The organism is Streptococcus sp. DD13 (assembly GCF_001578875.1).
In the GTDB taxonomy this organism is placed as follows: Bacteria; Bacillota; Bacilli; order Lactobacillales; family Streptococcaceae; genus Streptococcus.
Genome location: NZ_KQ969506.1, coordinates 197,103 through 241,694, shown reverse-complemented (window position 1 = coordinate 241,694; position 44,592 = coordinate 197,103). Strand labels below are relative to the sequence as shown.

General features: G+C 44.5%; 37 protein-coding genes and 2 pseudogenes. 4 read left to right on the top strand and 35 right to left on the bottom strand.

Annotated features, from left to right (window positions below; translation table 11 throughout):
* The 4 genes from addA to STRDD13_RS01105 form a co-directional block, all read right to left on the bottom strand.
* The coding region (addA, locus tag STRDD13_RS01120; protein ID WP_082781153.1) for a helicase-exonuclease AddAB subunit AddA at positions 1-3,614 on the bottom strand (3,614 nt) is incomplete at its 3' end.
* On the bottom strand, positions 3,604-6,855 hold the full coding sequence (gene rexB / locus STRDD13_RS01115) for an ATP-dependent nuclease subunit B (RefSeq protein ID WP_067100750.1): 3,252 nt from the start codon (positions 6,853-6,855) through the stop codon (positions 3,604-3,606). The genes rexB and addA, both read right to left, overlap by 11 nt.
* A 381-nt stretch (positions 6,856-7,236) precedes the next feature.
* Positions 7,237-7,953, bottom strand: a complete 717-nt coding sequence (gene budA, locus STRDD13_RS01110; protein ID WP_067100747.1) for an acetolactate decarboxylase — start codon at positions 7,951-7,953, stop codon at positions 7,237-7,239.
* A gap of 69 nt (positions 7,954-8,022) precedes the next feature.
* Positions 8,023-9,264, bottom strand: a complete 1,242-nt coding sequence (locus STRDD13_RS01105; protein WP_067100745.1) for a tetratricopeptide repeat protein — start codon at positions 9,262-9,264, stop codon at positions 8,023-8,025.
* Positions 9,265-9,409: 145 nt separating this feature from the next.
* On the opposite strand from STRDD13_RS01105, the gene STRDD13_RS01100 reads away from it, so the two are divergent.
* Positions 9,410-10,420: a lactonase family protein gene (locus STRDD13_RS01100; protein WP_067100742.1), complete on the top strand. Its 1,011-nt coding sequence runs from the start codon at positions 9,410-9,412 to the stop codon at positions 10,418-10,420.
* A 143-nt stretch (positions 10,421-10,563) separates the two neighbouring features.
* Positions 10,564-10,749 (top strand): hypothetical protein, encoded by a 186-nt coding sequence (locus tag STRDD13_RS01095; RefSeq protein ID WP_067100739.1) that lies wholly within the window; start codon positions 10,564-10,566, stop codon positions 10,747-10,749.
* Positions 10,750-10,777: 28 nt separating this feature from the next.
* On the opposite strand, the gene STRDD13_RS01090 is transcribed toward STRDD13_RS01095, so the two are convergent.
* The 4 genes and pseudogenes from STRDD13_RS01090 to STRDD13_RS08930 all read right to left on the bottom strand — a co-directional run bounded on the left by STRDD13_RS01090 (position 10,778) and on the right by STRDD13_RS08930 (position 12,915).
* On the bottom strand, positions 10,778-11,245 hold the full coding sequence (locus STRDD13_RS01090; protein WP_197457132.1) for a hypothetical protein: 468 nt from the start codon (positions 11,243-11,245) through the stop codon (positions 10,778-10,780).
* Positions 11,246-11,598: 353 nt separating this feature from the next.
* Entirely contained in the window at positions 11,599-11,790 is a 192-nt protein-coding gene (locus tag STRDD13_RS01085; protein WP_067100736.1) for a hypothetical protein, read from the bottom strand.
* A pseudogene (locus STRDD13_RS01080) lies at positions 11,787-12,776 on the bottom strand (phage minor capsid protein); the annotation flags it as partial. The pseudogene STRDD13_RS01080 and the gene STRDD13_RS01085, both read right to left, overlap by 4 nt.
* A 46-nt stretch (positions 12,777-12,822) precedes the next feature.
* Entirely contained in the window at positions 12,823-12,915 is a 93-nt protein-coding gene (locus STRDD13_RS08930; RefSeq protein ID WP_197457172.1) for a terminase small subunit, read from the bottom strand.
* A 663-nt stretch (positions 12,916-13,578) separates the two neighbouring features.
* Between STRDD13_RS08930 and STRDD13_RS01075 the strand changes: the two genes are divergently transcribed.
* Complete coding sequence (locus tag STRDD13_RS01075; protein WP_067100734.1) at positions 13,579-13,773, top strand: hypothetical protein; 195 nt, start codon at positions 13,579-13,581, stop codon at positions 13,771-13,773.
* Positions 13,774-13,789: 16 nt separating this feature from the next.
* Here STRDD13_RS01075 and STRDD13_RS01070 read toward each other — a convergent pair whose 3' ends face one another.
* Positions 13,790-14,116, bottom strand: coding sequence for a hypothetical protein (locus STRDD13_RS01070; protein ID WP_067100731.1), 327 nt, complete (start codon positions 14,114-14,116; stop codon positions 13,790-13,792).
* A gap of 622 nt (positions 14,117-14,738) precedes the next feature.
* Positions 14,739-16,037, bottom strand: a complete 1,299-nt coding sequence (gene eno / locus STRDD13_RS01065; RefSeq protein WP_067100728.1) for a surface-displayed alpha-enolase — start codon at positions 16,035-16,037, stop codon at positions 14,739-14,741.
* Positions 16,038-16,199: 162 nt separating this feature from the next.
* Between eno and STRDD13_RS01060 the strand changes: the two genes are divergently transcribed.
* A complete protein-coding gene (locus STRDD13_RS01060) occupies positions 16,200-16,652 on the top strand; it encodes a DUF1694 domain-containing protein (RefSeq protein ID WP_067100726.1) in 453 nt (150 codons plus the stop codon).
* A gap of 232 nt (positions 16,653-16,884) precedes the next feature.
* Here STRDD13_RS01060 and STRDD13_RS01055 read toward each other — a convergent pair whose 3' ends face one another.
* From STRDD13_RS01055 to STRDD13_RS00935, 25 genes and pseudogenes are all read right to left on the bottom strand, one after another.
* Positions 16,885-18,021, bottom strand: a complete 1,137-nt coding sequence (locus STRDD13_RS01055; protein ID WP_067100723.1) for a glycerate kinase — start codon at positions 18,019-18,021, stop codon at positions 16,885-16,887.
* An 18-nt stretch (positions 18,022-18,039) separates the two neighbouring features.
* A complete protein-coding gene (serB, locus tag STRDD13_RS01050; RefSeq protein WP_231852532.1) occupies positions 18,040-18,684 on the bottom strand; it encodes a phosphoserine phosphatase SerB in 645 nt (214 codons plus the stop codon).
* A 79-nt stretch (positions 18,685-18,763) separates the two neighbouring features.
* Positions 18,764-20,488, bottom strand: coding sequence for a septation ring formation regulator EzrA (ezrA, locus tag STRDD13_RS01045; RefSeq protein ID WP_067100718.1), 1,725 nt, complete (start codon positions 20,486-20,488; stop codon positions 18,764-18,766).
* Between the two features lie 90 nt (positions 20,489-20,578).
* Positions 20,579-22,531 (bottom strand): DNA topoisomerase (ATP-hydrolyzing) subunit B, encoded by a 1,953-nt coding sequence (gyrB, locus tag STRDD13_RS01040; RefSeq protein ID WP_067100714.1) that lies wholly within the window; start codon positions 22,529-22,531, stop codon positions 20,579-20,581.
* 264 nt (positions 22,532-22,795) lie between these two features.
* Positions 22,796-23,359 (bottom strand): DJ-1 family glyoxalase III, encoded by a 564-nt coding sequence (locus tag STRDD13_RS01035; protein WP_067100711.1) that lies wholly within the window; start codon positions 23,357-23,359, stop codon positions 22,796-22,798.
* A gap of 18 nt (positions 23,360-23,377) precedes the next feature.
* Positions 23,378-24,580, bottom strand: coding sequence for an FtsW/RodA/SpoVE family cell cycle protein (locus tag STRDD13_RS01030; protein ID WP_067100708.1), 1,203 nt, complete (start codon positions 24,578-24,580; stop codon positions 23,378-23,380).
* 258 nt (positions 24,581-24,838) lie between these two features.
* Positions 24,839-25,531, bottom strand: coding sequence for a gamma-glutamyl-gamma-aminobutyrate hydrolase family protein (locus STRDD13_RS01025; RefSeq protein WP_067100707.1), 693 nt, complete (start codon positions 25,529-25,531; stop codon positions 24,839-24,841).
* A gap of 9 nt (positions 25,532-25,540) precedes the next feature.
* Complete coding sequence (locus STRDD13_RS01020; RefSeq protein ID WP_067100704.1) at positions 25,541-26,137, bottom strand: hypothetical protein; 597 nt, start codon at positions 26,135-26,137, stop codon at positions 25,541-25,543.
* A 313-nt stretch (positions 26,138-26,450) separates the two neighbouring features.
* Complete coding sequence (locus tag STRDD13_RS01015; protein ID WP_067100702.1) at positions 26,451-27,035, bottom strand: uracil-DNA glycosylase family protein; 585 nt, start codon at positions 27,033-27,035, stop codon at positions 26,451-26,453.
* A 19-nt stretch (positions 27,036-27,054) separates the two neighbouring features.
* Positions 27,055-28,464: a dipeptidase PepV gene (gene pepV / locus STRDD13_RS01010; protein WP_067100699.1), complete on the bottom strand. Its 1,410-nt coding sequence runs from the start codon at positions 28,462-28,464 to the stop codon at positions 27,055-27,057.
* 269 nt (positions 28,465-28,733) lie between these two features.
* Entirely contained in the window at positions 28,734-30,059 is a 1,326-nt protein-coding gene (locus STRDD13_RS01005; RefSeq protein ID WP_067100696.1) for a HAMP domain-containing sensor histidine kinase, read from the bottom strand.
* Complete coding sequence (locus STRDD13_RS01000; RefSeq protein WP_067100694.1) at positions 30,056-30,712, bottom strand: response regulator transcription factor; 657 nt, start codon at positions 30,710-30,712, stop codon at positions 30,056-30,058. Before STRDD13_RS01000 ends, STRDD13_RS01005 begins: the two co-directional genes overlap by 4 nt.
* 69 nt (positions 30,713-30,781) lie before the next feature.
* The gene (locus STRDD13_RS00995; RefSeq protein WP_067100691.1) at positions 30,782-32,161 is read right to left on the bottom strand and encodes an ABC transporter permease; all 1,380 of its coding nucleotides are present in this window, start codon (positions 32,159-32,161) and stop codon (positions 30,782-30,784) included.
* An 11-nt stretch (positions 32,162-32,172) separates the two neighbouring features.
* On the bottom strand, positions 32,173-32,835 hold the full coding sequence (locus tag STRDD13_RS00990; RefSeq protein WP_067100688.1) for an ABC transporter ATP-binding protein: 663 nt from the start codon (positions 32,833-32,835) through the stop codon (positions 32,173-32,175).
* A 9-nt stretch (positions 32,836-32,844) separates the two neighbouring features.
* Positions 32,845-34,122 (bottom strand): ABC transporter permease, encoded by a 1,278-nt coding sequence (locus STRDD13_RS00985; protein WP_067100685.1) that lies wholly within the window; start codon positions 34,120-34,122, stop codon positions 32,845-32,847.
* 459 nt (positions 34,123-34,581) lie between these two features.
* The gene (locus STRDD13_RS00980; RefSeq protein ID WP_067100682.1) at positions 34,582-34,983 is read right to left on the bottom strand and encodes an HIRAN domain-containing protein; all 402 of its coding nucleotides are present in this window, start codon (positions 34,981-34,983) and stop codon (positions 34,582-34,584) included.
* Between the two features lie 29 nt (positions 34,984-35,012).
* Positions 35,013-35,795, bottom strand: coding sequence for a J domain-containing protein (locus STRDD13_RS00975; RefSeq protein WP_067100679.1), 783 nt, complete (start codon positions 35,793-35,795; stop codon positions 35,013-35,015).
* A 250-nt stretch (positions 35,796-36,045) separates the two neighbouring features.
* Positions 36,046-37,416, bottom strand: a complete 1,371-nt coding sequence (rlmD, locus tag STRDD13_RS00970; RefSeq protein ID WP_067100676.1) for a 23S rRNA (uracil(1939)-C(5))-methyltransferase RlmD — start codon at positions 37,414-37,416, stop codon at positions 36,046-36,048.
* A 113-nt stretch (positions 37,417-37,529) separates the two neighbouring features.
* The gene (locus STRDD13_RS00965) at positions 37,530-38,966 is read right to left on the bottom strand and encodes an LCP family protein (RefSeq protein ID WP_067100674.1); all 1,437 of its coding nucleotides are present in this window, start codon (positions 38,964-38,966) and stop codon (positions 37,530-37,532) included.
* Between the two features lie 123 nt (positions 38,967-39,089).
* Entirely contained in the window at positions 39,090-39,923 is an 834-nt protein-coding gene (pheA, locus tag STRDD13_RS00960) for a prephenate dehydratase (protein ID WP_067100671.1), read from the bottom strand.
* Positions 39,914-40,414, bottom strand: a complete 501-nt coding sequence (locus STRDD13_RS00955; protein ID WP_067100668.1) for a shikimate kinase — start codon at positions 40,412-40,414, stop codon at positions 39,914-39,916. The genes pheA and STRDD13_RS00955 overlap by 10 nt, the downstream gene beginning before the upstream one ends.
* Position 40,415: 1 nt before the next feature.
* Positions 40,416-41,699 carry a 3-phosphoshikimate 1-carboxyvinyltransferase gene (gene aroA, locus STRDD13_RS00950; RefSeq protein ID WP_067100666.1) on the bottom strand — a complete coding sequence of 428 codons (1,284 nt, stop codon included), beginning with the start codon at positions 41,697-41,699 and terminating at the stop codon, positions 40,416-40,418.
* A gap of 164 nt (positions 41,700-41,863) precedes the next feature.
* Positions 41,864-43,096: an MFS transporter gene (locus tag STRDD13_RS00945; RefSeq protein ID WP_067100663.1), complete on the bottom strand. Its 1,233-nt coding sequence runs from the start codon at positions 43,094-43,096 to the stop codon at positions 41,864-41,866.
* A 64-nt stretch (positions 43,097-43,160) separates the two neighbouring features.
* Positions 43,161-43,964, bottom strand: a complete 804-nt coding sequence (locus STRDD13_RS00940) for an ABC transporter ATP-binding protein (RefSeq protein WP_067100660.1) — start codon at positions 43,962-43,964, stop codon at positions 43,161-43,163.
* A 15-nt stretch (positions 43,965-43,979) separates the two neighbouring features.
* Positions 43,980-44,592: pseudogene (locus STRDD13_RS00935) on the bottom strand (ABC transporter permease subunit); the annotation flags it as partial.

Here is a 44,592-nt window from a genome sequence, read left to right as displayed (position 1 = left end):
TATAGGGCCATCTGACCACGGTAACGTTCGGCTAATGCTTCCGGATGACGGTAATGGTCCGTTTTATAATCAAAAAGAACAATCCGATCTTCCAATACTATATAACCGTCTATAATCCCCCGGATGACATAGGCTTCCTTAGAGATCGGATCTGTCTCGAGCATGGCAAAGGGCGCTTCTCGATAGACCTTCTCATGCTCCTGCTGAATGAGTTGTCCGAGCTCTTCCCACTCGAAAAAGGCTGCAATCTTATCTAGCTTGACTTGATTTTTGACTTCTTCTGGAGCATCTACAGCCGCTAAGGCTGCTTCTAAATCAAATAGATTTACTTCTTCTGATAGGGGAACGCGTTGGAGGAGTTCGTGGGTGGCGGCTCCAACGGCAGCACCTGTGACCTGAGGTTTAGCTCCTAAAATTGGTAATGTGAAGGTTTTGTTCTCCTGGGCACGGTCAGGTCGTACCCCATCTAAAACAACGCCTTCTGTCTCAAGAACCGGTTCATAGTACTTTTTAACCTGGCTAGGTGTGCGAACAGAAGGTAGATCAATCGCCGTCTGATACTTCTGATTCAGCTGATCAACCGCCTCCAATCGCTTGAGAGCATCAGCTATGTCTTGGCTTTGACGATTGTTGGCCTGGTCTTTCGCTCTCTCTTGGGGAATGAGATCCTGAGGGAGAGCTTCTTCTAGCGTGAGGTCTTGGTCGCTGACAAACCGAATCTGATACTGACAGTCATTTTCTGAAAAAGCTTGACCAACCGCTACAAACCAATCCTGGAAAGAACTATAATTCTCACGTTCCTTGAGGGATATGCGACCTTCAGAATGCTTAGGAGAAGGGGCGTTCATCAGTTTTTCTTTCCGACCTTTTCCGATGATATAGAGCCGCTTCTCTGCCCGGGTCATCGCCACATAAAGCAGTCTCATCTGTTCGGAAAGATAGGCACGACGCTCCAGATCACGCAAGATACGATAGGTGACCGTTTCCATTTCAACAGGTACTTGCTTTAGATGGCTTTCAGGCAATGCTTCTTTAAGATCTGCTATATAAGTCGCGCCAATCCCTTGGTCCCGATTAAGGATCACAGGAGAGGATAAGTCTTGACGATTGAATTTCTTATCCGCATGGAGGATAAAGACATAGGGGAATTCTAGTCCCTTACTACTGTGAATCGTCATTAACGAGACCGCATTTTCAGGAGGAGCCACCGTGACATTAGCCAGGTCATGCTGGCTGGCTAAAATCTTGTCAATCATGGCGATAAAGCGTGTCAAGCCTTTGAAGCCTGTTCGTTCAAACTGTTCTGCCCGTTGTGCTAAGGCAGACAGATTTGCTTGCCTTTGGGCTGCATTTGGTAGAAGCCCCACTGCATCATAGTAAAATCGATCCTGGTAAATGGTCCAAATCAATTCAAAGAGACTGACTTTCTTTGCTAGATCACGCCAACGTTGAAAAGTTGTTTCAAATTGTGACAATTTTTCTCGAAAATTCGCAGAGATGAGAGCTGGTTGACTCCCTTGGCCCGAAAGGGCCAGTTGGATTTTTTGATAAAACCGTAACTTAATCGTCTTATGGGCTTTTTGATCTTCCCTAGTCTCTTGCAAGGCAATCCGAGCTAACTCATCTTCATCAAAGGCAAACATACTGGACTTAAGAAGAGCTACGAGAGCGTAATCTTGCAAAGGGTTGTCTAAACTACGTAAGGTATCCAGCATCACCATCACTTCCACCGACTGGAGATAAGAGGCCGCTCCTCCATCAACCACCAAGGGGATTCCTAGACGGTCAAAGGCTCGGATAATCCAGTCATTGCGCGTACGACTAGGAACTAAAAGGGTAATGTCTGAAAAAGAAACTCCGTCCTCCCGGACCAACCTCAGAATTTCCTGAGCTACCAATCTAACCTGACCTGGGTCAAGAAGGCTTGTTTCATCATCATTTGTTGCAACATCAGATGGATCGGACTGACTATCATCATAGATCAATACCTGTGTCTGATGTTCCGGGTGGACTTCCTTTTGTTTTGGACTCCCAGCTACCAACTCATGAATTCCGTCATAGACGATATCCCCGATTTCCTCATCCATCAGATGACGAAAGAGTCCGTTGGTACTGTCTAAAACTTCTGACTGGCTTCTAAAATTTTCTTTCAGCAAAATCAAGTGCCCAGCCTGGGGATTGGTTTGAAATGTCTTGAATGTTTGGTTAAAAATCTGAGGGTCTGCCTGACGAAATCGATAGATGGACTGCTTCATATCGCCAACCATAAAACGGTTATGGCCATTGGAGAGGAGTTCCAACATTTTTTCCTGAGTATGGTTGTTGTCCTGGTACTCATCGACCATCACTTCGACATAACGCTCTCTAAATAGTTGGCGAATTTCTGCCTGATTTTCTAAAATTTCAATCGCAAAATGACTGATATCTGAAAATTCAAAAGCTCCTTCTTGACGTTTTTCTGTCAGATAACATTTGGAAAAGGCTAGGACAAAGTCTTGCAACAACCTCAAATAGGGTAGCAGTTGATCTTGATAGCGGATGACCACTCCTAGCTCAAACATAGTTTGCTGGATAGATTTCAATCCAGCTACTAAGTTTTTCCGCTCTTCATTAAACTCTTCTTTAAAGGACTTAAGGGACTCATCTTCTTTGGGAGACTTCCGAGCAACTAGGGCCTGACCACGTGAGCTTGTCGCCACTTGTACAGTTCTTGCAAGCAGATCTTCTACCGCTTTTTGATCGGACACTGCTGTGAGGGACGACAGGATCTCTAGGATGGTTTCGACATTGCTGATATAAGCTGGATTCTTCCCCCCTTGGTAAGCAAGTTGAGCATCTTCAGCATGATGCAACAGAAAGCTCCGAAAGTCAATTAGACTGTCACGCGCATCTATTGTCAACTGGGACAAATACTTTTCTTGATCCTTTTGATCCAAGACACCCTTTAAAAAAGTTTCCTGCATCCATTGAGCTGGAGCAGCGGTAGACTGACTAAAGTTATAAATCGTAAATACAAGCTCGCGGAAAGCCGATGGTTCCTTACGTCCTTGGTTAAAATTCGCTACCATGCGTTGAAAGGTCTCTCCATCTGCTCCAGCGATATACGATTCAAAGCAGGCATCAAAGGCTCGTCGCCGTACCAGTTCCTGCTCACTCGCATCTGCCATAATGCGAAAATGAGGTGGTATCCCTATCGTGTAACCGTACCGGTTGACAAACTTTTGCGTAAAAGCATCCATCGTCCCAATATCTGCCGTCTGAAGAAGATTGATCTGCTGATGAAGAAATTGGCGGAGAGACTGGTCTTCGGTCAATTGGACCGCCTGGTGGAGTTTTTTCTCCAGACGCTCCTTTAGTTCACGCGCCGCCTTCACGGTAAAGGTCGAGATAAAGAGCTGATCTATCGAAACTCCTCGCATCACCATATCTACGATCCGCTCCACCATGACAAAGGTTTTTCCAGATCCTGCAGACGCAGACACTAGGATGTTATTCCCATGACGATAGATGGCTTCAATTTGCTCAGGTGTTCGCTTTTGAACCTTGTCCGATTGGGCTTCTTGCTCTTTTAGCGCTGCAATCTCTTCCTTATTCAAAAATGGTTTAAGACTCATGCTTCAACTCCTCTCCAATACGGGCGATATAATCATTATTTTTTTGCCCCCTCTTACTGTTTAGCTTTACAAAAGGTCTAGCCTGAGCGAGATGCAAGTCAGCCTCAAAATGGGTAATGGCTTTCAACTGGTCGCCTTGGACAGATCGACCATCCTCAGTATAAGGGTTGATCATAAAATGACCAGACCGAATCACTCGATTGGCTTCTTCTAGCAGGTGACGATTATAGGACACCAGTTGTTGCATGTCCTCAAGAGCAAAACTCGTGCTAGGCGAGATACTATACGGGCCCTCGCTCAACTGACTCGCTGTTTCTTTAAGAAAAACGCCCTGATAAGTCAAGCTCTTTTTCAAAAGTTCATGGGCATCATCCAATGTTTTCAATTCCTTGAGCTTGACCTGAGGAGCCTGCATCTGTAAATACATGGCACCAAAAATCTTCTTCAAGTCTAGACCTTGCGCTAGTAAGGCCTGGATATAGGTGATCAACTGAGGGCTCATTCCATTGTAAAAACGCTCTATATCAAATATTTGTCGACTGGATTTATAATCAACGATCCCTGTCAAACCGGAATTTTCCATCCGGTCAATCCGGTCAATCATCCCCTGTAGCTCCAATTCTTTACTCAGCTTAATATGAAACGGTGCCTCTTCAATCTGCGGGGTCACCAAAGAATCATCCGCCAAGACCTGACCCGTCGCACGTGCGATCATTTCCAAGCGTGCTAAACTATACCGAGCCTGACCATCTAAACGAAAGGCACTCGCGAATTCGGCTTCTCCATTGGTCTCCCGAATAGCCGTCTCTAGTTTGTCATCAAACGATCGATCCGTCCGATCCCCTAAGGTTCTCTCAAAGACTCGGTGTAAATAAGTTCCATACTGGCGATGATCTGGATGAATACTCGCTGGTTCCTGTAAGCCCAATACATACTGTAAATAATACTTGTATTGATTATTATAAAAGCTGGTTACGGCAGATGCGGACAAGAGTAAGGGTTTGTCTTTGGGAAAACGCAAGGCGGTCACTTCGGGTGTCAACGGCCTGGTTGTCAACCGTCTCTCAAATCCCGGCAAGCGCAATCCTTTCTCTTCCAAATAACGACTAAGGTACCTTCTAGCAACTGTCCAGAAGGTCCGACGATCCTCACTCACTTCTTGGTCCACCTCTAACTGATGATAGGTGATCAGCCGCGATAAAAGGGACTTGGCATTTCCAATATCACTTGCTTCCAGACGATTGGGTGAGATCGTTTTAGCTTGCATCGGGATGCCCCATCCTACCAGATGTTGGACATAAGGTGACAGCATCAACTCGGACTCCCCATCAAATCGCGGTTGGCTGATAATCAGTCGCTCACGTGCAGCGTTCAATAAAGACAAGGCCGTATATAGATTTTTCTGGGTATTCTCCTGACTAACCAGATCCAATCGTTTGCCATCATCTGTCGTTTCGTTGATGATCTGGCGCTCCTCATCCGAAAGCAAACTGTCATTTTCTGCAATTTTGGGGAAATACTGGCGGGACATTCCCACAGCATAAACCAAACGATTCTGATGGGGCTGAACTAGGTCATATGAGCGTACAGACACGACATCAACCGTCGCCGGTACCGTCCGGTAATCAGCTGTTAACAAGGCCGTACTCAGGATATCCAGCAAGTCTTCTACTGATAAATCAACACTGGCAAACAGTCGATGAGCCTGTTCTAAGATACTAGAGAAAACTTTCCAAACTTCCTCATGTCGCTCGACTGATTGTGCCAGATCTTCCTCCACCATCTTTTGGAAACGCTCTGCTAAAGAAACTGCTTCAAAGAAAGCCATCAAAGTGGACATAGCCTGTCGTCCATTCCCTCCCTTTGCTCCTTTTCGGAGGGCAAGCATCGGCGCCATGACTTCTTTGCGTAAGGCATTTAACACTTCTAGATCATACGCTCCCGACCGACTGGCTGTAAAGGGGGTGAAAAAAGCATCCCCCTGGATGTCCGCATAGCGAAGATAGTCATCCAACTGATCGAGTTGGTCCTCGCGAATGTCTCCATAAAGGCCAGACTTCAACAGATTCACCACATCTTCTTGACGGAAATGATAGTGGAGGGTACGAGCTAGGCTCTCCACAAAATGAACCAAAGGATGACTAGCCATGGACTCAGCTCGCGCTAAATTAAACGGAATGTCATACTTGCGAAACACTTTCCCCAAAGGTAAACGGTAGGCCTCAACATCACCTAAGAGAACAGTGATATCCTTGTAACGGTAGCCCTCAAAAAGCTTCTCACGAATACTTGTCGCAATGACTTCTAACTCTTCTTCGAGGCTAGGCATGGTCCAAAGCTGAATCGCCTCACGGTCCGCATCATCCAAACGAACATCTGTTTGGCTAAAATCATAGGCCGCTTCAAATAAACGAGTTATTTTTTCAAAGGAGCTAGGACCATTCAGTTGATGATCAGCTTCTACGTAAGTCGGTGATACCTGAAAACGGAAGGAAAGATCCCGCATAAAAGCAATACTGGCTTGATACACATTCCCATCTGCATAGGGTGTCTTCCAAGCCCGCTGACTCATATAACCCCCTATGATGACTTCTGCTCCCTTTTCCACCATGAGAGAAAGCAGGGCATCTTCTTCAGCCGAGAAGCGTGTAAAACCATCAATCACTACTGTCACCTTCTGCAGAGTCTGGTCCATATCTCCGCGTCGAAGAGCCGCCTGCATCAGTCCCAATTGACTGATTTGGCCATAAGCTTCCTCCGCCAAAATAGTCTCTACACGATCAAAAATCAACTGAAAATCAGCCTGCTTCTCCTGAGGATTGAGCCCTGTTAAATCAGCGACCGTCATCTGTGATCTTTGTAACTCTTGATAGAGACTAACCAGCTGGGAAATGAATCCTGGTTCCAAGCGTAACCGTCCAAAAACCTGTAAATCACTGTCTTTTAGCTGACTGAGGGCCCTGTAAAAGACCATAGACAAGCCTCGCTCATCCAAGTTTTCCAGTGTTTGGACCTCATCTAAGACAAAATAACGTGCCATCTGAGAAAAGCGCGTCACAGTAATGGCAAAAGAAGCTCTTTGAGGCAGGAGCGATAGTACGGTTCGCTCTTTCTCAAAGGACAAAGAGTTGGGGGCAATATAAAAGACCCGTCGTCCTTGGTCCGCAGCTCCCTGGGCACGCTGAGCTAAAATTTCTGTTAAATTCTGTTTGACATCTGTATATAAGAGTTCCAATCCCATTCTTCTCTCCACCCATCACATGATTTCTTCCTAGCATTTTCAAGGACTGAGCAACAGACCGATCGTGCTTGAAAGCCAAGTAAAAACTACCCCTATTATACCATTTATAGTTAAAAGTCCGGATGGAAAATGAGCTAGACTAGAGATGATTTTAAAAAACAAGAGAAGAATGTGGGACAGAAATCGCTCATTCGTTAGAATGCGATTTCGTCACCCCACCTCCTCACAGTTGAGTCGGGTTGTAGAAGCGGATAAAATCAGCCTCGTAGAGCCCACTCAACCCCTGCGTCTTGCTCGACAATCCAAAAACAAACAAGAGGCTAGGACTGTTGTCCTAGCCTCTCTATCCTCACCCAATCTCCTTAGAGCATTCTCTATCGCCTACTCCGACTTTTCAATGTCCTTGCGAATTTCTTGTGCATTAAACTTGGCAAAGAGATATTGGCGATCCTGCACAGGGAAACGCTGATCCAGCTGATCAACTGCCCCTACTTCGATAATCCCATGATCGATGACATAGTCCATGACATGCCCTCCAAAGCTATGATCATCTGAAATAAAATGAAGATGGTAACCCGCTACTGATACACCGTGAAATATCTCCGGCGTCCAAATCCCCACAATCGTCCCCGAGATATTGTCGGTCGAATATTCTGGTTGATGAGTGGCAACATCCGCAAATTTCTCTCCACTTGTGGATTTGGGAATCATCCGAACACGCATCTTAGTGAAATCCCCAACAATTTTGATGGAGCGAAATAAATTTTCTCCATCATAATAAGACTCGATCCGCTTTTGAAGTTCTTCTGCTGTCATCGGAAAACGTTGCCGAAAGATCACCTCTGCTTGATGATGAATGACAGCTGCGTAGGGAACCTTCATCTCATCCGCCACTTCCACAACTTCCGGCTGATCTCCTGATCCCTTAGCTTGATAGGCCTTCCCATCTAGAACGATCAATTCCCCATCGATAGAATCCAAGGTCCCTAATCCCAAATCTCCATGTTCGAGCAATTCACCTACTGTCAATGAACCACCGTATAATCCCGCCATTAAGGCACCTAATGTATTGTATTGGAAAAGTGTGTTGATTTCCATGAACGATTCCTTTCCTCGTTTCCTCTGTTCTAATCACGATCAAGATTCCCAGATCTTGAAAAACTTCCTTTAGTACTCCTCTTGCAAGTCTTCTAAAGCCACTTGCATGTCCATATCATCTGGAACCCTTTGTAGATAGGCTTTTAATAACCGCTCTGACTCTTTGCGATCCCCCAGTTGCTTCAGATACAAGGCCATATCTTGTAAAAATTCAGGGTTTTCCTTTAAGTCATCCTCGAGTTCCTTGTACAAGGTAAGCGCTCGATCGTCTTCCTCTATGGCACGAAAAGCCTTCGCAAGATTCCAGCGCGTCAGGACATTCTCAAACTCTTCTTGAGCAAGCGCCACCACGTCCTCATACCGCTCTTGTTCAAGATATAAATTCGAAAGACGCAATAAGACCTCATTGAGATCTTCAGCGTTGTCTTTTGCCAGTAAGAGATAACGCTCTGCTTTTTCTGGGTCATGCGCCTCATAGGCATACTGGGAGATTAAGAGCATCATCAGGCTATCATATTGATTTTTCTGCAAGCCCTTTTCCGCAATTGTTATAGCCTGATCCACCTGATGTTCTGCATGAAGAGACTGAGCATAAGGATACTCATACCCTTCAAATTCGGGGTTCAGGGTATCCAGTTGCTTAAAGTAAAGGTTGGCCTTTTGATATTCTTCCTGATCATACAATAAAACAGCCAGCTCATATAAAGTCGTATCATCATATTCTAGCTCGACCGACTTCTCCAGATATTCAATGGCCACTTCAAAGCGTCCAAGTCGAGCATAAGCTATCCCGATGCGTTGGTAAATAGAAACACCTGTCAACTCTAGCAGTTCATCATGATTTAGTTGAACATACCATTCGATCGCTTCCTGATAAAAGCCAAGCTCCATATCCAGCTCTGCCAAACCAAAGCGGATTATCTCCTCCTCTGATAGACGGCTCGCCTCAAGAAGTTTTTCCCTTGCCACATCCGTCAATCCCTCTGACTGATACAAATCAGCCTTCACAAGCAAGGCTTCGAGATAGTAAGGACTTTCTGACCCAATCTGCTCGAGATAGGCAAACGCCTCCTCGACATTCCCATCGTCGTTTGCAATCTGCGCCAACTGGAGTGCGGATTCAGGGTAAATCGGCAAAAGTTGCTCGTAGAGCGTTTTCGCCTGAGAGAAAAAGCCAATCCCTTCCAGATAGACCGCTAACTCAAGTAAAACTTCTGGATCATCCTGGCTTCTCGCTCTTTTAAAATATTTTTTTGCCCGCTCCAAATCTTGAGATTGGATCGAGAGAATCATTTTTTCGCTATTGTTCATCCTTGCCTCTTTCATTCACAAACTCGTTCGTCCTATATTGTATCATTTTCTGACCTAATTTTCCTGTATTTCTTCCCTTTCCTTCCATCCTTTAAAAAATCTTTTGTGATATAATAAACCTATCAAAATCATGAGGGGTTACTGTATGTTAGTTTATTTTGGAACCTATACGAGACGCTTATCGCAAGGGATCTATCAGGCTGATTTTAATGAAAAAACGGGAGAATTGTCCCAGCCACGTCTTTTGGGCGCTGAACCAAGCCCTACTTACCTCGCCATAGCAGCGGATGGATTCGCTTATAGCGTAGGTGCTAAGGATGAAAAAGGAGGAATCGCTGCCTGGGATCCGAACTTTCACCTCATCCAGCATGTGGTCCAAGAAGGAGCCCCTCACTGTTATGTCAGCGTGGATGACGATCGTCAACTAGTCTATGCTGCCAACTATCACAAGGGACAAGTCCTTGTCTATAAAAAAGAAGAAAATGGTAGGCTGACCCTAGCTGACTGTGTCCAGCACTCAGGACAAGGGCCTCATGAAAATCAAGCCTCCAGCCATGTCCACTTTGCTGATCTCACGCCTGATCGCTATCTCGTTACCTGTGATCTTGGTACGGACCACTTGGTGACCTATGAGATTTCTGAAGAAGGAAAACTCACAGCTATCGACCAGTTTCAGATCACTCCAGGTGCAGGACCGCGTCACCTAGTCTTTCATCCCTCCCAAAAAATGGCCTACGTGGTTTGTGAGCTGAATTCCACTGTTGAAGTTCTCATTTACGACGGATACGGTGATTTTGAGTCCATTCAGATATTGTCTCTGATTCCCAAAGATTATGACGGTTTTAATGGAGGCGGAGCTATCCGTATCTCTAGTGATGGTCGTTTCCTCTATGTTTCCAACCGCGGACATGATTCCATTGCAAGTTTCTCCATTGGGGCAGATGGACTCTTAGTCCCTCTAGAGATTGTCAAGACTGGTGGACACACTCCTCGAGATTTCACCCTCTCTCCAGATGAGCACTTTCTCATCGTTCCTCATCAAGACAGCGACAATGTCAGCGTACTTCAACGTGATGCAGCCAATGGTAAACTGACATTGCTCTCAGACGACTGCTTGATCCCTGAGGCAACCTCTGTATTGTTTGGAGATGCATAAGCCTGAATGACCTCTTCATTTTCGCACGAAGGATGATCGGTCATTTTAACGAGTCATTTTGATTGTCAAACCTTCCGAAAAATGATTCAATAAATAAGAAGGCACTTGCCTCGTTTATCATTATTATGTTAGGAGACGATCAAATGAATCCACTCGACTTACTGAACCAAGTGAAAGAACTCATCGAAAAGAAAGATTTCGATAGCGCAAAGAAATTTATCGAAGACAACAAGGATCATTTCGGGGACTACCTTGAACAAGCAAAAGGACTTGTTTCAGGAAATGACTTGGTCAACGGGGCAGTAGACAAAATCAAAGGCCTCTTCTAAATGAGCACTGACTCCATAACCAATCTGGTTATGGAGTTTTTTTGACGGATAAAAGCCAGCTCTTAAGTTCCCCCGATAATTTGGTTGTTCCAAACGAATCCTGAATCGCGGTCCAACGTTTAAGAAAAATAAGATCGTCAACAGACTCAGCCGTCACCCCTAACGTAAGAGCTGATAGCTTAGCTTCCAGATTCTTATTGCTAGATAAGGCCTCTGCTAATTCTTGTTCCTTCATTGCAAGGGCTTCCGCATTTTTCTCTGATTCGCTCTTTTGAGAATCCTCCCACGCTTTCAGCTTCTCGAATCCTTCCTTAGCGCTTTTGATATCTTCGAATCCTAGGCTTTTGAAGATTTTTTCTTGCGCTTTCTTGGATTCTTTTGCTACCAGGCCGGTCACTTCTTCTTGAGTGAATGTCCTGGTTTGTTCTGTGCTTTCTTGCACTTGGTTTTCTCCAGGGTCAACTGCCTGGTCAGTATGTTGGATTTCTTCTGCCACGATAGGCCTCCTGCTTTTTGATATTCCGTTCTTTACCGACTGCGGATAAAGTCTAAGTGCCCTGCAGGACTCGAACCTGCTCAGAGTGGAGAACATACAAATCACCCCCCTGTTCCTTTCGAGCGCATAAGAAAAGCCGTGGAGTTACGGCTTTAGGTATAATTAAATTTTGCTTGTACTTGTTATTTTCCCACATTTTTTGCATTCCGCGCAGGAGTGAGCGCCAAGTTCCTTCACTACATAATCATGTACACATAGGAATTCTCTAACAAACCACTTCTTTATTTTAAACAATTGATACATCGTCTTTATCCCTTCTAGATATAAGAAAAGCACCTAGATCGAACTAAGTGCTAAGTTAAAGAAATGCCAAGGATTTCATTTTCGAAATATTCTCTTGGATTCCCTCCAACATCTACGAGCAAGGAATCAATTTCTTCAGCATTATCAGACGCTGAACAATAATCTTCGGCAAAGCCAGACACAATTTGTCCATCAATTAGTGTAATTTTGACGTTTTTTCTAACATATAGCCATAACTTCATCGGTTTTTACCTCTAAGCGTTGGGACAATATGTGCCCCTGTTTTACTGTAGTGTATTCTAAAACTGTCAGTTTCAAACATCTCTCCTGTAGATTGGTCGATATATATACCAATCTTGCCGTCGTGCTGGATAATCTCTTTTTTAGGAATATATCCGTCTTTATCAGAGTACCTAAACTGCCCTGTCCCAGAATAACGTTTAATTAGTTTAGCTGCCTCCTCCATTGATACCGTCAAATAACTTGGTTCAAACTGCTTACCATTGGCTAAGTCAGTCTCGAGTCGTCTATACCATTCGTTAGTACCTCTGATGTGATCAGCTTGTTTCTGTTCGTTGATTTCTGTCTTAATTATACCATCTTTCACAGCAGAAGTGAAACGCTGACGCATTTCTTTTTGTTCTGCTCTGTGCTTTTCCAGTTTGGCTAGTTCACGCCTTAATTCAACTTCTTTCTTCGCCTTGCTAAATGGGTCATCATAGTGCTTCTCCCTAGCGTAATCACGACGAAGAAACGGATGCTGCTTGAGATAGTCTCTCATGGCTCCTTGTTGGATCCTAATCTTGTTTTTATACTTATCGATTAGTTCCTGGTCGCCCAACTTCTCGGCAACGTGAAGCTTTTCCTTGTTCGACCGGATTGAACGTTCTAAGGCTCTTTGTTTGGCTTGTGCGTTGGCATTTTCTATCGCCTGTTCTTGGCTAATATTCTCTACATCCGGCCCAAGCCCAGGGAGCGTATGAACACCTGGTATGAACGGGGTCAAGATATGGCCACAATTGATTCCCAAACACCCTGCAGGCGTCCCATGTCCATGATCAGCTAGAGACAGGACCTCTACACCTTCTACCTCTCTAGCAGGCCCAAAGGTGACGATACGATGTTGAAGCGGTGCGCATGCTGCTCTCGCGCTTGCTTTCTTAGAATAATAAAAGGTATCTATCCCCAACTCTTCAGCTGGACGGGCACGCATTTCACGGTAAGCGCGCAGAGACTTTTATTTCAACTTCTGCTCGCCAATTGCTCCACTGTCCTCAGCTATAGCCAGCGTTGATAGCTGCTTGTGTAGCGTTTCCTAGCTTTATATACTCACTAGCAAATAACTTTTGTCGTTGATTTAGCCCAATATCCTCACCTCCTATTTCAAAAACAAAAAGCCAGCGTTTGCTGACCTTTGTTGCACATTAAACCTAGTCCGACATGCGATTGACTAGACCTTTCGCGTCGCAGGCGCCGTACGCTTCTGCACGCTATTATGACCCACAAGCCTTTTAAAACTTGCAGGCCCAAGTAATCGGGTAAAAAACACATTTTGCAAGGAGTAACGACAATCGACTGTTAACTCCCGATTGCTTCATACTACTATTATATCTCATTATATAGACAAAAAACTCCCAAAAAATATAAAAAAGTTTAAGAAAAGTGTTGACATAGTATTTAGACTATGATATACTATAAATGTGGTTGAGGAAAGGACAATCGCAGATAAGAAATCTAAAGAAAGGATATTGACTATGAAGCGTCAACGCAAAAAAGAAAAGCTCTCTACAGCAGATAAAATTAGTCTTGGCATCTTCCTGATCGAACTAATAAAACTGGTCAGAGAACTCTTCCACAAATAGCTTTTAAGAAGTCACGGGGCGAAAGCCCCAAGGCTTCGATTAGATTATATCATAGTCACAAAGGTATATGCAATGGATAAAGAAAAACGTTCAATCATTATCGCTTCTCTCGCTTTAGGATTGAGTATACTAAATCTTATTATATCATTCTTAAAGTAAGGAGATAATATGACAGATAAGAAACGCAAAGGGTACAGCACCTCAGAAGGTCAGCGAGAGGCTGACAAACGATGGGCTTCTAAAAATAAAGAGCATAAGAATTATTTAAGTAGGCGTTCGAATGCGCGTGGGTTCATTCGGTCACTTGCTACAACAGAAGACTTGCACGAATTGCAAGACTTAATTAACGAACGCTTAAAATAAAAGGCTAGGCACAGACCTAGCTTTTTTTATATACCAGCAAAACCCCGTTTTTATAAGCTTCCGCAAACTCAATTAACGCTTGATTTATCATGCGATGGTATTCGCTTTCCGAATAGCCATATGTCAAATCGGTTCCTGTTGCACGTGGAGCGCCCATAGTTTCTTCTTCCAAGTCATCATTACAGTAAGGCATCCCATTTGTTCCGCTTGTTGCGGTGATGATGAGATTATAATACGATCTGATAGCTTTATTTTTTAATGATTTTTCCACATCTTTCCCATCGACTTCCTCTCCAGTCATGGTATCACCAGCTAATACCAGTGCTTCAATAAAAAATTTCATCGTGCGTTCAACAGCTCAGTCCATTTTTTTCCATTCCACTCTTCTAAAGTAGCAAACGATTCGAATTCATTGCAAACCTCCTATGTTTTAAGTCATCAACGACTGTTATTATAATCCATGGCTTTTAACGTCATCAATGCTTGGACAATGCGCCGTGCAGAATTCGAACCTGCTCAGAGTGAAGAACACAAACTAGCCCTTCGACGCAAAAGAGACCAGTTTCACCAGTCTTGATTTTTATAGAATCAAAATGTATAATTTAATAAAAGAGGAATTCGAGCACCCATAGGAGCGCGGATGCCTCTTTTATTTTTTAGGTTTCAACATCCCTAAAATTTTGTCACCTTTCCTTATAAGTGCTATATTAAGACCACGCCTTTTTGATCTATAGATATCTTCAAAGTAACGTAAGGCGTCTTGTAAACTCATGTCACTTTTAGTCAAATCATAAATAATATTCCCTGCTTGAACTTTAGCCTTTCTTGGTAGGACATGCTAATTCTCAAGTGACCACATCAATATATACTCATGTTACACGAAACATGAAAGATTCAACTCTAGAACAGAAACAAAAGGCCCACCTTTAATAAGGTAGGCCTTTAAAACGTTAATGTATCAACGCTTATTTTTTAAGATTGTAGAATGATTTCAAACCACGGTACTCAGCTACTTCACCCAATTGGTCTTCAATGCGAAGCAATTGGTTGTATTTCGCGATACGGTCAGTACGTGACAATGAACCAGTCTTAATTTGTCCTGCGTTTGTTGCAACTGCGATATCAGCGATTGTTGAATCTTCAGTTTCACCTGAACGGTGTGATACAACGGCAGTGTAACCAGCTTCTTTAGCCATTTCGATAGCATCGAAAGTTTCTGTCAAAGTACCGATTTGGTTCACTTTGATAAGGATTGAGTTCGCAGCATGTTCTGCAATACCTTTTTCAAGGTAAGCAGTGTTTGTTACGAAGAAGTCGTCACCAACCAATTGAACCTTGTCACCAAGACGTTCTGTCAATTTCTTCCAGCCATCCCAGTCATTTTCATCCATACCATCTTCGATCGTGATGATTGGATATTTGTTAACCAATTCTTCAAGGTAATCAATTTGCTCATCCGCTGTACGTTTCGCACCTTTTTCACCTTCGAATTTAGTATAGTCGTAGATTCCATCTTCGTAAAACTCTGATGAAGCACAGTCAAATCCGATGAAGACATCTTTACCTGGTACATATCCAGCAGCTTCAATCGCAGCAAGGATAGTTTCTACACCGTCTTCAGTTCCCTCGAATCGAGGAGCGAATCCACCTTCATCACCTACGGCTGTTTCAAGTCCACGACCTTTAAGGATTTTCTTAAGAGCATGGAAGATTTCAGCTCCCCAACGAAGTGCTTCTTTAAAGGTAGGTGCACCTGCAGGTACAATCATGAATTCTTGGAAAGCAATTGGAGCGTCTGAGTGAGATCCACCATTGATGATGTTCATCATTGGAGTTGGAAGCACTTTTGTGTTGAATCCGCCAAGGTAAGTGTAAAGAGGAACTTCAAGGTAGTCTGCAGCTGCACGAGCAACGGCGATAGACACACCAAGGATAGCATTTGCACCTAATTTACCTTTGTTTGGAGTTCCATCAAGCGCGATCATAGCACGGTCAATAGCTTGTTGCTCACGTACATCGTAACCAATAATCGCATCTGCAATAATATTGTTTACGTTGTCAACAGCTTTTTGAGTCCCAAGACCAAGGTAACGTGATTTGTCTCCGTCACGGAGTTCAACAGCTTCGTGCTCACCAGTTGAAGCTCCTGAAGGGACCATACCACGACCCATAGCACCTGATTCAGTATACACTTCAACTTCAAGTGTAGGGTTACCGCGTGAGTCTAGGACTTCGCGAGCGTAAACATCAGTAATAATTGACATTCGATTACTCTCCTTTGAGTTTTTATTATTTACAAGTCTTATCATACCTTAAAAAGTGCTTTTTTTCAAGGAAAAATAGCTATCTCAAGCGGAAAAAGGCTCCCTTTTTCGATGTAATCGCTTCCTTTGGCTATTTAAAAAAACTTATGATATAATGCAAGAATGAAAGATCTAACAAATGAAATCCTCCAAAAGGCCAGCGGGGAAAACCGGCTCCATCCGGATGAACAAAAAAAATTTCTAGAAACATATGAAGAACGTGTAATCGGAGAATGCAGCATAGCTGACGCCAATAGTCCCCTGTTTCGTGACAACTTTTCAAGTATGCTGGAGCAAATCCTAGCAGCTTATCAACCAGTCACCATCAAGATTTCTCCAAATGTACAAAATAGTTATCAAATTTTTTACTTAAAAGTCGCACACGAGCATGCTTGTACGGCGACTATCGTGTCTGACCAATGCAGTCGTTCCCCTTTTGGATTGATTATCCATACCGATCACCCGGTATCAGAAGAACAGAAGGATTTGACCATCCGGTATGCGACATTGCTTCATCCAGACGGAGAAAAAAAGAACTCCAAAAAATCGTCATTTTGGGGAAAATTATTCCATTAAGGGTTGAGTAAGATTTCCATTCGCAAAACAGAATCTAAAAAAGAGAGTGGGACAGAAATCGGTCATTCGTTAGAATTCGATTTGGTCGTCCCACCTCTGCACAGTTGAGTCGGGCTGTAAAAGCGGATGAAATCAGCCTAGTAGAGCCCACTCAACCACTGCGTCTTGCTCGACAATCCAAAAACAAAAAAGGAGGCTAGGACTTTTGTCCCAGCCTCCTTTTTTGATCCCATTAAGTTTTGAACATCCGGCCATTCCAACCTGCCAGCTTTAACAGATTGGCAATTTGATGGGCACAGCGCTCTAGATTGTCCGATGTGGCAGCAAAAATCTCCTCCCGACTGCTCACCTCCGTGATGATGGAAAAGGCAGCTTGGATATTTTCAAATGGAAACTCTGGAAGATCTTTGCTAAGACTACCACAAATCGCAAGAACCGGGATACCATCCGGTGTCCTGCGAGCAACGCCAATTGGTGTTTTTCCAGATAGACTTTGTCGGTCCAGACGACCTTCTCCAACGATTACTAAGTCAGCCTTCTCGACACGCGCTTCAAACCTTGCTCGATCTAGTACAGCGTCAATCCCTTGATGGATCTGACCGTTTGCAAAAGCAACGAGACCTGCCGCCATCCCGCCACCAGCTCCTCCTCCTTTTAAAGTCAAAAGATTCGGATAAAAGGTTTGATAGAGATTTCGTAACGCTCCATCGACCGCTTGGAGATGCTCGGGACACATTCCCTTCTGTAGGGAAAAGACGTTTGTAGCGCCATTTGGACCACACAAGGGATTGGCGACGTCTGTTAAAACTTGGATTTTAACCTGCTCTAGTCCTGTCCACCGCTCGGAATCATCGATAGATTTAATCTGAGATAAGGAGGCGCCGATTGGGTCGAGCCTCTTTCCTTCCTGATCCAAGAAGCGATACCCCAATCCCGCAGCCATCCCAATCCCACCGTCATTCGTTGCAGAGCCCCCCACACCTATGATGATTTCCTGGTGTCCTTCAGATGCTAATAGAACGATCAACTCTCCGACTCCCCTTGTAGTAAGCTGGAGGGGATCACGCTTTTCTACCGGAATCTGCTCCAAACCACAGATGGATGCCATTTCAAACATAGCCGTCTCTCCATCACTTGCATAACAGACCGTTCTTTTGTGGCCAAAGGCATCTGAGACTACTGCCTCTTTTTTCGTCAATTGGTGAATTTGAGCAAGCGCTTCTACCGTCCCTTCTCCTCCATCTCCCAGAGGAAGAAGGTCAAACCTAGCTTCGGGAAAGGTTTTCTTAAAGCCTTTTTTGATAGCTATCGCTACATCTTTTGCTCTTAAGGATTCTTTAAACGAATCCGGTGCAATGACTATATGCATATGCTGACTCCTTTTCTGCTAAATTCGATGTAAAGACTGAAGTAGGTCCCACACCTTCATGAGATTTGCCTCTTCGATGTGATAGGTGACTTGGTTTCGAACCACTTCCTTGGCACAGAAAGCAATTCCGATCCCTGCTGTTTGCAGAAGGGGGATATCATTTGCCCCATCACCAATAGCGACAATCTGATCAGCTGATAGACGAAGCTCCTGAGCCCAAAGCAGAGCCGCCTCCTTTTTGGATTGTGCACTAACGATAGGACGATCCAAACGTCCAGTTAGCTTGTGATCCTTGATTTCAAACGAATTGGCTAAGATATAGTCTGGCTTGATCATTTGGAGGACTGGTTTCATCATTTGTAGAAAACCCCCTGAAGCGATTCCGATTTTAAAGTCTTGTAATCGTAACAAGTGGAGAAGCTCGATCGCTCCATTTGTAAACGTCAGTTGCTGGGAAAGGTCTAGAACAGTCTGAAGATCCACCCCTCTTAAGAGATTTACCCGCTTTTTCAGACTGTCCCCAAAGTCCATTCTGCCTTCCATCGCCGCTCTTGTCAAAGCTGAAACCTCCTCTGCCTTTCCAACCTTATGGGCCAGACAGTCAATCCCCTCTTCTTTTATCAAGGTACTATCCATATCACAAACGATTAACCCTTTGACCAATTCTGTCCCTCCTGAATCATCAACTTTCTTATATTGAGTATAGCACTTTTCCATTCAAAAAAAGAGCCTATTGGCTCTTTTAATATCGTATTTGTTCCCGTGTTTTTTCATAAGAGTGAACAAATCGTTCCGTTACTCCTGGTTCTACGCTCTCCAATGCGAATGAAATTTCTTCAAAGGAAGCTTGATAATTGTATTCCTTTTCAAAAATAGCAAGGGCACGTGCAAAGGATTTTTGAACATTCTGATCAAAGGAGCGGTAGCGGTTCGAATACTGTAACAGTTGTTCGGTCAAGGAAGCATTTTGAATGATCAGGTAGGCTTGCTCTTCCAAACTAGTCATATCATAGGTGACATTTTCAAGGAGACGGTTGACAATTTCAATATTGATACGCTTATACTCCAACTCCGCTAATAAGGACTCCAAATGGTCACTTGTTTTAAAGAAGTTATTCAGGAATTCTTCAGGAATTCCTGGAAGATTCCTCTTTTCCATATAGCGTTTCAAGGTATGCAATTTATTAATGTACTCGTTGGCTTTACGGCGAGCTTTTGCTTCAGAAGCTTCTTGAGTCTGAAGGTATTCTGCAAGAACAATCTGCTCTTCTTCTAATTCCTTCAAGGTTTCTTCTGCATGACTTAAGCGCTCATGTAGGATTGAATACGCCACCTGAGGATGATCGATTTCATCAATGCTTGCCTGAGTTGTCTCTTTTAATACAGAAATGCGTCCTGCCACTTGGTTGATACGTGCTCGTTTACTATCCGCTAGCATGTAAGCCTTATCTAAACGTTCGGACTCGTCTAGTAAGTTCTTGGCATTATCAGACACATGCTCCATGAATTGAGGAAGGATTTTAGCCAAGCGAACAGTCTCCTGATGCGCTTTGATTTCATCCGTAAACTCTTGGTACAAGGCATCGATTTCTGATTGAATTTCCGTATTTTCAGCTTCTGCTGCATCCAGATCAAAGGAAACAATCAGGGCGGTATTCTCACGGATGGCTACGCGAATCTCTTGGAAACGATCTGCAATGTTATCCTCTGTAAAGAGATAATGTTGGTCAACCAGTTTTTGATGCCCTGATTCCAAGTCATCCAATTGATCAGGGAAGGACTGGGTTACTTTTTCAATCAGATCAGGAATGCGATCCATGATATGATTGAGGGCAATCATATGCTCTTCTGTCCTATCCAAGATAGAGGCTGCTTCAATAGGATCCCCTGAAGAATTCAGCATGACGAACTCAGAAAACTCTACTTCGATATTTTTCAGTTGTTTTTCGAGTTCTGGAAGTGTTTCCCCAAAAGGTTCGCTGTCTTGACGGACTTTTTCTTGTAACTGATCAAAGAGATCCAAGGCATGTTTAACCCGTCCAGAATTGATTTCCTCTTTTTCTTTGAGTTCTTTTAACCCTTCTCGGATCGAAGCAATATCCTCTTCCATCAAGTCAATCTGGCTTTCAATATTGGCCGCTGCTGCACGGGCTTTCAGAAAACGGAAAGAATTGTTGAACGTTTCAGCTTCAAAAATATGATTTTCAATATCAGCGAAGGAATTGAGGGACAAATCAACCCATTTTTGATTCCACTCGCGGAAGGTCACTTGACTTTGACCAATCAGATGGAGATTTTTTACTTCTTCCACCTCTTCATTGACAGGTAGATTAAATAAATCTTCCTTTCTGTCCTCCAAGGCTTGTAAGCTTCGTTCTGTTCGCCTTCTTACCAGCATCATCGCCGCGTATACAAGCAGGAGGATCACGACAATCGCAATAATCAGTACAATTGTTCTATATGACATGTTTATCTCCTTAGATTTTTAAGTGTTATACTCGAAAATACGCTCTATTATACCATATTTTCGCTTTGTGTGCACCACTTATTGGTGTTTTTAAATATCCAAAGTGGAATAAACAGCATTTTCCTCGATAAACTCTCGTCGGGGCTCTACCTTATCCCCCATTAACATATCAAAAATTTTGTCTGCTTCTGCTGCATCATCTACGGAGACACGTGCCATCAACCGATGTTCTGGATTCATGGTTGTTTCCCATAATTGGTGGTCATCCATTTCTCCCAGCCCCTTATAACGCTGAATGGTTGGTTTGGAGCGTCCTTCACTATAGCGAGCCAAAGCTTCTTGCAATTGCTTCTCCTGATTGGCACCTGGCTGGATATACTCTTTTATCTCAGAGCCGACCTTAACCCCGTAGATAGGAGGTTGGGCAATGTAGACATACCCTGCTTCCAGTACCGGGCGCATAAAGCGATAAATCAAGGTCAAGAGCAAGGTTCGAATATGAGCTCCATCTACATCGGCATCGGTCATGATGACCAACTTTTGGTAACGTGACTTGCTGACATCGAATTCTGCACCAAAACCTGTCCCCATCGCCGTAAAGAGACTTCGAATTTCATCATTGGCCAAAATCTTTTCCATAGACGCTTTCTCGACGTTCAAAATCTTACCACGGATCGGGAGAATCGCTTGAAATTCTCGATTTCGCCCAGATTTAGCAGATCCTCCAGCTGAGTCCCCCTCCACGATAAAGAGTTCTGTTTCTGTCGGATCGTTTGAGGAGCAATCGGCCAATTTTCCTGGAAGGTTTGAGATTTCAAGCCCCGTCTTTTTCCGCGTAATTTCTCGCGCTCGCTTTGCAGCAATCCGGGCTTTGCTAGCCAAAATACCTTTTTCAACAATGCGTTTGGCCACTTGAGGATTTTCCAATAGAAAATCGGAGAAAGCATCTGAAAAGAGACGATTGGTGATTTTAACAACTTCGCTATTGCCCAGTTTAGTCTTGGTCTGTCCTTCAAATTGGGGGTTGGGATGTTTGACAGAAATCACTGCTGTCAAACCTTCACGGACATCTTCCCCAGTAAGGTTGTCTTCATTTTCTTTTAGGATTTTATTTTTCTTCGCATAGTCATTGATGACCCGCGTCAGAGCTGTCCGAAAACCTTGTTCATGGGTTCCACCTTCGTGGGTATGGATATTATTGGCAAAGCTGATCACATTTTCTTGATAAGCAGTTGTATACTGCATGGCCACTTCGACGGTGATGCCATCCATCTCTCCATCCGTATAGATAGGGGTCTCAAAGATAACTTCTTTTGTATCGTTTAAGTATTCTACATAAGAAGCAATCCCGCCTTCATAGTGATATTGCCGTGTTTGCTCTTGACCGTCTCGCTTATCCGTTATAGAGATGCGTAGTCCTCGGTTCAAAAAGGCGAGTTCCTGGATCCGCTTGTTTAGCTTTTCAAAATCAAAGGTCGTCGTCTCGGTAAAGATGGTGGGATCCGGAGTAAAATGGACCGTTGTCCCAGTCCGTTCTGTCTCCCCAATTTCCTTCAAGTCAGCAACGACTGCTCCACGTTGGTACTCTTGGTAATGGATTTTGCCATTCTTATAGACACGAACATCCAACTGGGTGGAAAGAGCGTTTACGACGGATGACCCTACACCGTGGAGTCCTCCAGACACCTTGTAGCCTCCACCTCCGAACTTTCCTCCTGCGTGTAAGACGGTAAAAACAGTCTCAACGGCCGGACGTCCCGTTTTTTCCTGAATATCTACTGGGATTCCGCGTCCATCGTCAACAACCGTAATGGAATCGTCTGGTTCAATAAAGACTTCAATATGACTGGCAAATCCGGCCAGCGCCTCATCAATCGAATTGTCCACAATTTCCCATACCAAATGATGAAGGCCCTCTTTGGAGGTCGAACCGATATACATCCCAGGACGCATCCGAACCGCTTCTAATCCCTCCAAGACCTGAATCTGGCTGGCATCATATTCTTGCGCACGTTCTTGCAAATCTTTTATTTCTTCTGTCATTTCTCTTCCTTTTTTATCGGGACTATCCCAACATAATCCCTATAATTATACCATATTTCCCGTCATTTCGCACTAAAAGAATCGAAGCTCTATCTCCCGATTGAATCCCACTCTTTTCAGAGTCTTCCCCTAAAATTGCCTCCAAACCAAACAATAGGGACAAGGGAAATCTACGGCAGATTTATCCCCTCTATACTCGAAGCAGTTGAGCCAGCCTGAATCGAGCGTGACAAAAAAGGTCGGAATCCCTTCCAACCTTTCGCTCTACAGAGAACTTACTTCTTCAAACAACTGCTGGTAAACCATTTGTTGGGCCAAGGCTTGTCCGTCTCCTCCCAAGAGATCGACCAACTGATAGGAAAAGGCTAAAGCCGTGCCAGCTCCTCGGCTTGTTACGACATGACCATCGACCACAACGGTCTCTGTCTGATGAATCCCGTCTTGTATTTGTGCCTCGACTCCAGGAAAACAGGTAAACTTTCGATTTTCTAAAACACCGGCTTTGGCCAATACGATAGGGGCCGCACAAATGGCTGCCAACCATTGGTGATTCCGGTCGCGTTGCTGAATCGCTTCTATCAGGCTGGTATGATCCCGTAAGTTAGCTGATCCTGGCATCCCACCAGGACACAAGACCAAGTCATAGGAGGCTAATTCTCCATCAAAAACCTTATCCGTTTGTACGGTGATGCCATGAGAACCGGTCACCTCAATAGAAGTAAGACCAATCATTTCACAAGTAAATCCTGCTCTTCGAAACACATCCACTGGTGTTAAAGCTTCAATCTCTTCAAAACCTTCTGCAAATAAAACAGCTACTGTTGTCATTTGGAACCTCCTTAGGGATTACTTTTTTAAAATTAATTTCCGTTGTCGCTTGACCCATTTTTGCTCTTCTGTCAGATTATTATGATAGGACATGGATAGGACTAGTCCGACACCGATGAGGTTGGCAATCATAGAAGAGCCTCCTTGAGAAATAAAGGGGAGCGGAATCCCCGTCAAGGGCAAGATTCCTGTCGCTGCACCGATATTTTCAAAAATATGGAACAATAGCATCATGATAAACCCTGTCGCAATGTAAGTATAAAAGCGATTATTGGACTGAAGGGTAATGCGAAGCATCCGGTAGATCAGCAAGAGATAAAGTAAAATAACAATCGTACTACCGACAAATCCTGTGCTTTCAGCAATGACGGTAAAAATCATATCGCTCTCTCGGACCGGTACCAAGACCTCGGATGAAGCAAATCCGTTACCCGTCAAGCCTCCACTCCCAATCGCAACAAGACCTTGCGCTTGCTGATAAGAGGTGGTCTGAGCATTCTTAAAAGGGTCCAGCCAGGAAGAAATCCGATTGATCTGATAAGTGCTCATTCCTGCGGAATGTAAAAACCCTGTTCCCCCTGGAATAAAAAACAGAAGGAGAAAACCACCTATCGTCATAATCAAGATCAAGGTCACCGGCAAGAGGATTTTCCAGGAAACACCAGACATCAGGATGACACCCGCATAGATCGCAAGGAAAACCAGGGCTGTTCCTAAATCACTTTGAAGGGCTAGTAAAATCAATACTGGAATCGTAAACAAGGTTAACAAACCGATCAGATGGAAATCTTGTTTTAATCCACCATCTGGATGCTTTCTCTGAAAAGAAACAACTATCCTAGCCAGCATGACGATGTAGGCCATTTTCATAAACTCAGACGGTTGAAATAAAGTGGTTGATCCGATGGTAATCCAGTTTTTTGCACCCGTAGAAGCAACCAAACTTGGATTATAAAAAACAAGGGGAAGCACCATGAGACCAAGGCCAAATGCGTAAAAGACAGGTGTTCCCTTCCACAAAAACCGGATATGAAAAAACATCACTAAAAAGGCTAAAACCGTTCCCAAACCAATCCACATGAGCTGAAGACCAACCATCGGAACGATCGTTTCAGGATAATCCTGATTCACTGCCACATAAACGGAAAACACTCCGATAATCAGTAAAAAAAAGACGGGCAAAATCAAGCTATAATCTACCCGATCTAAAATCCGACTCATCAAGGACCGCTGTGCCTTACTCCTTGCTACTACCACCTATCACCTCTCCATTTCTGTCATGATTTATCCCCTATTATAGCAAATTTCAAGCTCTATGGGCCAAATAAAGAAGATGCACAAGAAAACTTTTTTTATCCATTCTGCCAATCTTGCGTGACGACTCCATGTGAATCCCTGTTTTCTCCAAGCTATCCAACGGTTGAAAACTTTGTCGGTCAACAAAAAATAGCCTGTGATTGGCTATTTTCCTAGATAGTTTTAAAGTTTATGAACGACATAATCAAATAGAGCCAGATCCGCCTTACTGACTCCCTGACGTAACTCTGGATGCCACTGAACACCCAAAAAGCGCGTCTCATCCGTGGTTGTGACTGCTTCAATCACTTGATCCTCTGTTGCCCGCGCAATGACGGTCAAGTTTGGAGCTAGTTGATGAATGGATTGATGGTGAAAAGAATTAACGACCGCCTTTTCTTGGTAGATGGCATAGAGTACACTAGAAGGATCCACGGTGATGCCATGTGTTGCCTTTAGGCCTGACGCTTCCTGCCAATGTCCTTCAATCTCCTGATGAAGAGTCCCACCCATGGCGACATTAAAGAGCTGAAGGCCTCGACAAACACCAAATATCGGCTTTTTCTGGCGGATGGCTTCTGTAATCAGCGCCAACTCAAATTCATCCCGTTTCAACAGGTAATCATCACTTTCGATGGTCTGCTCCTCCTTATAAAATTGAGGCAATACATTCTGACCACCCGTTAAGATTAACTTGTCAATCAATTGGATATACGTCGGTACCTGACGAATATCTGATAAAGGAATGTGTAGAGGGAGTCCACCAACTGTCTGAACTCCTTCTACAAATCCGGATGGGATGTAATTCATCGTTACGTCTGGGTCTTCTGGAAAAGGGCGTTCATTTCCAGCGATCCCAATAATTGGCTTCTTCATTCTTTCCTCCTAATTGGTCTGTAAACCGATCACAAACGTTGCTTCTCCGTCTGTAATAGACACTTCTCGAATCTCAAATGGACGACTCGTTAATGATAGTTGAATGTCAGATTGATCCACTACAAGATCAGGATTCCCTTTGATCAGTTGACCCTTTATCAGCGACAGGACCAAACTGGTCGGAAGGGGCATCTTCCCAAGTCGAGCATGTACAGCTCTTAAGACCAGATGTTGGTTTACCACACTGACGGAAAATTCCATGTCTAGCTTACTCTCAATCGGACCTAGTTGGACCGGTGTTTGCAAGCGAAGGTAGTCCCCTTCTAGACTGTAGGCTGTCTCATTTAAGGGACGGCTTCCCAGTTGACCAATGAGAGATTTCAAATATTGATTAAAGCGGCCCGTCCGCAATCGAATCGTCGCTGTTTGGCTGGTCAGATCGATCTGGTCTGCACTGAGATCTTGCACCAAGCTGGCCAAGGACATTTCTGTTTGGACTTGTTGCAGTTGATCCGAAGGGTTTACCCGATCTGGAATGAGCAAGCAGGCTAAACCGATCAAGGCGATCAAGCTCAATAAGATTCCCCGGCGTATCCATTTCAACATATCTTACCCCCTTTCCTTCTCTTCTTTAAAAATCCTACCATAAATGACTTCAAAATGGGAGATTTGACTGCGAATAGGTTTCCATTCACTAGAAAATGAAGAGGCTGGGACAAAAGTCCTAGCCTCTCCATTGTTTTTGGATGGTTGAGCAAGACGCAATGGTTGAGTGGGCTCTCCTAGGCTGATTTCATCCGCTTTTACAGCTCGACTCAACTGTGCGGAGGTGGGACAGAAATCGAATTCTAAGGAATGACCGATTTTTGTCCCACTCTCTCACTTTCACTTTGATAACGAATCCTTGGATCCGTTTCTTTTACTTGTCCAAAATCTTTTTTACAAGTTCTTGTACTTCCGGCAAAACTTCTTCCTTAAACCAGGGATTCTTTTTCTGCCAGATATTGTTGCGGGGGGAAGGATGCACTAAGGGGAGATACTGGGGCAGGTAATCCTTAAAGTGACGAACAGTCTCCGTCAACTTAGCAGACGACTTCTGATGTAAATAATAGCGCTGGGCATAATTTCCAATTAGAATCGTTAGTTCAATATCAGGTAACTGTTCTAAAATTTTTCCATGCCATTTCTCTGCAAAGCCCTTTCGTGGAGGCAGGTCTCCTGACGGGCCACTTCCTGGGAAATAGAAATCCATAGGAATCACCGCAAAATAGCCAGACTGATAGAAGGTCTCCCGATCCACTCCTAGCCAAGCCCGTAGATTATCGCCAGAAGGATCATTCCAATACAAGCCAGACTCTTGGGCACGAATACCTGGAGCCTGTCCGACAATATTGATCCGTGCTGTCTTTGGAGCTGTAAAAAGTGGCCGAATCCCTTTCGAAGTGAACAAGGCATTCTGTGGATCTTCCATGATTTGCTTGATAATCTCCTGCATCCGCTCCATCCTCCTTTACAAGGCTTGTTTATTTGATCAGCTCATAAATCGCTTCTGCATAAATTGCTGCAGCACGATACAAATCTTCTACGTCTGCAAACTCGTTAGCCTGGTGCATAGTATCCGTGTATCCTGGGAACATCGCTCCATAGGCAACCCCACGTTTCAAGAGGCGGCCAAAGGTTCCCCCACCGATGATTTGCTCAGAACCTTTAAGGCCAGTGTGCTTTTCATAAACGGCCAGTAAGGTGGATACAAGCTCATCTTCCATCGGGACATAGTGAGGTGTGTGCTCATGTTCTGAAAGGCTGACAGATACAACTCCTGGAAGGGTGGCCAACTGAGATTGGATCCTTGCGGCATCTGTTCCTTGTGGGTAACGGAAGTTCAGGGCAATGGTATTGTCCTTAGCATCCTGATCAAAGCTCCAAACGCCAGCATTCATAGATAGTCGGCCCATTTTTGCATCCGTATGAGCTACTCCTAACTTTTCACCAGTATGGTCTTCAAAGACATAGGTCGCAGCCAAATGGATATACTCCTTCGCAGCTCCTGCAAAGTCAAAGTCATTTAAGAAGCGGGCCAAATAGGTCGCTCCGTTGATACCAGACTGTGGAGAGGCACCATGGGCAGACTTCCCTGTTATTTGAACGATAAATTGACCATTTTCTTCTCGAACAGATCCTGTCACTGGGTATTCGCTAACAAAATGCGTCAAAGCATCTTGCAGACTTGCAAGGTCTGTATCAGCTGTAAAGACAGCTGTTGCAGACTCAGGGACCATGTTTTCCCGAAGGCCGCCTTTAAAGGAAACCAGGTGGTAACTTCCCCCATTGCTGCTGCCAAAATGGAGGTATTCTGTGATATTTCCTTTTTCGCCATTGATGATTGGGAACTCTGCATCCGGAGAAAAGCCAAAGTCTGGCTCAGGTAGACCTACATGGGCAAAGTAATAATCCATGTCGCCCCATCCGGACTCTTCATCGGTTCCGACAACGAACCGCACCCGTTTTGAAACAGGAAGACCCAGTTCTTTGATGATTTTCAAGCCGTAATAACAAGCCATGGTTGGTCCCTTGTCATCGGATGACCCACGTGCATAGAGCTTGCCATCAATGATCTCAGGTTTATAGGGGTCCGTATTCCAGCCACTCCCAGCTGGTACAACGTCCATATGGGCGAAAATTCCTAGTTCTTCTTCTCCTTGTCCAAAGGTAAAATGACCGGCATAATTGTCGACATTCTTTGTTTCATAGCCATCCCGTTCTGCGATTTCCAAAAATTTTTCCAAGGCCTTGACTGGACCAGGACCAAAAGGATGGTCCTTATCAGCTTTACTATCGTCCCGTTCAGAGTTAATTTCCAAGAGGCTAAACAAGTCCGCCATCATGGCGTCACGACGTTTCGCAACTTCTGCTTTAAAATCTACTGCTGTCATAGTGACTCCTTTGCTAAATGATACTAAGCTTATTATAGCACAAAGGGGAATAGAAAAACGGTATTTTCTGGTCATTTTCTACCGTTTAAACAAAAAAATCCACTTTTTCCTCGCTCGATTCCTTTAAAAAAATGGGCCTGTATGATCCGTTTGAAGGAGACCGCTACTTCCAATAGACGGATGGGCAGCAGGAAATGCACTCGTGAATTGTGATCAAATCTTTTTTTAAAAAAACTTGTTGTAGGCTTAACAACAAGTTTTCTTTGAGTTTAAGAGAGGGGTCCTGGCACTTTCATGAGAAAGATTAAGCTTTGTTCCTTTCTTTCTACGCGGTAAGGGATTTCTTCATGCTCTAGTAGGGTCTTGATGACAAAGAGACCTAGGCCAGAACCTTTTGCTTGCCGGTGATATTCGTCAGAGAAAGACTGAACAACGATGGTTTGTTCCTTTATGGAACAACTGTTTTCGATGTAAAACCAGCCATTTTCCTCCCCAATCCTGACAAATCCTCCTGGACTAGAGTGCTTGGTGGCATTGCTGATGAGATTGGATAGAAGGAGCCGGAGGGTCGACGGATTGAGGTAAGCCTGTTGATGACTGAGATGATTTTCTACCGAGAGTTTGCTTTCTTTGGCAAGGAGGCTATAGTCTGCCAGTAAGCTACTGGTCAATTCCCGTAGAGAAATCGTCTCTTTCTCCTCCCGAAGTTCTTGGACAGAAGAGAGTGATAAAATCTGTAGCACCTGATGGCTGAGATCATCTACAAGGTTAGACGCCACTGTCAGATAGTGGTCTCGATCCTTGTAGCGACCGACCTTAGCCTGCATGTTTTCCAGGAGAATCTTTAGACTGGTTAAGGGGGTCTTAAGCTCATGTGAAGCTCCTCGTAAAAACTCCACCTTCATTCGCTCTAGCTGAAGGACAGCTTCATTTTTCTCATGGAGATTTGAAATAGTAGCCAACAAATGCTGGTAGAGACTGTTGATTTGTTCTTTTAGGTCCCCAATCTCATCCGTGGAGTCTACCCGTAGACGGACATCCCGGTCTAGGTCCATCATCCGTCGCGTTGCCCGCTTGATATCCAAAATCGGCGCTACGATCATCTTAGCATAGCTGTAAGAGATCAAAAGGGAGAGGAGAAAGGAAGCAAGAAGCGTATAGGGCAAAAATCCTAAACTCATCTGCTCAGCTTCCTTCTGCAAGTCCATGGATGTTAGAAACTGAAGTGTCAGAGTTTGCCCTCCACGAGTCTTTAATTCACGCTCCTCAATGACAATTGAATTGGTTTGTCGTTTAGGATCCAACGGAAGACCATCCGCTACTTTTAACGTATTGGTACTAGCCTCCCCTTTGATCGTTACAAGGATATCACTGCTCCTTGAGTAGACAGCCAGTACCTGCTCCATCGTTTTTTGATCCTGGCCATCAAGAGAGCGAGCAATGTCCGTCGCTTTTTGACTCAAATTCTCCTGCCTTTTGTCCTGATAGGTCAGAGGAAAGAGGAAATAAATCGCCAAGTGAAGACACAAGAGAAGGACTGCAAAGATCGAGAAGGTGTAAGCAAAAACCTTGGTAAATAAACTCAATCGCTTCATTTTCTCTCCAATTTGTAACCGACATTGCGGACTGTATGGATGCAATCCAAATCCAGCTTTTTACGGAGCTCCTTGATATAGACATCGATGACGCGGTCAAAAGGGATGTCCTCTGTCTCCTGCCAGACCGCATCCAAGATCTGCGTCCGTGTCAGGACGCGACCTTCATTTTGAACCAAGTAAGCCAAAATGGCCAATTCTTTAGCATTCAGAGACACTGGCTGGCCAGCTACTGTCGCCTGATAGCCTATAAAGTCCACTCGGGTCTCTCCGTATGAAAAGCAGTCCTCTTTTCGATAATACCGTTGTAAAATAGCCTCTATCCGAACTTTGAGGAGCGATAGGGAAAAAGGCTTTTCCAAGTAGCCGTCTGCTAGAGAAGTAAAGGCGGTCAGCTTGTACTCCTCATCTTGAAAGGCCGTCAGTATCAGGACGGGGACCTGGCTGACCTTACGAATCTCAGTCAGAACTTCTAAACCATTTCGCTTGGGCAGCTGGATATCCAGTAAGACGAGGTCTAAATCATATCTAAAAAAAAGTTGCAAGGCCTCCTGACCATCCCCTGCCTGAAAGGTTTCATAGCCACAATCTAGCAGGAAGTCACTCATTCCCTCTCGAATCAACTCCTCATCTTCTACAATCAGAATCTTCATATCCTATCCTTTTTCCGTCTTGCTTTTTCATTATTATACTTCATTTCCCCCAGATATGGTAGGGGTTTCTTAGCTCATGTCCCCTAGGATTTCTTTTGGAGCTCTTCTCAAGATGGGACTAGCGGTCACGCTCACTACCAAAGCCAGCAAGAAAAAGCCAAGGAGAAACACTATGCCCATATCTCGAGCTTGGATACTGATATTCAAGCTGGATAGTGTCTTGCTAAACCCATCTACTTCTGCTCCCCCTCCTAGATTGGACGCTTGGGCAGCTTTACTAGCTACTTTAGCCACATCCGTAGTCACGCTTGTTAAAAGGTGATTGCCAATCTGGTAGGCAGTCGCTTGGGCGACAAAGTAGGAGGCGATAAAAGCTGGTACCGCCAGCAAGCTACTTTCTGTCAGAAACTGCCCCAAGATAGTAACTGGCTTTAGCCCAATTGAGAGGAAGATTCCTACTTCCTTGCGACGGGTGTTGACCCAGAGGCTGAGCAAAAGGCTCAGTAAAAGTAAGGAAAAGATCAAACTACCCCAGAAGAGGAGATCTGCCATCCGGTACATCCCAGAGATCGACTGATCTAGAGCGGGATAATTAGACGAACTTTTAAAGAGGCTATAGCTTCCCCAGTCGATCCCCTTGATGCTGGCTAAGTCTTGCAGGACTGCATCTAGGTTTTTATCAGCTTTTACAAAGAAAGTCGCATCTTCATACTGGGCGGTTTCTTCAGTATTCCCATAGAGCTGAGCCGCGGTCTTAAGGTCTGTGATCGCTGTATTTTCATAGAGCTCCTGGGAATAGGTCACAGCTGACTTGTTATGTCCATCAAAGAGCCCTTTAATCGTGACTTCGATCGTTTCTCGGGCACCTTTTTCATTGTCTGCATCGTAAATATTGGAAGCCAGAGTCACTTTGTCCCCCACCTTCCAGCCGTATTTGCTAGCCAAGTCCTTATGAAGGAGAACTTGGTGTTTGTCTCCATCTGTCAAATGTTTTCCCTGAACGAGCTGGTAAGCCCCTGAGACAAACTTGTCTTCCTTAGAAGAGTCATTGACTCCTGTGACCATCATACTACTGCCAAAGCGTTGGGCACGCTCGGGAGTCAGATTTTGCTTGGTCTCTGAAGTCTCAATAAGCTCATAGCCTTTCAAATCGCCAATCGCATTGATTCTTTTGATATAAGAATCGATTGCGGCGTTTTCTGTGATTTTTTGAATGTCTACTCCCTTGATATTCCCAGCACCGCGAGGTGTTCCTGGGTTGACCCGACGGTTGATCTGCATGGAAAAGCTATTCGTGATATTTTTGAAACTTTCCTGTGCAGCCCGGGCTGTCGCCTCTTTGACAGAAAGACCAATCAGACTCAGACTAGCCATCAAGAGAAGGAGACAAAAAATAACGATAGATTTAAAAATCTTTCTGCTGACATATGCAAACGCTCTGTGTAACATAGGCTACCTTTCTATGGAGTATCATTCGTTTCAAGATTAGGGGTCAGCTCTCGGATCTTTTTGTCCTTGAGCTCCAAGATGACATCAGAAGCCTGTGCCACCTCTTGGCTATGCGTCACGACGATGACACACTTTCCCGACTGATGCGCCAAATTCTTCAAAAGATGGACAATTTCCTCTGCCGTCTTGGGGTCGAGGTTTCCCGTTGGCTCATCTGCTAAAATAACTGGGGCTTCTGAGACCAGACTGCGCGCGATGGCCACGCGTTGTTGCTGACCACCGGACAATTGGAGGACATTTCGTTTGATTTGACTTTGATCCAGGCCAAGCTCCAATAAGGTCTCTTTCTGCGCTTTCGGAGAAACCAGACGGATATTTTCCAGCGGGGAAAGATAGTCAATCAAGTTGTACTGTTGAAACACAAGAGAAACATGGTGCTTTCTATGATAGGAATAGCCCTTCTCTCGAATGTCTTCTCCCTCATAGAGCACGGCTCCTTCAACTGGACTATCCAGACCAGCCATGAGGGACAAAAGGGTGGATTTTCCGGAGCCCGACTGGCCGATGATACTGTAAAAAGTCCCTGGTTCAAAGTGGTAATTCAGCCTATAGAGGACGGCTTCGGCCGTATTTTTAAAGCGATAGGTAAGGTTGTCTAACTGTAATAAGGTCATGGTATCTCCTTAACTCATAGATGATAGTATTTCTTTTGGGGATTTTCGGAATAAAAAGACAAAGCAAAGACTCACCGACGAGAATGCCAGAAAAAGAAGGAAAGCATAGGCCTGAGCAAAGACGAGTAAACTAGTCGCAATCCCACTTGTCTGCGCAATCGTCTCCTGTAGACCGACTTGCTCAGTGCCAGCTAATAGAGTCTGTAAGAGGTAAGTAATCCCCACTCTTGCAGTCACAAATGCTGGTAAAAGAGCCCCAAGAGAGAGAATCAAGATTTCCAAACAAAATTGGAGCAAAATCTCTCCCTTATGCTGTCCCAAGGAAAGAAGAATGCCAACTTCGTAGATCCGGTCTCTAAGCCAAAGGGATAGGACCAAGATCAAGCTTCCCGCACCAGCCAGTAAAATGCCGTAGAGAAAGAGCTGCAAGAAGGACTGAAAGGTATCTACAGACTCCTTGACCTGCTCGAAGTGGTGATTGTCCTGCTCCAACTGAAACCCTTTTGCTTCAAGTCCCATCTGCCGTACTTGCTGCAGGATAGAGGACATCTGATCAGGGGATTGGACAAAAAAACGGGCTTTTGAGACAGTTTGTTTCGAGACTCCCAGAAGACGTTGACTACTATCATAGTCAATAAAGACCTGATTTTCACTGAAGTCTGAACTTAGACCTGTGAAGCGTTCTTGCTGTTTCCCAGAGAAAATCCCCACGATCTCAAAGGGGAGTGGCTTTCCCTCTTTGCCATCGATTCCTAGCGATTCTAACTCTAGACGATCTCCTATTTCCAAGTTATTTTTCTGAGCCAGCTCTTGGTGGATGAGGATTTTTTGCTGATCCCCTTTCTGAAGAGATCGCCCCTTCGTCAGCTTGAAGCTTGAGCTGGTAAACCGAGCCTCCCTAGCTGAGTCCATGAGTGCCGTTACTCCCAGTAGATTGCTGGCTTGTCCTTCCAGGTCGTTACGAACGACAGCTTGTTGCCCCGAAACGACCTCCTTATCTCTTAGGTTTGCAAGCATGACAAGCTCTGGAGCTAAGCTCTCGACACCTGAGATACGGCCTACAGACTCTACTTCTGACAGAGAGAAATTCTGATCCTCCCCAAGTTTCTTTAAGAAAAAGGAACTATTGAATGAGCGATAGAGATTTTTTTCCACACTCTGCTTAGAGACCATCAAGGTCAAGCAGGCTGAACTCCCTGCTAATAGAAGAAGAAAAATAGAAAATAAGGTCACACTTCTCCAGCGCTTTCTACGCACATAAGCCCAAGCTCTTTGGATCGGACGCATCTGACACCTCCTTCATTTTGTTTCCTTTATGCTGATAAGATGATTATAAAAAGGAAATATGAAATCTTTATGAAATGAAGAAACATTTTTATCGAAAATTTGAACAGTCCCCATTCCCCCATTCTGATGCATACTCTTTGACCACAAAAAAAGACCACAGCTTCTGCTTGTGGCAGATACTGTAGTCACATTAGCTAATAAACTCCCCAAAGTGGAAGAAACTGGTAGATTGAACCACAATCAGTCGCAGATAGATATAAAACTGCCCTGATACGTCTTCGTTGGAACCATTCGAAACAACACAGCAAGTTAAAATAAGGCAGTGATTTTTGATCCAGTCCGTACACAACTTGTAAAAGGGAACACCGATTCGGTGTTTTTTTTTATTATATGATAAAAAACCACCCCCTATCGATTGGATGGGGGGAATCATACGTCAACAGGATTCTATTATCCTCTTTACAAATCCTGCAAATAAATTTCTATTTGAATTTTGAGCCAGCGCCCTCGTAACTCCTTAGATTGGATTTTCCCATAAAGAAGTTTTCCGGCGTCCATTAGTCGTGAAAAGACAATATTGTCCTTTTGAGGGAGAAAGCCAAGCTTCACGCCGGATGCATTTCGGATTTCGATGGCGTTTTGATCATAAGAATTCGTAACTTCTCGAAAAAAATCCAGGCGGTCCCCAATCTGGATAAAGGGCTCTAACTCTTCTATCCCTTCGATATGGGAAGTTCCTGCAACATGCGTCTCAAAGAGCAAAATATCTTGCTGAAAGGGTTTCGGAATGGCCACTTCTTGCGCTTGGGACAAGCGAACACTCGTCAGTTCTTTCCGATTAACTGGACTAAGTTCTTTCATCTTTTCTCCTTTTGATTACGAGCGTGCTCTCACACATAAAGGCTAATCTCTTTATCATATTGTTGACAAAGTGCCTGGTACTTTTCCAGTTGATCTGTCAACACCGCTAACCTACCTTGACAGGCTTCTTCATCTTCTAGCAAGATTTTGAGGGTATAAGGATAGTCTTTCTTCAAATCAGAAATCTCTTTTGTTAAACTTGCGGTCAACTCTTCTAGTCTTTCTTTTTCCTTCACAAGGAGACTGCCACTTAGCTCCTCACTCGAGTCTCCCATCACTTGAGCAATCACTTGTAAGACCGCCAAGTTTCCATCCTCATAGGCGGTCACAGCCTGATGAAACAAGTCTAACTCCTCTTGGCTTAACTCAGGATGTAAGTCCGGATGAAGCTTTTTAACAATTTTCCGATAAAGACTCTTCAGTTCTCTGGACTCATCCTCCGATAGAACTTCTCGTTGGCTTCTTTCAAGTGCCCAGTTCAGATGGGATAACTGTTCTTTTAGCCGTTCCTGGTATTCTGCCAACTCTAGGTCCAATTGTCCTTCGATTTGTTGCAGATCAATGCTTTCCTGACGGTTCCGCCTCTGAATAAGGAGGGCTAGTTTCCGCTTTAGACGGCGAAATTGACACTCAGCTTGATACACCTGATATTCCAAGCCACCGAACCGCATCAGATAGGCCGTCTCGATAGCTGGACAGACATGATAGAGCAGCTGGTCCCTTTCCAATAAAAGCATCGAAAGCTCAACGCGAAGTTTCTCTATATCCCGCTGAAACTCTTCCTTAGTCTCAAATGGAACGATGTCTCCCATCCTATCCTCCTTTCTTATGACGGACTTTCCCAGATCTTAGACTTTTTTACATGAATAGCCATCTTCGGAAATCAACACCAAAAACCTTTTGCTTCAGCTTTCTAGGCTTTCACGAGCAGAGCGACACACTCAGCGGTTCGGACTTACCGTATCATTTCGTCGCTTTATTTCCTCATTCTACGAGTCCTATACCCGAGGGCACCTTCTCGACCTTCGGTTTCACCTTGTCGCATGGGCAGAACATCTACTTCTACTTGGCTGATGAATCAGCTCGTACAAGCAGTGATACCGCCTCAACATGATGCGTCTGCGGGAAAAGGTCCACAGGCTGCACTTTCTTGAGCTCATAACCTAGTTCCTGATAGAGCTTGATATCCCGCGCCATGGTGGCTGGATTACAGGAGACATACGTGATTTTCTTTGGTTGCATGTCTACACTGGCCTTGATAAAGCTTTCCGTCAGGCCTTTTCTTGGTGGGTCTACGATGATGACATCTGGTCGGATACCTTCCCTACTCCATTTGGCCATGGCCCGTTCGGCAGAGTCAGCGACATAGTGGGCATTTGTAATGCCGTTTCGTTTGGCATTTCTCTTGGCATCCTCGACTGCTTCTGCAATAACTTCCACCCCATAAACGGCTTGAACCTGCTTAGCAAAGGATAGGCCGATAGTCCCTATTCCTGAGTAGGCATCGACGACGATATCCTTAGCCGTCAAATCTGAAAAGGCAATAGCGGTCTGGTAAAGCTTTTCAGCCATGACTGTGTTGACCTGATAGAAAGACTGAGCTGAAATAGCATAGTCATTGCCTAGCATAGTGTCCGTAATGGTCTCCTTGCCATATAAGGTCCGCCAATCCTTCCCAAAAATAGCATTGGTGTTTTGATCATTGATGTTTTGTAGGATAGAGACAACATGAGGAAATTCTGCTTTCACCTGGTCTACCAACTGTTCTATCCGAAACACCTTTGGCCGTGTGGTTACGAAGACCAGCATGATCTCTCCCGAGTAATGCCCACGCCGAACTACCAAATTGCGAATCAAGCCCGTTTGTTCCTTCTCGTCGTAAGGCTTCAGGTCGTACCGTCTCAACAAGTCTCGAACAAATACAAGAAGGCGATCAATTTCCTTCTCTTGAATATAAAAGTCCTCAATCGGCATCAAATCATGCGAATGTTTCCGGAAAAAGCCCGTCTCCAACTGCCCATTGACCCGACGAACTGGGACTGCTGCCTTGTTCCGATAGGCTACGGGATGGTCCATCCCCAGTGTCTCAGCGACTTCTACGTCCACGATTCCAGCGATTTTATAGAGATTATCTTGGATTTGCTTGCGCTTGAAGGTCAGTTGCTCTGCATAGGCTAAATGGCCAAAGTCTGCTATTCCTGTACGGAGATAGGCGGCGTCCAAGTCTGAATTCCGATGCTCTGAGAGCCTGTGATAGACGTCAACTTTACCAAAACCAATCTTTTTGGTGACCTTGAGTACCCGCATGGTGATCACTTCTCCAGGCAGGGCATTTTCGACGAAAAAGACGAGACCATCCACCTTGGCTACACCTTGTCCCTCGTGGGTCAGGTCTACAATTTCTACATCCAGTAAATCATTTTTCTTGATCATATTTTCCTCTTTCATGTAGCAGGCACCATTTGCTTATGAAGTAAGACAAAAAGCGACTTGCGTCGCTTTTAGTATAACATATTTAAGCTTTTTTAGGATACCGTTGAATGCCATTACCTAAGACCTAGCTGGCTTAGCTTATCTCGATACTTGGCAAAATCAATCTCCAAACCGACACCACCATAAGCATCAAATCCTTCTTGGTAATCCCCCTCGCTTGGAATGGTCAAAGACTCAATCCCTCCCCCAGCTGAGAGTAGGGTGCCAGCGCCGTTGGTCAGTAAGAAATCAAAGGGGATGCTAGTAGAAGTCAGTGCGTAGACCTTTCCAATCGCCTCAGCACCCGTAAAGAGCTTGGTCGGATTCTTAACTTGGGTCATAATCGCAGACAAAACTTGCTGTTGCCGCTTCGTTCGGCCAAAATCATTCTCGTCATCATGGCGGAAACGAGCATAATTAAGCAAGGTTCGGCCATTCATTTTTTGCTTCCCTACACGAATGGTTTGAGTCGGAACGACGCCATTTTTAGCGCCTAGATCATCGGGTACATCTACTTCTGTCACTGTCCGTCCATCCACAGTTGCAAATTGAGCATCAATCTCCACTCCCTCAGGAAAAAGCGTATCGATTGCCGTGGCAAAGGTCGAAAAGTCTACCAGAGCATAATGTTTGACGTCGATATCAAAGTTTTCCTTTAAGACTTGACGGAGGTTTTCAGCTCCACTCATCTTGGTATTGCTTGGGTTTTCCTCTGCTTCCAAGGCTCCAGCACTATAGGCGGCATTGAGCTTACTTTCAATTCCTCCCATATTGACCAAGATATCGCGCATAAAGCTGACCATCTTGATCTTCCCATCTTTGTTATTGATATTGACGACCATGATCGAGTCGGTGCGAGTTTCAGCACTGGTCTGTCCGACACGACCATCGGTCCCTACGATCAATAGATTGACGCCATCTCGTGTGTTTTGGCCATTAAAATATTCTGTCTTTGCAGCCTTTGCTTGGGCATCTGTTTTGGCCATATTCAGCCCCCGGAGGAACATAAAAGTCATCCCCGCAATGGTCGCTAGGAGGAGCAATAGGAAACTAATCAAAATACGTTTGACCCAGCGTCGTTTTTTCTTGATTTTTTTCACTCTTTTAGGAGGGCGTCCTCCTCCCTTTCCAGGAGCAATAGGCCGGTGAGAAGTCCTTATCTGCTCATCTATAGGCAGGGCTCTTGAGTTTTTTTGTCTCGCAGAAGAGCTGGAGGATTGGCGTTTGCGATTTTTTCTCGTTTGGGCTTCCCGAGGGTAAAAAGGCAGGCCATCATCCTCAACTGCCTCCCTACTTTGTACAGAGCGAGAAGGGGCTACGGACCTCCGTGAAGCCGATTGAGAACGGGGATCCTGATGGGTTTCTCTTTCTGTGTGAGCAGGCTGACTGACCTTATATTCTAGATAATCGAGCTCTTTTTGCTCTTTCGGTGTCAGGTAGTGTACTCTTTTTCGTAAATAATCGAGTCTTAATTCCTCATGGTGAGAAAGCCGATTCTGTTCATTCGTCATTTCAAGTCCTTCTATCCTACCATGCTGGTGTTCTAATTTTTTCTGTCTCTATTTCACGTCTTCTCTATCTCTATCATTCAAATACATTTGAGAAAACTTCTTACAGGCACTCGTGATGATTTCTTATTGTTCATCCAGCTGGTAAACACAATAGTTCCCTAAAATTTTATACGAAATTCCCAAACTTGTCAATTCTTCTAAGGCATAGGTCACTAAATCCGGCTCGCGATAATCGACATCCACGATAAAAAAGTACTCGCCAAGGACTGTCTTTAAGGGACGGCTCTCGATCTTGGTTAAGTCAATGTCCCGCCAAGCAAAAACGGACATCGCCTTATACAAGGCACCAGGTAAATTATCCGGCAGGGTCAAGGCAAGAGAAAGTTTTCGAGCTTGTTGATGAAGGTTCAGTTCTGGATCTTGCTGACCCAAGACCCAAAAGCGTGTATAATTCTCATCAATCTCCTGGATATCGACTCCTATCGTCTCGAGTCCATACTCACTAGCCGCGGCTTTCGGAGCAATAGCGGCATAAGGTTTATCCGGATGAGCGGCCACAAAGCGAGCTGCATAGGCTGTACTGGCCGTTCCTTCAAAACGAGCAAAGGGAAAATGTTCTTGGATATAGGCTTTTCCCTGAGCAATAGCCTGAGGATGGGAATAGACGACTTCGATCTTCTTCTCGGTATCCGTAGCCAGTAATTGTTGAGCGATGGGTTGGAGAACCTCTGCAACTGCTGGGAGATCTACTTGGTGAAAGAGATAATCCAAACTCTCATGGACGCTCCCTTCAATCGAATTTTCAACAGGAATGACGGCATAAGTGACAGCCTGGTCTTCATAGGCTTTGATGACTTCCGTAATCGTCTGATAAGCGATCAAATCAGCATCTGGAAAAGTTTGTTGGACGACACTATGGGAGAAAGAGCCCTTCGGGCCAAGATAAGCTACATGCATTTGATGATCCTTGCTACTTCTTCTGGACTACGGTGGTCCGTGTTAATAATCAGGTCAGACAATCCTTCATACAGCATCATCCGTCGTTCGTAAATCCCATGAAAGTCCTCTTTTGAATTGTTTAAAAAGAGAGGACGTTGAAAGACCGTATCATGCTCTATCCGATCATATAAAACTTCAAAAGAAGCTGCCAAGAGGACATTATTTTTCCGATTTTGATAGAGCAGTTGACGGTTTTTTTCAGAGATAACGACACCTCCTCCGGTGGAGATGATGACATCGCCTTCAAGCGATAACAACTCTTCTAACAATTCAGACTCAATCTTTCGAAAGGCCGCTTCCCCTTCCTTAGCAAAATAGTCCGTAATACTCATGCCAATCTTCTTTTCAATCAGGAGATCCATATCTAAAAATGTTTCTCCATCACGTTCTAAACAGCTGGCTACAGTGGTTTTTCCTGCCCCCATGAAGCCTAATAGTACTTTTACCATGTTATTCTCCTTTTAAGCGTTTCAAATCGGAAAAGAAGCTTGGATAGCTGGTATTGATGGCCTCTGCTCGGTCCAATTCTACTTCACCTTTTGTAGCTACTTGCGCCGCGATGGCTGCCATCATACCAATACGATGGTCTCCGAAGGTATTGATTTGTGCGCCATGTAGCGGTGTCTTGCCAGTGATGATCATGCCATCTTCCGTCGCTTGAATAGTTGCCCCCATCCGGTTTAAAGAATCTGCGACAACCGTAATTCTGTCCGTTTCCTTCACCTTGAGTTCTTGCGCATCCCGGATCACCGTCTGTCCTTGAGCCTGAGTCGCAAGAAGGGCAATAATCGGTAATTCATCAATCAAACGAGGAATTAGATCTCCACCTATTTCCGTGCCCTTCAAATCAGATGTTTCTACTGTAATAGTCGCAGACTTGCTTACAGGATCCCTATCCGTTATCTCAATCTTCCCACCCATCTGTTGGATAACTTCAAGGATCCCCGTTCGAGTTTCATTGATTCCTACATTTTTTAGGACGATGCTGGAATGGGGCACTACCAAACCGGCTACCAGCCAAAAGGCAGCCGATGAGATATCACCAGGAACGACAACTTCTTGAGCTTTCAGATTCTGTCCACCTCGGATACGGATTTCTAAGCCATCCACTTGAATTTCTCCTCCAAACTGACGAATCATATCTTCCGTATGATTCCTTGTCTGTTCCTTTTCAAGGATGACGGACTCCCCTTCTGCCTGCATGGCTGCAAAGATGAGCGCAGATTTGACCTGGGCAGAAGCTACTGGTAATCGGTAGTGAATTGGTTTTAGTTGGGGATTTCCAGTGATGGTCAACGGAGGCAAATCACGTTCCGTTTGCCCCGAAATAGTCACTCCCATTTCTCGAAGGGGTATCGTCACCCGGTCCATCGGACGCTTCGACAAGCTATCATCCCCAAACATGGTCGCTGAAAAATCTTGTCCTGCTAATAGACCCGAAATCAGACGGATGGAGGTTCCTGAGTTGCCCATATCGAGCTTGTTCTGAGGAGCTTTGAAACCCTGAAATCCGACTCCATGGATTTTCACGATTTCTCCATCATCTTCAATGGCAACTCCTAAATCACGGAAGACTTGCATGGTAGATAGAACATCCTCTCCTCGCAAGATTCCACGCACGACGGTCTCTCCTTGTGCCAAACTTCCAAATATAATGGAACGATGACTGATGGATTTATCCCCAGGAACCTGTATTTCTCCCTGGAGACCACGACTATTTGTTTCTATTTTCATCCTATTTCCTTTTTTCTATTTTATTCCCTGATCCATGACAGGTTCTGACTAGCTTTTGATCCCAACATTGTCACGCTTCACCATGCCCCTATCACTTAGACAGACACTGGTTTGCAAGATTCTATTGTACATCAAAGAAGGATCCGCTTCCTCGTGAGACATGTTTATCTCCTTTTGGCTTGGAGCAAGCGCTGGTAAGAGGGGGCAACAAAGAGGATACTGAGCAGGCCTATCAAGGCAAGTAAGGCATTTAACCAAAAAACATAGACAATATCGAGTTTAGCCAATACCCCAGTTAGATAAGGGATGACCATGACCGAAATGGAAGTCGATAACGAATAAAAGCTGGTGTTGAGCCCCCTTTGACTGGAGAAGAAATCCAGCATCACGACTAGTCCCAATTGCCATATACCACCTGCCGCAAAGAAACCAACCGCGAAAGTTGCGAGCATCACTGTCCAAAAGGACGGCAGAAGGATCATGGTCACCAGCGCTAGCCCTGTAAGTGTGAGACAGATAATCATCCACCGCATAACCGGCATCCCCCGGGAAATCAAGAAGGAGGTCACAAAGACCGATATCAGAGAAAAGAAGCTATAATAGCTCACAAAGATATTGGCCTTACTCTCACTCATCCCGAGCAGCTGTTCCCCAAAGAGAGGAATCGATGTAATAAAAATATTAAAGAGGGAAACTGATACAAAGGAAAAAATCAAAAGGGCTGCCCCTTCTTTTCTCATTTGTCCTTTCGGTAGCATCGTTTTTTTCTGTCCTTGGGAACTGCTCTTTTGAATATCCTTCTCTTGGTCCATCCTTTGTTTGTCTATTCTTTCAGGGAAAGGTTGTCCCATCAAAAAGAGGAGGTTAAGAAGCAAACAAATCGTTGGAATGGCAAATACCCAAATCATGGGAATATCGTACTGCATCACGATCGATAAGACAAAGGGAAAGACCATCTGACCGATGGAGATAAAGGCTTTGTTGAGTATACTCAAGGCCTGGTTGCGCTCTCCGTTCTGAAAAGCTTCCATCACAATCGGGTAGGTGCTGGTATCCAAAAAGGCGTTCCCAAACCCTCCAAAAATGGCAACAAGACAGGCAAGCTGGTAAGTCGGTGATAGAAACAGTCCGACATAAAAGACGACATAGGACAAAACGCCGATATACATGGCGAGCCTTCGTCCAAAGTGATCAGAAAGCCATCCTGAAAAGGTCAAGCTCATGATCCGACCCAGCCCAATGGCCGCAAGAACAATATAGAGTTGCTCGATAGAGGTGTGCCATTGTTGTAAAAAATAAGTCTTATTTTGTGAAATAATAATGGCCGCGATCCCTTGAAAAACGTAGTTTAGGTAAAGACCAAATACTGTAAATAAATAGGGATTTCTTTGTTTCATCTTGCAACCTTTCCGGTATTCTTTTCTGAGAAATTGTACCACATCTATGAGATTTCCTCAATCCTTATCCTAAAATAAGCTGGTCATCCGTCAGGGTATGACCACTATTTTTCTGGAAGAGTTGGAGCAGATCTTCTACGGTCAGTTTCTCCTTTTCCTCTCCCTTGATATCCACCACTATTTTTCCTTGGTAGAGCATCACCAGACGATTCCCATAGCGAATCGCGTGGTTCATATCATGCGTAATCATAAGGGTTGTTAGTTCATGGCGTTCCACGATTCGTTGGGTGAGCTCCATCACCATCTCACTGGTTTTTGGGTCTAGCGCAGCTGTATGCTCATCCAATAATAACAACTGAGGCTTCACTAAGGCTGCCATGACCAAGGCCAAGGCCTGACGTTGCCCACCAGATAAGAATTGCGTGTCTACTTTCATCCGGTTTTCTAATCCTAAATTTAACTCTGCAAGAGCCTCTTTAAAGTCTTTCCGATCTTTTTCACTGACGCCCCATTTGAGACTCCGTTTTTTCCCGCGACGAGCGGCAATGGCCATATTTTCCTCAATGGACAAGCGAGAAGCTGTCCCCATCTTTGGATCCTGAAAGACACGCGCAATATCTTTAGAGCGTTTGCGAACAGAAGACTTACTGATCGAGTTTCCCTGAAGGAGGATATCTCCTTGGTCTACCTGTAGAGAGCCGGACAATACATTCATCAAAGTGGATTTCCCAGCCCCATTTCCTCCGATGACGGAGATAAAATCGCCCTCTTCTACATCTAAGGACAAGCCTTTCAGCACATGGTTTTCATTGACCGTTCCCACTTCAAATGTTTTATGAATCTCTTGAATTGATAATAAGGTTGACATATTCTACCCTTTCTATTACTTGCTTAATTTGAGGCCACGAACCTTCAGTTTCTTTTGGACTTCTGGTGCGAACAAGACCAGGGCCAGCAAGATGGCGTTGAAGAGGCGAACCAGGCTCTGATCTAAATGAGGGATTTCATAGATATTTAAAATAATCAGTCGATACACAATTGCTCCTACCCCAATCGATAGCAAGCGCCATCCAATGGTCAGGTCGTGAATCAGCACCTCAGCAATGATAACCGCACTGAGTCCCACAACGATGGTCCCTGTTCCCGAAGTCACATCCGCAAATCCATCACTTTGTGCAAACAAGGCCCCACAAAGAGCAATCAGTCCATTTGAGATCATGTAGCCGAAAATCTTCATATTGTCGACATTCACACCATTTGCTTCGCTCATAGGAATATTATCCCCCGTAGAGCGTAAGACCAGACCGATTTGCGTCTTCATAAGAAGGGTCAAGAGGACACAAATGATGATCAAAAAGGCTAGACCCAGTCCAAAGACTGCCTGTTCCCGTGAGAGACCAAAGTGCGTTAAACTACTAATCACAGTGGCCGCATCACCGTAGGGGGAGAGTTAGGGGAACCAGACATGATCACAATATTAATAGAGTATAATCCTG

Bases quoted from the DNA above. Each gene is read 5' to 3' on its own strand.
- STRDD13_RS01075 (WP_067100734.1), top strand. From the start codon at position 13,579: ATGACAGATAAGAAACGCAAAGGGTACAGCACCTCAGAAGGTCAGCGA.
- STRDD13_RS01000 (WP_067100694.1), bottom strand. From the start codon at position 30,712: ATGAAGATTCTGATTGTAGAAGATGAGGAGTTGATTCGAGAGGGAATG.
- STRDD13_RS00975 (WP_067100679.1), bottom strand. From the start codon at position 35,795: ATGGGAGACATCGTTCCATTTGAGACTAAGGAAGAGTTTCAGCGGGAT.
- pepV (WP_067100699.1), bottom strand. From the start codon at position 28,464: ATGACAGCAGTAGATTTTAAAGCAGAAGTTGCGAAACGTCGTGACGCC.
- STRDD13_RS00940 (WP_067100660.1), bottom strand. From the start codon at position 43,964: ATGTCAACCTTATTATCAATTCAAGAGATTCATAAAACATTTGAAGTG.
- STRDD13_RS01095 (WP_067100739.1), top strand. From the start codon at position 10,564: ATGAATCCACTCGACTTACTGAACCAAGTGAAAGAACTCATCGAAAAG.
- STRDD13_RS01025 (WP_067100707.1), bottom strand. From the start codon at position 25,531: ATGAAGAAGCCAATTATTGGGATCGCTGGAAATGAACGCCCTTTTCCA.
- STRDD13_RS01100 (WP_067100742.1), top strand. From the start codon at position 9,410: ATGTTAGTTTATTTTGGAACCTATACGAGACGCTTATCGCAAGGGATC.
- STRDD13_RS01060 (WP_067100726.1), top strand. From the start codon at position 16,200: ATGAAAGATCTAACAAATGAAATCCTCCAAAAGGCCAGCGGGGAAAAC.
- STRDD13_RS01030 (WP_067100708.1), bottom strand. From the start codon at position 24,580: ATGAGTCGGATTTTAGATCGGGTAGATTATAGCTTGATTTTGCCCGTC.
- STRDD13_RS01105 (WP_067100745.1), bottom strand. From the start codon at position 9,264: ATGAACAATAGCGAAAAAATGATTCTCTCGATCCAATCTCAAGATTTG.
- STRDD13_RS00980 (WP_067100682.1), bottom strand. From the start codon at position 34,983: ATGAAAGAACTTAGTCCAGTTAATCGGAAAGAACTGACGAGTGTTCGC.
- aroA (WP_067100666.1), bottom strand. From the start codon at position 41,699: ATGAAAATAGAAACAAATAGTCGTGGTCTCCAGGGAGAAATACAGGTT.
- STRDD13_RS00990 (WP_067100688.1), bottom strand. From the start codon at position 32,835: ATGACCTTATTACAGTTAGACAACCTTACCTATCGCTTTAAAAATACG.
- STRDD13_RS01055 (WP_067100723.1), bottom strand. From the start codon at position 18,021: ATGCATATAGTCATTGCACCGGATTCGTTTAAAGAATCCTTAAGAGCA.
- STRDD13_RS00945 (WP_067100663.1), bottom strand. From the start codon at position 43,096: ATGAAACAAAGAAATCCCTATTTATTTACAGTATTTGGTCTTTACCTA.
- STRDD13_RS00995 (WP_067100691.1), bottom strand. From the start codon at position 32,161: ATGTTACACAGAGCGTTTGCATATGTCAGCAGAAAGATTTTTAAATCT.
- rlmD (WP_067100676.1), bottom strand. From the start codon at position 37,416: ATGATCAAGAAAAATGATTTACTGGATGTAGAAATTGTAGACCTGACC.
- pheA (WP_067100671.1), bottom strand. From the start codon at position 39,923: ATGCATGTAGCTTATCTTGGCCCGAAGGGCTCTTTCTCCCATAGTGTC.
- STRDD13_RS01035 (WP_067100711.1), bottom strand. From the start codon at position 23,359: ATGACAACAGTAGCTGTTTTATTTGCAGAAGGTTTTGAAGAGATTGAA.
- STRDD13_RS00965 (WP_067100674.1), bottom strand. From the start codon at position 38,966: ATGACGAATGAACAGAATCGGCTTTCTCACCATGAGGAATTAAGACTC.
- ezrA (WP_067100718.1), bottom strand. From the start codon at position 20,488: ATGTCATATAGAACAATTGTACTGATTATTGCGATTGTCGTGATCCTC.
- rexB (WP_067100750.1), bottom strand. From the start codon at position 6,855: ATGGGATTGGAACTCTTATATACAGATGTCAAACAGAATTTAACAGAA.
- STRDD13_RS00985 (WP_067100685.1), bottom strand. From the start codon at position 34,122: ATGCGTCCGATCCAAAGAGCTTGGGCTTATGTGCGTAGAAAGCGCTGG.
- eno (WP_067100728.1), bottom strand. From the start codon at position 16,037: ATGTCAATTATTACTGATGTTTACGCTCGCGAAGTCCTAGACTCACGC.
- STRDD13_RS00955 (WP_067100668.1), bottom strand. From the start codon at position 40,414: ATGGTAAAAGTACTATTAGGCTTCATGGGGGCAGGAAAAACCACTGTA.
- STRDD13_RS01015 (WP_067100702.1), bottom strand. From the start codon at position 27,035: ATGGAGCGGATGCAGGAGATTATCAAGCAAATCATGGAAGATCCACAG.
- STRDD13_RS01020 (WP_067100704.1), bottom strand. From the start codon at position 26,137: ATGTTGAAATGGATACGCCGGGGAATCTTATTGAGCTTGATCGCCTTG.
- STRDD13_RS01070 (WP_067100731.1), bottom strand. From the start codon at position 14,116: ATGAAATTTTTTATTGAAGCACTGGTATTAGCTGGTGATACCATGACT.
- gyrB (WP_067100714.1), bottom strand. From the start codon at position 22,531: ATGACAGAAGAAATAAAAGATTTGCAAGAACGTGCGCAAGAATATGAT.
- budA (WP_067100747.1), bottom strand. From the start codon at position 7,953: ATGGAAATCAACACACTTTTCCAATACAATACATTAGGTGCCTTAATG.
- STRDD13_RS01005 (WP_067100696.1), bottom strand. From the start codon at position 30,059: ATGAAGCGATTGAGTTTATTTACCAAGGTTTTTGCTTACACCTTCTCG.
- STRDD13_RS01085 (WP_067100736.1), bottom strand. From the start codon at position 11,790: ATGAAGTTATGGCTATATGTTAGAAAAAACGTCAAAATTACACTAATT.